Below are 55547 nucleotides of genomic sequence, written 5' to 3' on the forward strand. Positions count from 1 at the left end.
ACCACTTCCGGCCTGACCACTGAAGCAGCCGCGGCACTGACCTCTGCTGACGCAACAACCAGCGCCATTTCCACAACCAGCAGCTCCAACTAATCCCTGAGAGCTTCTCATAGGAGCAGGACAGCCTAAAAGGCCTCGCCCTGCTCTATTGCCCCCCTTTACTGGAGAAATCCCATGATCAAGTTCATCAAAAACTTCCGCAAAGACGAAGCTGGCGCAGTCACCGTAGACTGGGTTGTTCTGACCGCTGCCGTTGTTGGCCTCGCAGTTGCAGCATTCACTGCAATCGAAACCACAACTTCCGGCCTGACCACTGAAGCAGCCGCGGCACTGACCTCTGCTGACGCAACAACCAGCGCCATTTCCACAACCAGCAGCTCTAACTAATTCTTGAAGAGCGCTCATAGGCCGGGCGCACTGCGATAAGCGGGGCGCCCGGCCTATCAATTTGATGACATCTCAACAGTCGGCGAGGAATTAAATGATCCGTTCTATGAAGTCTTTTAAAAACGATGAAGCGGGCGCGGTCACAGTTGACTGGGTCGTTCTGACAGCAGGTATTATTGGACTTGCGATCGTTGTTTTTGCAGCCATTGAATCTGCGGCGCGCGCGCCGGTAACAGCTGCAGCGGTGACCCTGAATGCCGCAGACGCGACCAGCGCGGCAGTCCCAACACAGTAATACTGTGCCTCTGGCACGCTTTTATGGCTGAGCAGGCGTCCGATTTGGTCGCCTGTTTGTTTTTGCCAGCCAGCATCTGGCGCATTTCATACAGAGACGTCACGAAACCTGTCCTTTGGCTCCCTGAATTCGCCACATTTGCCAAGCAATGTCATTCGTGAACCAGTCTGTGCGCCTTCTTTGCACAACGACACAAACACGAGGTGGGACCCATGCGTGGTATCTTTGCAGCCGTGCTGCTTTTCGGTCTGGGGATCGCGGGATTCGCGGTCTACATGGCACAAAACTACATCAAGGAAATCGACAAGCAGGCCGAGCTGGCCCGCAAAAACGCGCCGCCAACCGTCGAGCTGGTGGATGGCTTTATTGTCGCGCGCCAAATGAAGTTTGGCGAGAAGCTTGCCCTCAAAGACGTGCGCCGCACCAAATGGCCCAAAGCCGCCATGCCAGAGGGCATGTTCACAAACGCCGATGAGATCTTCCCTGACGGAGACAACAAGCAACGTGTTGTCCTGCGCACCATGGAGAAAGGCGAGGTCCTGATCGCGGCAAAACTGACCGAACCGGGCCAGGAAGCCGGTATTCGCTCCCGTCTGAAAGAGGGTGAGCGCGCATTCACCATCAAGGTCGATGTCACAAGCGGCGTATCCGGGCTGCTGCGCCCTGGCGATCGCGTGGATGTTTACTGGACCGGCGGCGTTGAAAACGACATCTCCCGCCGTGGCGACTTCACCAAACTCATCAAGCCCAATGTCAAACTCATCGCCGTAGATCAGTCCGTGAACGAAGAAATGGAAGGCGGCGGCATCGCCCGCACCGTGACCGTGGCCGTTGCCAGCGATCAGGTGCCTGCCCTGAACTTTGCGCAAAGTTCCGGCCGCCTGTCTCTCTCGCTTGTGGGCGCCGGGGATGACACGGTCGCCGAGGTGATCGAAGTTGACCAGAAACGCCTGCTGGGCATCGAAGATGCGCCCGAACCGGAAGTGCGCGAAGTGGTTCAGGTGGAGCCGGAACGCGTGTGCTCCATCAAAACACGCAAGGGCGGGAATGTGTCCACCATCCCGATCCCCTGCACGAACTAAACTCTAAAAAACAGACTGGTCAGCGGTTCCAGTCCAAATCAAAGGCGCCCCAGATCGCGGGCGCCTTTTTCTTGTGTGGCCCTAGGCGACACACGTCTAACGGATGGAATGTGTCTGCCTGCACACAGCCCCACACATCAACAAGCCCGCCAAAGTCATTGATTCTTGCAATATTTACCAAACTGGCGCAGAGTGCTGCCAATTGTGGGCAAAAGACCCGCGAACTGAGGCGTGATCGAGAGGCAGGTCACAATGATTATGAGACGACTTATTGGCGCGACCCTTCTGGGCGTTGCCGTTGGGGTTATGCCGCTTATGGCAACCTCCTCTGCTGCGGAAAGCCTTCGGGTGGTGCGCAGCGGCACAAACTCTTCACTTGGCGTGCCGATGAACCGCGCCGTTGTGGTGGAAAGCGACGTTCCCTTTGCAGAGCTCTCAATTGCCAACCCGGCCATTGCAGACATCTCTTCCCTGTCGGACCGCACGATCTATGTGCTTGGCAAATCTCCGGGGATCACAACGCTCACCCTGCTTGACGCAACCGGCAGGCTGATCACCAATGTCGAGGTTCAGGTATCCCCCGACCTCAGCGAATTTAAAGAACGCCTGACCCAAATTCTCCCCGACGAGAAAATCGAAGTGCGCTCCGCCAATGATGGCATCGTCCTGTCGGGCACAGTCAGTTCTACGCAACGCCTTCAACGCGCCCTGGATCTGGCAGAGCGCTATGCGCCAGAGCGTGTTTCAAACCTTTTGGTTGTTGGTGGCGTACAGCAGGTCTTGCTGAAAGTGCGGTTTGCCGAGATGCAGCGCAGTGTGTCCAAGGCTTTGGGCACCAGCCTTCAGATCTCCGGCTCAGGTGACATTATCGAAACCGGTCAATTCCTGTTGCCTCCTGCAGAAGGAGGAGGCGTCCAAGTTTCGACTGGCTCCACCGGCGCCGGCCTATTTAATCTGGACATCGGTGCATTCGAAGTGGGCGTATTGATTCAGGCCCTGGAGCGCAAAGGTCTGACACGCATGTTGGCAGAGCCCAACCTGTCAGCACTCTCAGGACAAGAGGCCAGCTTCCTTGCGGGCGGCGAATATCCCGTTCCCAGCCCCGGTGAAGACGGCGAAGTCAGCGTCGAATTCAAGCCGTTTGGCATCGAGTTGAACTTTATACCACGTGTGGTCGACGGCGATCTGATCAATCTGGAACTGGCAACAGCTGTCTCCGCTCTGGATACAGCAAACGGCATCGTGGCTGGCGGCCTTAACATCGCGGCCTTCACACGTCGCGAAGCCGCAACTACTGTTGAACTCCGCGACGGGGAAAGCTTTGCCATCGCAGGTCTGTTGGAAGATGACTTTCTTGACAACAATGCCCAGGTGCCTTGGCTCGGCGATATCCCTGTTCTTGGCACCCTGTTCCGCAGCGCCGACTATCAGCGCTCACAGTCTGAACTGGTGATCATTGTAACAGCCCATCTTGTAACCCCCACCCGTGGCGAAGCGCTTGCGCTGCCCACAGATCGGATCAAGCCCCCCACAGAGCAGGAACTCTTCCTCTTTGGCCATGTGACCAGCAATACCAAGAAACAAACCGGTGCTGCGGGTGAAGTGGCGAAGCAGGATTTCAACGGCTCTTACGGCTACGTGATGGATTAAGGGAAGGACGCGACATGTTGAAGAAACTGGCAATCCTCACTCTTTTCCTCGCAGCCGCCTGTTCTGACGGCGATAATAGCGCCGTGCCGTCTTGGTTCCGCGAAGCTGGCTCCGTCGTTGACAGCGGCACATTTGGCCAGGCCACCGTCAATAACCTCGGCATCCAGAATGGCGATCAAAGCTACGTCCTGAGCCTCGCCAACCGTTTCGCCGAAGAAGTGCCGGATATGGTGAACTTCCGCTTTGACAGCGCGGAACTTGACGAACAGGCCCGCGCAATCCTGCGCCAGCAGGCAGTCTGGATCAAACAGTTCCCTGAAGTGCGCTTCAAGGTCTATGGCCACACAGATGCGGTCGGCTCAAGTGCTTACAACAAACAGCTGGGCCTGCGCCGTGCACGCGCCGTTGTGGCCTACCTCGGATCACAGGGCATCGGCAGCGACCGGCTTGAAGCGGTTGTTTCTCTCGGGAAAACCCAACCTCTCGTCGTGAGCCAGGGCCGCGAACGCCAGAACCGCCGGACCGTGACCGAAGTCACAGGTTTTGTGGATCGCCACCCGACCGTGCTTGACGGAAAATATGCCCAGATTGTCTATCGCGAATACGTGAACAGCGCCCTCCCGACGACAGCAATTTCCGGTCTCGCGGTTTCTGGCGGCGGCGAATAACGCAAAGCGCCCAAAGTCGCTCATAAAACAAAGAGTTACACAAAGCCGGCCCTTGGGTCGGCTTTGTTTTGTTTGGGAAACGATCCCCGCCCCACCCGCTGATCGTCGCACAATTCCGCACAATTTCGGCTTTTTGGCCCCAATGTTGCCCCAGTTGAGGGGGATGTTCGTTCTTGAGGCAAAGTGCCCTTGCGAAGATTCGCGGCACTGGGGGCTTCCCTGAAGTCCAAACGCTGAACGAGGTGGGCACCTCTGCACAACATCACGCGCGTCAAGCGCAAGCGAACTAGAGGCTGAATATGAGTAGCGAACCGCTGCAAACTGATCAAAGTCCGATCCTGGCATGCACAATTTGCCGGGATGTGCAGAATTTTGAGCTTCTGATCGTGGACATGGAAGAGGCACTTGGGGAGCAATGGGGCGACCTTGGGTTTGAAGACGCGCTTCCATTCATGGAGCAACCGGATGCCGAACATCTGGAATTCATTGCTCTGGCGATTGATGACATGGATGAAGACGCGCTGGACGATCTGACAGCGATCATCACAGAGGCACGCAACCGCAATATCCGCACGCTTCTGATCGCAGAGGATGTCACGCCCGCGTCCCTGCACCATTTGCTGCGCCACGGCGCTGACGAATTCATTCCCTACCCGCTGCCACCGGGCGAGCTTCAGGCCGCCATCGAAAAGCTGCGGACCACCACAACCGCCAAAGCCGCTGGCCCGGAAAGCAAAGTCACCCTGTCAGCCTCCTCGGAATCCCGCGAAGGCGTGTTGATCGCCGTGCATGGTCTTGCAGGCGGCACCGGCGCGACCACTCTGGCCACCAATCTCGGCTGGGAGCTGGCAACCATTGGCGACACACCGCCAAGCGTCTGCCTGGTCGATCTCGACCTGCAGTTTGGCACCATGTCCACCTACCTGGATCTGCCACGCCCGGATTCGGTTTTTGAATTGATCACCGATACCGAAAGCATGGACAGCGACAGCTTCGGCCAGGCGCTGCAGAAATACGAAGACATCCTGCATGTGCTCACCGCACCCGCAGACATCATCCCGCTAGATCTTGTCGGCCCCGAAGACATCGAGCGGGTGCTGGAAATGGCGCGCAAGCACTATGACTACGTGATCGTGGACATGCCCTCCACGCTTGTGCAGTGGTCCGAAGTCGTGCTGCAGGCGGCCCATGTCTACTTTGCGACCATGGAAATCGACATGCGCTCCGCCCAAAACGCAATGCGCCTGAAACGGGCTTTGCAGGCCGAAGATCTGCCGTTTGAAAAGCTGCGCTACGTGATGAACCGCGCACCAAAATTCACTGATCTGGCGGGCAAAAGCCGCGTCAAACGTCTGGCCGAAAGCCTGAGCATCTCCATCGACCTGCATCTGCCGGACGGCGGTAAGCAGATCGCGCAGGCCTCAGACCACGGCCAACCCCTCGCGGTGTCCGCGGCCAAAAACCCGCTGCGCAAGGAAATCGCCAAACTGGCCACCAGCCTGCACGCGCTCGATCAATCTGACGACAAAGCTGCCTAAAGAGGGATCACCCCATGTTCTCCCGCTATAAAAAAGCCGACGCCAAGCCCAGCGCCGCAGTCGCCCAAAAGGCGGCCGCCGCGCAGAAGAAAGCCGCAAAGCCTGCCCCCACAGCCCCAACACCGGAAGCTGCGGTCGAGGCCAAAAAGATCATGCGACGCCCGATGGCGCAGCAGGCCGCTGGCGAAGTGGTCGCGGGCGATAAGGAACGCCGCCGCAAGGAGCGGCTTGGGGAAATCAAACTGGAGCTGCACCGAGAGCTTCTGGACAACCTGAACCTTGCTGCGCTGGACAAAGCCTCTGAGCGGGAACTGCGCTCGGAAATCACTGCGATTGCCACCGAAGTGCTGCAGGAAAAGGCCATTGTCCTCAACCGCGAAGAGCGCACGACGGTCTTTCAGGAACTCTATGACGAGGTCACGGGCCTTGGCCCGCTGGAAACCCTCCTGCAGGACGAAACCGTCAACGATATTCTCGTAAACGGCCCCAAGCAGATCTTTGTGGAACGCGCCGGCAAGCTGGAACTGACCGATGTGGTGTTCAAAGACGAACGCCACCTGCTGCGCATCATCGACAAGATCGTCTCCGCCGTGGGGCGCCGGGTGGATGAATCCAACCCCTATGTGGACGCCCGCTTGGCCGATGGCTCGCGTTTTAACGCCATGGTCTCCCCGATTGCGGTGGACGGCTCGCTGGTCTCCATTCGTAAGTTCAAGAAAGACAAACTGGGCATCGACGATCTGGTGCGTTTTGGCGCCTTTTCCGAGGAAATGGCCGCCTATCTTCAGGCCGCCGTGGCCACGCGTCTCAATGTGATTGTGTCCGGCGGTACAGGCTCCGGTAAGACCACCACGCTCAACGCGCTCAGCTCCTTTATCGACAACGCCGAACGCATCCTCACCATCGAGGATACGGCAGAACTTCAGCTGCAGCAGACCCATGTGGGCCGGATGGAAAGCCGCCCGCCCAACGTGGAAGGCAAAGGCGAGGTCTCCCCGCGCGACTGTCTGAAAAACGCGCTGCGGATGCGTCCTGACCGCATCATCGTGGGCGAGACCCGTGGTGAAGAAGTGATCGACATGCTGCAGGCCATGAACACCGGCCACGACGGCTCCATGACCACGATCCACGCAAACAACGCGCGCGACGGTATATCCCGTCTGGAAAACATGATCGCCATGGCCGGGATCGAAATGCCGATCAAAGCGGTACGCAGCCAGATCTCTTCGGCGGTGAACCTGATCGTGCAGGCCTCCCGCCTTCAGGACGGCTCGCGCCGGATGACCTCCATCACCGAGATCACCGGCATGGAGGGCGATGTGATTTCCATGCAGGAGATCTTCCGCTTCCAGCGCACCGGTCTGACACCGGAAAACAAGATTATCGGTCACTTCACCGCCACCGGCGTGCGCAGCCACTATTCCGAGCGCTTCCGCCTCTGGGGTTATGACCTGCCACCTGAAATTTACGAACCGTCTGCGGGGTAAGACGACATGCCATTCTCACCCGAACTCATTGTCTACGGGCTTATCTTTGTGGGTGTCTTCGTTTTGGTCGAAGGCATCTACCTGACTGTATTTGGCAAATCCATCAGCCTGAACAGCCGCGTCAACCGCCGCCTTGAAATGCTCGACAAGGGCGCCAAGCGCGAAGAGGTGCTGGAACAGCTCCGCAAGGAGATGAAGCAGCACACCGAAAACCGCGGCATCCCGCTCTATTCGGTGCTGGCTGAAAAAGCCCAGAAAGCAGCCATCGCTTTCTCGCCCCAACAGCTGATCCTGATCATGGTCGCGCTCACCATCTTTGCTTTTGTGGGTCTCTCCGTCGGCACGCAAACAGGCACCGTGACCCGCGCCGCCATCAGCGTGATGATGGGGGTTGGTGGCGTCTTCACCTGGGTGTCGATGAAGGCCAACAAACGGATTTCTCTGATCGAAGAGCAGCTGCCTGACGCCATCGAACTTATGGTGCGCAGCCTGCGGGTGGGCCACCCGTTCTCCTCCGCCATTCAGATCGTGTCCAAGGAAATCGAAGACCCGCTGGCCACAGAATTTGGGGTGATCGCCGATGAGGCCGCCTATGGCCGCGACATGGGCGACGCGCTCAAGGATATGGCCGAACGACTGGACATGCAGGACATGCGCTTTCTGTCTGTGGCCGTGACCATCCAGCAGCAATCCGGTGGTAACCTCGCAGAAATCCTCGCCGGCCTGTCCAAAGTGATCCGCGCACGTTTCCGCCTGTTCCGCCGCGTGAAAGCCATCACCGCCGAGGCGAAATGGTCCGGCAAATTCCTGTCCGCCTTCCCGGTTCTGGCGCTGATCGTGATCAACGTGATGGACCCGAACTACTACGACGAAGTCAAAGACCACTGGCTCTACATTCCCGGCTGTATCGCCGTGGGCATGTTCCTTGGCCTGAACCTCATCGTGATGAAAATCCTGACCAACATCAAAGTTTGAGGAGAAACCACTATGACCACTATGGAAGCCTTGAACCTGATGTTGACCGACATGATCGGTCCCCAAGGTCCCCTTCTCGCTGTTCTGGTGCTTGGCGGCTTCTTTGCCCTGCTGGTTTTCGCCATGATGGTCGCCCGTCAGGATGACCCCATCGAAAAGCTCAAGCGCGCACAAAGCGGCAAGACAGACACCAAGAACTCACAACAGGACAAGCTGCGTCGCAAGGCGGCCAACGCCAAACTCGACAAATACAAAGCCTTTCTGGAACCTCAAAGCGAAGAGGAACTGAGCTCTGTCCGCCTCAAACTGATGCAGGCAGGCTACCCCTCCCGCGATGCGGTGCGTGCCTATCACTTGGCACAGTTTCTTCTGGGCATCGGCGGTCTGATCTTGGGTGTGAGCTACTTCATTTTTGTGAAGCAAACCCCGGAATCCAGCACCACCGATATGATGCTCTGGACCCTGGGCCCCGGTGCGGCAGGCTACATGCTGCCGAAATACTGGGTGACCCGCCGCGTTGAAGAGCGCAAAGAGGAAATCACCGCGGGCTTCCCTGACAGCCTCGATATGATGCTGGTATGTGTCGAAGCCGGTCAGTCGCTCGACCAATCCATCGTCCGCGTTGCTGCCGAGTTGCGCGCCTCCTATCCGGCGCTCAGCCAAGAGTTTCAGATCGTCGCGCAGGAGATGAAAGCCGGTAAAGACAAATCTCAGGTGCTCTCTGACATGGGCGAGCGTTGCGGTGTGCAGGATGTGTCTTCCTTTGTGACCGTGCTGATCCAGTCGGCCACCTTTGGTACTTCCATCGCCGAGGCCCTGCGGGTCTATGCCGGAGAGATGCGTGACAAACGTGTGATGCGCGCTGAAGAGGCGGCAAACAAGTTGCCAACAAAGATGACATTGGCCACAATGATGCTCACAGTGCCGCCGCTGTTGATCATTCTGGTCAGCCCATCCGTGATCGGGATCACGCAGCTCGGCCAATAAGGCAAAACGAGCAAAAGCAAAAAAGATGACAGGTTTTCGGGCCTGCGCCCTTATCGCAGCATTTTCACTGGCCGCCTGTGACACGGGCGGCCTTGGGGCGTCCAAAGACAGCCCCTACGCGCCCGCCGTGGACCGCTCTGAACCAGCGGTCGACGGTTTGCTTGTGGGCTGGCGCCTGATGGATGCGGGCGAATACGAGCTGGCCATGGACGCCTTTGTGCGCGCCGCCGTGGATCAGGGCCGCACCCCCGAGGTGATCTCTGCTGTTGGCACCGCCAATCTGGTCATGGGCCGTCTGGGACAGGCGGAAACCATGCTGCGCGAGGCCACTCAGGCAGACGACACAAACCCCGAAACCTGGAACAATCTTGGCGTTGCGCTGATGGAACAGGGCAAAAACGCCGAGGCCGAACAGATCCTCAGACGGGCCTATGCGCTGGACAATGGCGAAAGTGACGCAATCCGGGATAATTTGCGCTTAGCGCTCGCAAAATCGAATCAACCCAGCTATGCTGACGAAAAACCACAAGAATATAAGTTGGTTCGACGGGGCAGCAGTGACTATCTCATCCGTCAGACACCATAGTTGAAGGCACGAGCAGCAAAGGACGCAAAAATGCGCCATACTGTGTTGGGGTCGATCTGCGGGCTAAGCTTGGCTGTTTTGGCAGCCTGCTCCGATAGCGACCAAGAGAGCGTTGAGCGCGCGATTCAGGACGTGAACGCGCTGGATGAAAGCAACCTGTCAGATGTGATGCTGACGGTGGCGGATCCAAACGAAGGCATTGCCTATTTCCAACGCACGTTGAACGACAACCCTGACCGCATTGATATTCAGCGTGGTCTGGCGGTGTCTTATGTGCGCGCCAAACGCTTCACCGAGGCCGTCCCCGCTTGGACACGTGTCACCAAACACAAAGAGAGCACCGCAAACGACCGCGTTGATCTCGCCGATGCGCAGATCCGCGCGGGCCAGTGGGACGCCGCCGAAAAGACGCTGGACAGCATTCCTCCCACCCATGAGACCTTCAAACGCTATCGCCTTGAGGCCATGATTGCGGACAGCAATCAGGAATGGAACCGCGCCGACAGCTTCTATGAAATCGCCGTTGGTCTCACCACCCGCCCCGGCGGTGTGATGAACAACTGGGGCTACTCCAAACTGACCCGCGGCGATTATGCCGAAGCGGAACGCCTGTTTGGCGAGGCCATCCGTCAGGACAGCACGCTTTTCACCGCCAAGAACAACATGGTTCTCGCCCGTGGAGCACAGCGCAAATACACGCTGCCTGTTGTGCCCATGGTGCAAACCGAGCGCGCGCAGCTGCTGCACACATTGGCGCTTTCAGCGATCAAGCAAGGCGACACCGAAACCGGCAAGGTTCTGCTGCGCGAAGCCATCGAAACGCACCCGCAACACTTTGAGGCGGCGGTCCGTGCTCTGGATGCACTTGAGCGCACCTAAGGCTTTATAAAGATGCAGGTTTCCAGCAGTTTTGCGCTATGGTCGCTGATCTTGGCGCTCCCGATTTGCCTGTATGCCTTCTATGTCGACATGAAGTTCAAACGGATCAGTAACATGACCGTTTGGGCACTCTTTGCCGTCTTTATTGTGGTCGGCCTCGCCTCCCTGCCGCTGATGGATTTTGTCTGGCGTTTTGCCAATTACGCGGTGGTCTTTGCCATCCTCCTGCTGATGTGGATGCTCCGGCAAATGGGCGCTGGCGACGTGAAAATGGCCGCTGTTGGTGCGCTTTTTGTGGACCGCGCAGACGCGGGCGACATGATGTGGATTGCCTTTGCCTCTCTCATCGCCGCCACCGTTGCCACCCTGATCGTGCGCTTCACACCGCTGCGCAAACTTGCGCCTGACTGGGCCGCATGGCGGCTGAAACCCTCGACTGACGGCGTGGCAGTGGGCAAAGGCGATCAGATGACCCTGCCCATGGGCACCGGCATCGGCCTGATGCTCTGCACCTACCTCCTGCTCGGCGCGCTTTACGGCCAGTAACGCCGTCAACTGGCGAAGGCGCTTTTGACGAGGCGCTGTCTGCGCAAGCTTCACCTTCGCGGCTTGATGCGGCCCAAAAAACGCCACCTTTTGATTGTCTATGAGATGGAAACAGCAATGGGGCCAGACGTGGCCCGATTAGGAGCGATCCATCCATGAATATGCAGACCACCAATGTGATGGCCCCGCCGCCCCCCAAGCGGCTCGAAGACATGCAACTGCCCGTTGTCATGATGCGGGACATTCTGCTGAAAACCATCTTCCGCAAAAACGTGGATATGGTCACCGCTATTGCCAAAGCCGTCTGCCTACCCATCGCCGTCACCCAACAGCTGGTGGATATGGCGCGCGAGCAGAAACTGCTTGAAGCCACGGGCACACTCAACGCCAACAGCGGCAATGAAATGGGCTATCAGCTCACCGATGCCGGCAAATCCCGCGCCATGGATGCGCTTGCCCAGTCCGAGTATTTCGGCGCCATGCCAGTGCCGCTCGAAGTCTATCGCGAGCAGGTCAAACGCCAGTCCATCCGCAACATCCAGATCACCCGGGACCAACTGACCAACGCCATGGGGCACCTCATCCTGCCCCCCACCCTGCTGGATCAGTTGGGACCGGCTGTGGGTTCCGGCCGCTCCATTCTGATGTATGGCCCTCCGGGCAACGGTAAATCCTCGATTTCCAACGGCATTCGCGACGCGATGGGCGACAAGGTCTATGTGCCCCACGCCATCGAATACGCCGGTCAGGTGATCACTGTTTATGACCCGATTGTACACTCCGCCGCTGAGGCCGAAGAGCAGGACATGTCGAGCCTGCGCCGCACCGCGCGTTTTGACAGCCGCTATGTCAAATGTGACCGCCCCACTGTGATCACCGGTGGTGAGCTGTCCCTCAGCATGCTCGATCTGGTCTACAACCCAACCGCGCGCACCTATCAGGCACCTTTGCAGCTGAAATCCAGCGGCGGCATCTTCATCGTGGACGACTTGGGCCGCCAGGAAGAACCGCCTCAGGCGCTCGTGAACCGTTGGATTGTTCCGCTTGAGGAAAGCAAAGACATCCTTGCCCTGCAGTCCGGTGAGAAGTTCGAGGTGCCTTTTGACACGCTCGTCATTTTCTCCACCAACTTCCACCCGAATGAGATCTTTGACCAAGCGGCGCTGCGCCGGATCTTCTACAAGATCAAAATCGATGGCCCAAGTCAGGAGAACTTCCTGAAAATCTTCGCACTTGTGGCGAAGAAAAAAGGTCTGCCGCTGGACGAAGCCAGCCTCGTGCATCTGCTGAAAACCAAATACCCCACGATCGACAACACCTATGCGAACTATCAGCCGGTGTTCCTGATCGACCAGATGATTTCGATCTGCGAATTTGAGGGCATTCCCTACCAGATGCGCCCCGACCTCATCGACCGCGCCTGGTCCAATATGTTTGTGAAAGACGAGCACATTGTGAAGTAACAGGCCCCATTGCCAAAGACAGTCTAAGGGGATCAGCTATGCTACGCCCCCTTTTTCTTTTCTCCACCAAAGCCTAAATTGCGGCCATGACGCCCCTCGCCCGCCTTTTCGCCTTTCCGGTCAAAGCTTACCGGCTGATTTTCAGCCCATGGGTGGGGTTTAACTGCCGCTATCAGCCAACCTGTTCCGCCTATGCGCTGGAAGCTTTGGAAAAACATGGCGCGGTCAAAGGCAGCTGGCTCACCCTGCGCCGCATCGGGCGCTGCCATCCGCTCGGCAGCTCAGGCTATGATCCGGTGCCGGACGGCAAAGACAACAAACACTGCGGCTGCTCAAAGTCCTGAAACCCGCCGATTTCCGCCGCGCGCGCGTGATGCTCTGGACAGGCCCAGCCAATCTACCTAGAGCTGTGGCATCACCCATTGATTTGTTTGGAGTTTTCCCATGCGTTTTTCACGTCTTCTCGCGGCCTCATGTGTCGCCACTCTCGCCGCTTCCGCCAGCTATGCGGATAAATTTATCGGCTACGGCGCCATTGAGGGGTGGAACGTCCACATCGACACCGAAAAGAAATCCTGCCTTGTTGAGACCAAGGATCAACTCGACAACGTGATCCAAATGGGCCTGACCAAAGATCGCGGCATCGGCTACATCGGCGTGTTCACCACGGCCGAGACAGACATCAAGCGCGGGGACAAAGAAGCGGTTGGCATTTTGCTCGGCGATGAAATCTATGTTGGCGAAGCCACCGGCATGCGCGGCAACATCACCAAGGGCTACAGCGGCGGCTACGTCCTGACCGACAACCCCGCTGTTTACGAGGCCATCCGCCGCGAGCAGACCATGATTGTCTTCCCGGAAAAACACTACAGCTTCACCGTCGATCTGACCGGCACCGCCAAGGCGCTCGATCTGGCGCGCAAATGCAACCAGGAACAAGTTCAGTAAGCCCCGCAGCACGTATAAGCAGCAGTGCCTGACGCCTGACACCAAAGGCGTAAGACAAAGCGTCGAATGGTTAAGAATGGGATCGCCCCTTAGGCGGTCCTGTTTTTGTTTCCTCACACCTTTGACGCGCAAAAACTCACTAAAAAACCAATCTTTTGTGCAGCTTTGAGGCGCACCATAAAAAACAGGGGCTTTTACTGCGAATCTCAGCTTGCGCCGCATGACTCTCCTGTGGATAACTTTGGGGACAGATTGACCTTTGCCCAAGACTTCGCATAAGGCGCACATGCTTGATGATCTCGATGATATTCACCCGCTTTTTCACGGCGCGCCTTCTTCCGCTAGTTTCAAGAAGTTGCGCAAACGAATCGTACGCCAAACCCGTGAGGCAATCGAACAATACGGTATGATTGAGCGCGGCGCGCGCTGGCTTGTGTGCCTCTCCGGCGGCAAGGATTCCTATACCCTGTTGGCTATTTTGCATGAACTGCAGTGGCGCGGCCTTTTGCCGGTCAAGCTTCTGGCCTGCAATCTGGATCAGGGCCAGCCGGGCTTTCCGGCAACCGTGTTGCCCGAATTTCTGGAGCGCATGAAGGTTCCGCACCGCATCGAATATCAGGACACCTATTCGATCGTGAAAGACAAAGTTCCGGCCGGTCGCACATATTGTGCACTGTGTTCACGTCTGCGCCGCGGCAACCTCTACCGCATTGCCCGCGAAGAAGGCTGCAGCGCCGTGGTTCTGGGGCACCACCGCGACGATATTCTGGAAACATTTTTCATGAACCTCTTCCACGGCGGGCGCCTGGCGACCATGCCCCCCAAATTGGTTAACGAAGAAGGGGATCTTTTTGTCTACCGCCCCCTCGCCCATGTGGCCGAAGCCGATTGCGAGAAATTTGCCAATGCGATGAACTACCCCATCATTCCGTGTGATCTCTGCGGCTCGCAAGACGGGCTTCAAAGACAGCAGGTCAAACAGATTTTGGACCAATGGGAGGCCAACAGCCCCGGTCGCCGGCAGGTGATGTTCAAGGCCCTCACCAACGTACGGCCCAGTCACATGATGGATCCGAACCTCTTCGATTTTGCCGGTTTGATGCGTGATCCGGTAAAATTTGAACAAAATTCCGACAGCATTCCTAAGCTGCGTTAACGGATCACTTAAGAGAATCGATAAGAGTAGTTCGAGTTTTATGCCGCACGGGAAACGTCAAATGCAGTCAAAGCTGGGACAGCTCTTGGAATCGCTTCGTGCATTCTGGGTTCAGGAGTCTCATGTCCGGCAAGCGCTTCCGCTTGTCGTGCCTTTGGCGACTCTGGCGGCATGGTTCATCTTTGGCGAGATCGGCCTGCTGATCTGCGCCTTCCTGCTGCCGCTGCCGTTTCTGGCCTTCTCGCCGTTTTCCGAAAGCACCAAGCGCCGCGGCCGCAGTGAAACAGACGGGCTGACCGGCCTGCTGACCAGCACGGGTCTTGAGCACAAGATGCAGGACAAGATGGCGACGCTGGAGCACGACGGTCGCGTGACCGCCTGTTTCTCCATCAAGATCGACAACTTTGCCCGCCTGCGTGAAAACCACGGCGATCAGGCCGCCGAAGACGTGCTGCGCAATGTCGCCAACCGTCTCAAATTCGCCCTGCGCTCTGACGACATGGTGGCGCGCTCCGGCGATGCGGCTTTTGTTGTCGCGCTGGCGCCTGTGGCCTATTTTGATGTCGAAAGCGGCATCCAGATGGCCACCCGTTTCCAGACCGCTTTGGAAGAGCCGGTGCCCCTGCAGATGGCCTCCATCTATGTCAGCGTGTCCGTGGGCTTCTGCCTCTCCTCACGCCTGAGCCGCCCAACCGCGACAGCGCTCGTCCAGGCCTCCGAAATGGCCATGAACGAAGCGCAGCTCACCGGTGCCTCCAACATCCGCGCCTATTCCACGGATATGGGCCGCAAGGTGATCTCCCGCCGCAAAACCCAAAGCGAAGCGGCCCGCACCCTGCAACGCGATCAAATCCGCGCGTGGTTCCAGCCGCAGGTCTCCACCGACACCGGCCTAGTGACCGGCTTTGAGGCGCTGGCCCGCTGGGAACATCCCGAACGCGGCATCCTCGCCCCCATCCAGTTTCTCGACGTCCTGCAACAGACCGGCCAGATGAGCCAGCTTGCCGACCTGATGCTGCGCCAATCCCTTGATGCCCTGCGCGCATGGGATGATGCGGGCTACAGCGTGCCGGTCGTGGGCGTGAATTTCGCTGGCGAAGAGCTGCGCAGCCCCACTCTGGTGGAGCGCATTCAATGGGAACTCGACCGGACGGAGCTGCTGCCTGCACGTCTGGGCATCGAAGTGCTGGAAAGCGTGGTGGCTGGTGCGCCTGACGATATGGTGGTGCGCAACCTTGAAGCCATCTCCGCCCTTGGCTGCTCTGTGGATCTGGATGACTTTGGCACCGGCCACGCCTCCATTTCCTCAATCCGCCGCCTGCCGGTAAAGCGCATCAAGATTGACCGCTCCTTTGTCACCAACGTGGACCGCGATCAGGAACAACAGCGCATGATTGCCGCGATTGTCACCATGGCAGAGCGTCTGGGCCTGGAAACCTTGGCCGAAGGCGTGGAAAACTCCGCGGAACACGCCATGCTGGCGCAGCTGGGCTGTTCTCACGTGCAGGGCTACGGCATCGCCCGTCCAATGCCGTTCCATGAGACCCTGAAATGGATGGCCGCCCATCAGGAAAAGATCGGCCCGGCCCTCCAGATCGGCAACAAACCGAGCTGATCTGCGCGCCAACAGCCGCGCGCGCCCCGCACAGACAAGCAACGACACAACGGCTTTCCTGTGATTCCAGTCGAATCCCCTTGACCTTTGGCCCCCACCTCTGTTGAACCTCCCCAACGTTTCAACGACAGATGGCTTGCGGCAATGGACGATCAGAACAAGAACCTCATCCTCGCGACGGCGCTCAGCTTTGGCGTCATCCTGATCTGGTTCACCCTGTTTCCCCCACCAGAAGCGGTGGAGGATCCCAACGCCCCGGCGATCACCGCAGAAAGCACTGATGCCGCCACGCCGTCTACGGCCCCTGCCCTGAGCAGCGCTGGCACCGACACGGCGTCTGCCGCTGCCACGGGTGCCGAGCCAACGGCCGCTGCAGATGCGCCCCGTCTGGACATTGCAACCGACCGCGTGACCGGCTCGATCTCCCTGCTGGGCGGCCGCATCGACGATCTGAAACTCAATGATTACCGCGTGACACAGGACGCCGATTCCGAAATCGTGACCCTGCTGTCTCCCAACGGTGAGCCAAACGCCTACTACGCGCTCTACGGCTGGGCCCCCGGCGCCGGTCTGAACCTTGATCAGGTTCCCGGTTCCAACACCCTCTGGTCTGTTGAGAGCGGCGACATCCTGAGCGAAGACGCGCCCGTGACCCTGTCCTGGGACAACGGCGCAGGCCTCACCTTCCGCCGCACCATTTCCGTGGACGACAACTACATGTTCTCCGTGGACCAGTCGGTTGAGAACACCGGCGCAGGTTCCGTATCCCTCGCGCCATACGGTGTGCTGGCGCGCTACGGCCAGCCAGAAGATCTGAAGAACTTCTTCATCCTGCACGAAGGCATGGTCTCCATGGCCGACGGCGAGCTGGCTGAAATCGACTATGACGACATGACCGATTTCACCTTTGACCAACGCGAAGGCGCGCCTGCTGAGGTGACACAGGTTGAGGCCAACGGCTGGACCGGTTTCACCGACCACTACTGGATGGCCACCCTGATCCCGGCACCGGGCACAGGCTTCAAATCGGTCGCCAAATATGACGCAAACCGCGACATCTACCAGACCGAAGCCGTGATGCGCACGCTCACTGTGGCCGAGGGCGAGACCGCCACCACCTCCAGCCAGCTCTTTGCTGGTGCCAAGGAATGGGCGACCATCCGCGCCTATCAGAACGAGGGCGGCGTTCAGGGCTTCGTTGAATCCATCGACTGGGGCTGGTTTGCCTTCCTGACCAAGCCAATCTTTGCCCTGCTGCACTGGCTGAACGTTCAGATCGGCAACATGGGCTGGGCGATCATCGGCCTGACCGTGATCCTGAAAATCATCGTCTTCCCGCTGGCCTATAAATCTTATGCCTCCATGGCGAAGATGAAAGAACTCCAGCCGCAGATGGAAAAGCTGAAAGAAGCGGCCGGTGACGACCGTCAGAAAATGCAGCAATCCATGATGGAGCTTTACAAGAAAGAAAAGGTCAACCCAGCGGCCGGCTGTCTGCCGATCCTGATCCAGATCCCGATCTTCTTCTCGCTCTACAAAGTGATCTTCGTGACGCTTGAGCTGCGCCACGCCCCATGGCTTGGCTGGATCACCGACCTGTCCGCGCCGGATCCAAGCTCGATCTTCAACCTGTTCGGCCTGTTGCCCTTCGGCATTCCTGAACTGGGCTTCTTTGAGATCTTCAGCCTCGGCATTCTGCCAATCCTGCTGGGTATCTCCATGTGGCTGCAGCAAAAGCTGAACCCGGCGCCCACCGATCCGACCCAGCAAATGATCTTTGCCTGGATGCCATGGGTCTTCATGTTCATGCTCGGCAGCTTTGCCTCCGGCCTCGTGGTCTACTGGATCACCAACAACGTGATCACCTTCGTGCAGCAGTACGCCATCATGCGTCAGCACGGCTACAAACCGGACGTATTTGGCAACATCAAAGCCAGCTTTAAGAAAAAACCAAAAGAGGACGCCAAGTGATGGGCACAGTTGCCGCACTTTGGAGACACCCAATCAAGGCCCACGGACGCGAGTCCGTGGGTCACATTTCTTTGGTCGAAGGCCAGACCTTCCCCTGGGATCGCCGCTGGGCCGTGGCCCATGAGGCTGCCAAGACCGAAGGTGGCGAATGGGCCTCCTGCCGTAATTTCTCCCGTGCCGCCGGGGCCCCTGCCCTGATGGCCATCACCGCCAAGGTGGATGAGGACAGCGGCAAAATCACCCTGAACCACCCTGATCTGTGGGAACTCACCATCGATCCCGCCACCCAAGGCGACAAGCTGATCGATTGGGTGCGCCCGATCATGCCCAAAGACCGCGCCGCCAGTGCCAAACTGGTGCCCGCAGGCGAGGTTGGCATGACCGACAGCAACTTCCCCTCCATCGCAATCCACGCCACCGCCAGCCACCGCGCGGTCGAGGAGCTCTTGGGCCAATCGCTCTCCACAGAGCGCTGGCGCGGCAATATCTGGCTGGACGGGTTTGAAGCGTTTTCCGAGTTTGACTGGATCGGAAAGACCCTGCGCATCGGCACCGCCGAAATCGAAGTGCGCGAGCGCATCACCCGCTGCCTTGCCACCACATCCAACCCCGATACCGGCGTACGCGATGCCGATACGCTGGGCGCACTGAAGGGGGCCTATGGCCATCAGGACTTCGGCGTTTACGGTGTCGTAACCAAATCCGGCGACATTTCCGTCGGCGACACAGCGGAGCTTCTCTGATGCAACTGCCCTTCCCATTTGTCGAAGACCCGGAACCGATCGCGCTGGAGCGCGGCCGCAAGCTCTTCAATGGTGCCAACTCCGACTTTCTCAAAGGTGTGGTTGCCATGGATGGCCTGCCCGCCGGTGACCGTGTCGAGGTCTGCTTTGCGGGCCGCTCCAACGTGGGCAAATCCAGCCTGATCAACGCGCTGACCGGGCGTACCCGTCTGGCACGTGCCTCCAACACGCCGGGCCGCACGCAGGAAATCAACTTCTTCACCCTGACCGACAGCCACTATCTTGTGGACCTTCCGGGCTATGGCTACGCCAACGCGCCGCTACCGGTGGTCGAGAAATGGCAGCGCCTGCTGAAGCAATATCTCTCTGGCCGCGCCAACCTGCGCCGCGCCTTTGTGCTGATCGACAGCCGCCATGGCGTGAAAGACGTGGACGAAGAGATCATGTCTCTTCTGGACAGCTCCGCCGTGACCTTTCAGGTGGTGATGACCAAAGCCGACAAGGTGAAAGAGAAAGATCGCGAAAAGATCTTCAAACAGGTGCGCGAGAAACTCGCCAAACACCCGGCCGCCTATCCTGAGATGGTGCTGACCAGCTCTGAGAAGGGCGACGGCATCGGCACCCTACGCGCCATCATCGCAGGGCTTGCATAAATTGCAGCGGCTGTTGCCCCTGATCCTGCTGTTGGCCATCGGCCTGACAGCTGTCATCCCCAAAGGGTGGATGCCAAAGGTGATGGACGACGGCCACATCCTGCTCGTGCTCTGTACCGCAGATGAAATGGTGGAGATGCTCGTCGATGAAAACGGCGAGCCCGTGCCATTGCACGAACGCACCGGCGAAGAGCGCAGCCCCTGCGCCTTCTCCGCTGTGCCTGATGTCGCCATTGTGGCAGACGGCCCGCACCCTTTGCTGCTGGAGGGCACGCGCACCGCGCTCTGGCAACATCAGGGCTTCACCCACGAAAGCGCAGGCTTTCACCGCCGCTATGACGCGCGCGCCCCCCCTTCCCTCTCCTGACACCCCTTCAAAACCTAGCTTTATCCAAACCGCCCCGATTGCACGGGCTGCGGTCTGTCAGGAGATATCTTCATGGCTCAGAACAGCCAATTCAGCGGCGAAGCCGCCACCAACACCCTGTCCCAGAAACTCTATTTCGCCGCATGGCGCTGGCATTTTTATGCGGGTCTCTATGTGATCCCCTTCCTGATGATGCTTGCCATCACCGGAATGATGATGATGTTCATCACCCAGTTTGACGGGCGCGACGGGGAGAAAATCGCCGTCACGCCACAAGCCACCGCCCTCTCGATCTCAGAACAGGCAGGGGCCGCCACCAACGCTGTGCCCGGCACCGTGGTGGAATACATCGGCCCCAAAAGCGATAGCCTCGCCGCTGTCTTCCGCGTCAAAACAGACAGCAACCAGCAACTCGTCGCCGTTGATCCCTACACCGGCACCGTTCTGGAAAGCTGGGACCGCCGCACCGGCTGGTATGACTTTGCCGACAATGTGCACGGCTCTCTGCTGCTGGGTGACACAGGTGATCGCCTGATTGAGATCGCGGCAGGCCTCGGCCTCGTTCTGGTGCTCACCGGGCTTTACATCTGGTGGCCCCGTGGCAACTCCGTCTCCGTTCTGGTGCCAAACCTCGCCGCCCGTGGTCGCGCGCTTTGGAAAAGCCTGCACGCGGTTGTCGGCTTCTGGATCTCGGCCCTCATGGTGATCTTCCTGATCTCCGGTCTGGCATGGGCCGGCATCTGGGGCGGCAAATTTGTTCAGGCTTGGTCGACCTTCCCGGCTGAAAAATGGAACAACGTGCCTCTGTCAGACAGCACCCACGCCGCCATGGGCCACGGCAACCAGAACGACGTGCCATGGGCGCTTGAACAAACGCAAATGCCTGCCTCCGGCTCCGATGTGGGCGTCACCGGCACACCTGAGGGCGCGGCGGTTGACATCAACAGCCTCGTGGCTTTGGGCCGCGCGCTGGGCCTTGAGGGCCGCTTCCGCGTCGCTTACCCGGGGGATGAAACAGGCGTCTGGACCATCAACCGTGACAGCATGAGCAGCGACAGCACCGACCCAATGGGCGATGTGACCGTGCATGTGGATCAATACACCGGCAAAATCCTCGCCGAGGTGCGCTTTGCCGACTATTCCGTCGCTGGCAAATCCATGGCGGTCAGCATTCCCTTCCACATGGGCCTCATGGGGCTTTGGAACCTGATCCTGAACACCCTGTTCTGCCTTGCGGTGATCTTCCTCTGTGTTTCCGGCGTGATCATGTGGGTGAAACGCCGCCCGGGCAAAGCCCTGCGTCTCGCCGCCCCGCCAGCACCGCGTGAAATGCCGCTCTGGAAAGGCGCGCTCCTGATCGCAGCCGTGGTCTCCATCGCCTTCCCGCTTGTTGGCCTCACCCTGCTGGCCGTGCTCGCCTTTGACGTTATAGTGCTCTCAAACGTACCAGCGCTCAAACGCGCATTCTCTTAAATCACGTGAGCCCCCGCCGGCATCACGCAGGCGGGGGCCATAACTTGACCAATCCAGATTTCGCCACCGGCGTCGGCATCGCAGGCTGCGGCCGCATGGGCGCTCCGATGCTCGCCGCGCTCCGTGCCGCAGGGTTTGACGCCAAAGGCTTTGATGTGCGCCCGCCCTCAGACTTCGGCGCGCTTGCACCGCATATCCTGCCCCTCCCCGATTTCGCGACCCGGCTCACCACGCTGATCACCGTGGTGCGTGACGTCGCTCAGACCGACGATGTGCTCTTTGGCGCGCAAAATCTGATCGCAACCGCGCCCAATCTTTCCACCGTCATCATCTCCTCCACCCTGTCGCCACGCTACGTCCGTGCGCTGCGCGACAGGATCTCACCGCACATCACCCTGATCGACGCCCCCATGTCCGGCGCCGCCGTTGCCGCCGAAGAGGCCCGTCTGTCCTTCATGCTTGGCGGCGAGCCACAGGACATCGCCACGCATCAGCCTCTGTTTGAGGCCATGGGCGCGCATTTTCACCACATGGGAGGCTTTGGCGCGGGCATGCAGGCCAAAGTGCTCAACAACCTGCTCGCCGCCTCCAACACTGCCATGACCCGCCTTGTGCTCGATTGGGCCGATCAGAGCGGTCTGGAAGAGCGCGCGCTTCTGGATCTCATCCACACCTCCTCCGGGCAAAACTGGCTCGCCTCAGGATTTGAGGAGATCGAATTTGCCCGCGATGGCTGGGAAGTGGACAACACAATCGGCATCCTCACCAAAAACGTGGCCTCTGCGCTGGACGCCGCGCCCGAAGGGGCCGACACCGCGTTGCCTGATCTCATCAAAACCCAGATCCGCGCGCTCAAACCACGCGCATAAGCCCACGCGCCAAGCTTTCCCAAACCCGCGCCCATCACAAAGGCATCTCTCTAAAAAGTGCCTTGCAAGAGGCGCGCTCAACCGTTGCCAAACGCCCCATTTTGCTGCATGACAACGACATGACACTTCATGCACGCGCGCTCTCCGTTCATCTCTTCACTGCTACCGGGGCGGTTTTCGCAATGCTGGCGATGCTCGCCGCAGCTGATAGCAAATGGAGCCTCATGTTCCTCTGGCTCGTGGTGGCCTTCATCGTGGACGGCATCGACGGCCCGCTCGCGCGCCACTACGACGTGAAGAAAAACGCGGCTGAGTTTGACGGCGTGCTGCTCGATCTGATCATCGACTATCTGACCTATGTGTTCATCCCCGCCTTCGCGCTCTTCAAATCAGGGCTGATGGACGGCTGGACCGGTTGGTTTGCGATCATCGTGATCACCTTCACTTCGGCGCTCTATTTCGCCGACACCCGCATGAAAACCAAAGACAATTCCTTCTCGGGTTTCCCCGGATGCTGGAACATGCTTGTGATTGTCATCTTCGCGGTGGAACCCAACTTCTGGGTCAGCCTCGCGCTTGTGACCGTTCTGGCGGTGGCGATGTTCCTGCCGATCAAGTTCATCCACCCGGTGCGCACCGAGCGCTGGCGCTGGCTGTCTCTGCCCACAGCACTTGCATGGACCTTCTTTGCAGGCTGGGCCGCATGGGTCGATTTCCACCCCGAAAGCTGGGCGCATTGGGGCCTGGTGGCCACCTCGGTCTATCTTCTCGGCGCAGGTGCTGCGCAGCAAATCCTCTACCGCGAACGCCTCTGAGCCGCACCGCCCTAGGGCCGTCAGATCAGCAAGCCACCCGCGCGCTCATGTTTGAGCAGCCAGACTTTGGTCTCCACACCGCCGCGCCCTGAAAACCCGCCAAGCCCATTCGCTCCCAGCACGCGGTGGCAGGGGATTATCACCGGAATCGGATTTCCGCCACAGCCCTGGCCGATCGCCTGCGCAGGCACGCCGATCTCTTTGGCCAGATCACCATAGGTGCGGGTCTCTCCCAATGGGATCGCCAGCATGGCATCACAGACTTTCTGCTGAAACTCCGACGCTTCCACCCGCAAGGGCAGATCAAATCCCCGCGCGGGATCAGCAAAATAAGCCACCAACTGCGCCGCCGCCTCTCGCAGTAAGGGCGTGTCGTCCGCGCCCCCCTGCCCCCATTCCGCACGGGTGATGGCCCCGTCCTCTTCGGTCAAGGTCATAAGGCCAGTCGGGGTTTCAACGGTGGTTTGCAACATGGGCGCACGATGCCGCCTCCCCCGCCCAGAATCAAGGCCGCAGGCCGCCGGGCCAGCGCCCGCCCCCATGGGCGGGCGCTTGGTTGCCCAAGCACATAATGGAAACCGAGAACGTGTTTGGCAGAGATAAAGCACGATCCGGCGGACGACGACGCCCACCCACGGTCGGTCGCTGACCCTCAACAAAAAAGGGCGCCCAAACCGGACGCCCTCCTCAATCTCTTTGGCGAAAGCCTCAGCCCAGCGCGTCGTTACAACGGCCACAAACACCGTCATGGCTGTGCTTGCCAACGTCAGGCAGGATCTTCCAGCAGCGCTGACATTTCTCGCCATCAGCCTTCTCAAAGACCACGCCAACACCCTCAACTTCCGGCAGGCGGAAGGCCTCTGCCGGGCTTGGGTCGTTGTTCACGTCGATGGTGGAGGTGATGCAGACGTCAGCAAAGTTCACCGTCTTAAGCGCCTCAACCACTTCAGCGTCACGCACGTGCACCACCGGAGCCGCCTCAAGCGACGCACCGATCACCTTGTCGGTCCGCTGCACCTCAAGCGCGGCAGTGACAACACGGCGCACTTCACGCACCTTGGCCCATTTCGCAGCCAGCGGCTCATTGAGCCAATCCGCAGGCGTTTCCGGGAAGTCGATCAGATGCACAGAGCTGTCGTCCCCCGGGAAGCGCTCCAGCCAGACCTCTTCCATGGTGAACACCAGCACCGGCGCGAGCCATGTGGTCAGGCGGTGGAACAGGATATCGAGCACCGTGCGCGCCGCGCGACGGTTCAGCGTGTCCCCATCACAATACAGCGCATCCTTGCGGATATCGAAGTAGAAGGCCGACAGCTCCACAGTGGCAAAGTTGAAGACCGCAGAGACAACCCCTTGGAAGTTGAATTCCGCATAGCCCTTGCGCACCTGATGATCGAGCTCCGCCAGACGATGCAGCACCCAGCGCTCCAGCTCCGGCATATCCGCCACATCCACACGATCCGCCTCGGTGAACCCGCTGAGGGAGCCCAGCATAAAGCGCATGGTGTTGCGCAGACGGCGATAGCTGTCCGCCACACCTTTCAGGATCTCATCCCCGATCCGCTGATCCGCGGTGTAGTCGGTCTGTGCCACCCAAAGGCGCAGGATATCCGCGCCGTACTGCTGCACAACTTTCTCAGGCACAATGGTGTTGCCCAGAGATTTGGACATCTTGTTGCCCTTGGCATCCAGCGTAAAGCCGTGGGTCACCACATTTCGGTAAGGCGCACGGCCCAGCGTGGCCGAGGCCTGCAGCAGCGAGCTGTGGAACCAACCACGGTGCTGGTCGGTGCCTTCCATGTAGACGTCAGCAATGCCGTCCTCGGTGCCGTCCTCACGGTCGCGCAGCACAAAGGCGTGGGTGGAGCCTGAGTCAAACCACACGTCGAGCACGTCAAACACCTGCTCCCACTCATCCGCGTTATAGCCGTCACCAAGGAAGCGCTCTTTCGCGCCTTCCACATACCAGCAATCCGCGCCTTCTTCTTCAAAGGCCGCCTTGATGCGCGCGTTCACCTCAGGATCGCGCAACAGGAAGCCCTCATCGGTGGGCAGCGCGCCTTTCTTCACAAAGCAGGTGAGCGGCACACCCCAGGCGCGCTGACGCGACAGCACCCAATCCGGGCGGTCTTGGATCATGGAATAAAGACGGTTGCGGCCCTTCTGCGGGGTCCATTTCACCAGCTCATCGATGGAACGCAGCGCGCGTTCGCGGATGCTGTCGCCCATCTCGCCTTTGCCGTCATCCAGCTTGCGATCCACGCTTGCAAACCACTGCGGCGTGTTGCGGTAGATGATCGGCGCTTTGGAGCGCCAGCTGTGCGGATAGCTGTGCTTGATCTTGCCGCGCGCCAGCAGGCCGCCCACTTCGACCAACTTGTCGATGATGGTTTTGTTGGCATCACCCTCACCGCCTTTGCGGTTCAGGATGTATTTGCCACCAAAGAACGGCAGATCCGCACGGAAGCCACCGTCGTCCATGACGTTATAGGTCAGAACGCTCTCCAGCATGCCGAGATCACGGTAGAGCTCAAATTCCTCCATACCGTGGCTTGGCGCGCAGTGCACAAAGCCGGTGCCTTCGGTGTCGGTCACAAACTCGGCTGCACGGAAATCACGCAGGTCATCCCATTCGCCGTTCGCGCCGTCCGCACCATGCAGCGGGTGGGCAAGCCCCACACCTTCCAGATCGCTCACAGGCACGTCACCGACACGTTTCCACATGTCTGCATCCAGACGCGCGCGGGTCATCACGTCACCGGCCAGATTATCCGCCAGCACAAAACGGTCACCCACCTTGGCCCAGCTTTCTTCCGGCGTTCCGGTCACTTCATAGAGGCCATAGGCAATGTCTTTGCCAAACACGACCGCCTTGTTGGAGGGGATCGTCCAGGGCGTGGTGGTCCAGATCACCACATAAGCGCCCGCCAGCTTGTGATCAGCCGGCTCAGCCACTTTGAACTTCACCCAGATCGTGAAGCTTTCCTTGTCGTGATACTCAACTTCCGCTTCCGCCAGCGCGGTTTTCTCGACCGGAGACCACATCACAGGCTTGCTGCCCTGATAGAGCGTGCCGTTCATGAGGAACTTCATGAACTCATCGGCAATCACCGCCTCGGCATGGTAATCCATGGTGATGTAAGGGTTTGGCCAGTTGCCGGTGATGCCCAGACGTTTGAACTCCTCGCGCTGGATGTCGATCCAGCCCTCGGCAAACTTGCGGCATTCCTGACGGAACTCGACAATATCCACCGCGTCTTTGTCTTTGCCCTTCTTGCGATACTGCTCCTCGATCTTCCACTCGATCGGCAGACCGTGACAGTCCCAGCCCGGCACATAGCGCGCATCATGGCCCATCATTTGATGGGAGCGCACGATCATATCCTTGATGGTCTTGTTCAGCGCGTGACCGATGTGCAAATGGCCATTCGCATAGGGCGGGCCGTCATGCAGCGTGAAGGGCGTGCGCCCCTCTTTCTCGCGCAGGCGGTCATACACACCCAGCTTTTCCCAACGCTCCAGCCACGCAGGCTCACGCTTGGGCAGCCCCGCGCGCATCGGGAAATCGGTTTTCGGAAGGTTCAGCGTATCTTTGTACTCTGGGGTCTCTTTGACGGTATCGGCACACATGTGTCCGGTCCTTTTCAGGCGGTCTTATTTGGAAGGATGTAGAGCGGCGCGGCAGTCCATACGCCTTGTCCCGGCGGCTCGTTCTTGGATCAGAGCGCCGGGCTGATAATTCGAATAATAATTGCGAATATCTGCGTCATGAGCGCCTTATAGGCGGCTCAGCCCATGGGGTAAAGCAATGATCGCCCCCTCAGCACGCCCAAGACCATATAAGAAAGGGAGCTGCGGCAATCGCAACTCCCTCACATGCTGTCAAACGGGCTGGCTGGGTCCGGGTTGGTCTGGCGGCGTGGCTGGCAAAAGCTGGCTGCGTGGCGTGACCTGAGGGGACCTAAAAGAGCCTCATCTGGCGCGCTGGTCTGATCAGAAAACCGTCAGACACAAAGTCGACGACTTAGGCCGCCTGACCTTCAAAGCTGCCGCACCAGTCGTTGCTTTTCACAACCGGCCATTGCGCCGCGCCTTTCATCTCCTCTTCGGTGAGGAAGGTCGGCGCGTTGAAGCGGCACAGACCCGCGGTATCGGCTTTCGCAGCTTCAGAAACAGCAGCCCCGTCAAAGAACGCACATACGTTGCAAGCTTTATCAGTCATCGGTCTTTCCTTTTGCTTTTCAGAACCCAAACTGGCTGGCGACGGGCTGGCTGTGGTTGTTCTGCTGGCTATCGAGACTCACCACGAGCCCCACATCAATTCGTGCTCCAGTGGTATCCTTAAAAACCCGCAACCTCAAGATTATTTTTGTTTACTTTCAGTTACTTGACAGATTTGCTCAACAACCAAACCCGAGTGTTTCACTTCCCAACCCCAAGTAAAACACATATGTCACACCCGCAAAGCACCCTGCGCGCTTGTGTGCGCAGCAGCACCTCTGTAGGCACGTCCAAAAGGACACCAAGACATGGCCACATTGCCTCCAAAATTTGACGTGACACGCGAAGAGATCTCCCGCGTGGTGGCCGCGTTTTACGAAATGGTGCGCCAGCACCCGGGTCTCGGGCCGGTCTTTGCCGTACATGTGGAGGATTGGCCCGCCCATGAGGCCAAGGTGGCCGATTTCTGGGCCAATGCGATACTGTATGAGCGCTCTTATGACGGCAATCCGCTCAAGGTCCACCGCGAGGCGGGCAATGTGCGCCCCGGCATGTTTGACGCCTGGCTTGCGCTTTTTGAGATGACGCTGAAGCGCGAACTCTCCGAGGACCAAGCCGCCGCCTGGTCTGCTCTGGCGCATAAAATCGGCCGTTCCCTGCGCGCCGGCGTGGTCGAGCAGATCAAAGGCCCCGGCGGCGTCCCAATCCTGCGCTGATCCCCCCCGCTTAAACACGGCCTCACCACCGCTTCCTCTTGCCTTAAATATCCCCGCCGGAGGCTCCCCAAAGCCGCCACAAGCGCAGCGGCCGGTTGTGACACCCTGCCCCCTCAGCTCTCTTTGTTGAACAGCCCGGTCAAGGCCCGCTTCACCAGCCCTGCCACCGAAGGCCTGCGCCCCGCACCAAAGGGCAACGGACGGCACACTTCCATCGCCGCAACACCCACGCGTGCGGTCAGCGCGCCATTCACGATGCCCTCGCCAAACCGGCGGCTGAGCTTGGCCAACGCGCCGCCGCCTGCAACCGTGCCAATCAGGTCTTCGCCTGCAGCCACGGCCCCCGTGGCCACCAGATGTGTCATCACCGCGCGAAACAGCCGCCAGCTGCCCAGCGTGCCCGACCGCCCGCCATAAATCTCCGCAATCCGCCGGATCATGCGCACATTTGACGTCAGCGCCGCCACGACATCCGCCAGCGCCAGCGGCACCAACGCTGTCACCGCCGCCACCTGCCGCGCTGCCGCCTCCACCTCGCGCTGCGCCGCCATATCCAGCGGCGCCATCAGCTCCGCCTCCGCCAAAGTGATCAGCGCATCTGCGTCCAGCACCTCTTCGCGCTGTTTGCTCAGACCATCCCGCCCCCAGGCCAGATCCTCCCGCCCGCGGTAAAACCGCAGCAAATCATCCACAACGCCCCGCGCCTGCGTCAGATCATGGGCCCGCACCGCCGCATCCACCCGCGCCTTCAGCCCGTCCACGCGCCGCAGCCGCGCCAGCCCTGCCAGCTCTTTCAAAATGATCAGCACAGCCACCACCAAAGCCGCCGCGCCGATTGCCGTCACAGCCCAGCCTAAGAGCGGAAACCGCACCACCAGTCCGGTCACAAAATCCCAAGCCGCCACCGAAAGCGCCGCCCCGAGAAACGCCGCCACCAAGGCCCAAAACAGCCGCGCCAACCGCGAAGGCTTCCCCGCGCCCAGCTTGGCCGCCACCTGCATCGCCTGCCCGCTTGGCGTCTCCACCATCAAATCCGGCACCGGCGCCGCCTCCGCCACCTTGGGCGCAGGACTGTCTTCCAGATCGATCAAAATCGGGCCTTTGCTCATGACATGTCTCTCCGCTCTTGCCGCCAGACATACCGGATGTCCGGCATCCGTTCCGCATTGCCCGCGCCATCCGTGCGCTCTTTCGCACAAAACCCGGCGGCCTCGTAAAACCTCTGCGCCGCGAGGTTTTCCTGAAAACACCACAGCTGCAGCTCTGCCACTCCCTCTTGCGCACGTGCCAACAACCCAGTGCCCAGCCCACGCCACCGCGCCTCCGGTCGCAGATAAAGCGCGGTGATCCAGCCATTTTTGCTGGCCAAAAACCCCTGAACCTGCCCATCAGCCTCAGCCACCCAGCACTCCTCTGCCTCAACCAAATGCGCGCAGAACGCTTGGGTGTCGGCCAAGCTGTGCAGCACCGGCATCCACGGCGTGTCTTCAATCCAGCCTTGCAGGATCGCGCCCATCACAGGCCCATCAGATGCTTGAGCACAGCGCAGGACCGCCGTCACAACACATCTCCCAGCAAAAACTGTGCCGCGCGGTCGATCCGGATATGGGGCGGGCCTTCGCCGGGGCGCAACGTATTGGCCGCAGGCGCAAAGCGCATGATCTGATAATCCTGATCCAACCAGCCGTCCGCCCCCACCTTGGCCGCGTTCAGCAACACATTGGGATCCTCCGGCAACTGGCCGGGATAAAACGCCGCCTGCCGCCCATCTGCCAGCAGACGCCCGCGCACACAATCAAGCGCCGCGCCATCGTGGCTGACGGTCTCCTCCACCGTAGCCCGCAAGGAAGCCAGCGAAAGCGCCTCGGTCTCAGCACCCGCAAATTGCGCGCGATCCGCCGCCTCCCGTGTCAGCGCCTGCATGATCGAGGTCAACTGCGGGTGCTGGCTGTGATGCAGATGATCCGCCTTGGTAGCGGCAAAGAGGATCTTCTCCACCCGCCGTCCCCCCAGCAGCCGCGTGAGCCAGGCCGTGCGTCCGGGGCGAAACGCGGTGAGCGTGTCCGCCAACCCGCCGCGCAGATCCTCCAGCGCCCGCGGCCCCGCGTGGATCGCGCCCAGCGCATCCACCAGCACCACCTGCCGGTCGATGCGGGCAAAATGATCGCGGAAAAACGGCTTCACCACTTGCGCCTTATAGGCCTCAAAGCGTTTCTCAAACGCCCGCCACAGGCTGCTCTTGGCCGCGTTTTGCACGGGCGCTAGCGGCGCAAAGGTCAACACCGGCGATCCCGCCAGATCACCGGGCAGCAAGAATCGCCCCGGGGTGCAATCGGAATAGCCGCCCGCGCGCGCCGCCTGCAGATACTCCGCAAAAGCCGCCGCCAAATCCTGCGCCTTGGGTTCATCCAGATCATCCGCCCCGTCCATGGCGCGCATCAGCCCCAGAAACTCGGCCGCTTCATCCCGCGCTGCGATCCGCCCCAGAACCTCCGCACTCCACTGCGCGAAGCTCTTCTCCATCAGCCCCAGATCCAGCAGCCATTCGCCCGGGTAATCCACAATATCCAGATGCACGGTGCGCGCGCCCTGCAGCCCGGCCAGAAGGCCATTGGGCCGGACCCGCAATGACACCCGCAATTCGCTGATCGCGCGGGTGCTCTCCGGCCATTGGGGCGCGGCCCCCGTCATCATCGCCAGATGCCGCTCATAATCAAAGCGCGGCACCAGCTGATCCGGCTGCGGCTGCAAAAACGCCGCCTCAATGCGCCCTTCTGCGGCGGCGGCCAGCTGAGGCATGCGCCCGCGATCCAGCAGATTGGCCACCAGCGAGGTGATGAACACCGTCTTGCCCGAACGGGCAAGCCCGGTCACCCCCAGCCGCACCACAGGCTCAAACACACCGCTGACCCCATCGGCCACCGCCTCAACCTGGCGCGCGATCCCATCTGTTATTGTGCTTATGACCAATGGCTTGGGCCCTCTGCCTGTTTGCCTCAACCTATGCGGCGGCCCCCTGTATTTCCAGTGGTGAGAATGACTTCAAATTTCCCCCCAAGTGCGGTAACCGGACGCCCATGCCCAGATATGCTCTCCAAGTCGAATACCACGGCGCCCCTTTCGCAGGCTGGCAGCGCCAGGCCGATCAGCCCTCTGTTCAGGGGGCCATCGAGGCCGCTTTGGCCAAGCTTGAGCCGCGCGAACACACCATTGCCGCTGCAGGCCGCACCGATGCGGGCGTGCATGGTCTGGCGCAGGTCGCCCATTGTGACATGGAAAAAGACTGGGATCCCTTCCGCCTGTCTGAGGCCCTGAACTTCCAGCTCAAGCCCGACCCTGTGGCCATCGTCAACGCCGCTCGCGTGGACGATGACTGGCACGCCCGGTTTTCCGCCACCGAACGGCGCTATCTCTTCCGCATTCTCATGCGCCGCGCCCCCGCCACCCACGAAACGGGTCTTGTCTGGCAGGTCAAACATGATCTCGACGTCACCGCCATGCAGGCGGGCGCAGACCGTCTGCTTGGCAACCATGATTTCACCACCTTCCGCAGCTCTATCTGTCAGGCGGCGAGCCCGCAGAAAACACTGGATGAACTGCGCGTGGAGCGCGTGGAGACCATCGGCGGGCCGGAAATCCATTTTCACGTGCGCGCGCGTTCCTTCCTGCACAATCAGGTGCGCAGCTTTGTCGGCACGCTGGAGCGCGTCGGCGCAGGCGCGTGGACACCGGATGATGTGACCGCCGCGCTGGAAGCCCGCGACCGCGCCGCCTGCGGCCCGGTGTGTCCGCCACAGGGTCTCTATTTGGCTGGGGTCACCTATCCGGATGCCCCCTTTCCCTGATCTTGCAAACCGGCCTCAGCCCGCTTGTGATCAGCAAAACAAGGCAGAATCGAGAGCTTACCAAGGGTAAACCCTTGACCTTCTCGCCCAAATCCATGCTATTTGCCCGTCACAGGAAACTCTTGAGGCCCCACATGTTCAAGCCAGCCATCACCGGCACCGGTGTCTTCACGCCAGATCAAGTCATCACCAACGACGAGCTGGTCGAAAGCTTCAATGCTTACGCCGACAAGATGAACGCCCAGAACGCCGCCGCCATCGAAGCCGGCGAGATGGAGCCCATGCAGCATTCCTCCAGTGAATTCATCTACAAGGCCTCCGGCATCAAACAGCGCCACGTGCTCGACAAAGAAGGTGTGTTGAACCCCGATGTGATGCACCCGCTGCTGCGCCAGCGTAGCGATGACGAACCCGGCGTGATGACCGAGATGGCCCTTGATGCCTGCACCAAAGCGCTCGCGCAGGCGCAGGCAGACGCTTCCGAGATTGATCTGGTGATCTGTGCGGCCTCCAATATGGAGCGTGCTTATCCGGCCATCGCAATTGAGATCCAGAACGCGCTTGGCGCGGGCGGCTTTGCCTTTGACATGAACGTGGCCTGCTCTTCTGCGACCTTCGGCCTGCAGGCCGCGGCCGACATGGTGCGCTCCGGCTCCGTGCGCAAAGCCATCGTTGTGAACCCGGAGATCTGTACCGGCCACCTGGAATGGCGCGACCGCGATTGCCACTTCATCTTTGGCGACGTGGCCACCGCCACCGTGATCGAACGCGCCGAAGACGCCAAAGGCGACTACTTCGAAATCATCTCGACCCGCTGCGCCACCGAGTTCTCCAACAACATCCGCAACAACAACGGCTTCCTGCGCCGCTCCCGCCCCGATGGGGTGGTCGACCGCCGCGACATGCAGTTCATGCAGAACGGCCGCAAAGTGTTCAAAGAGGTGGTGCCAATGGTCTCCGCCCACATGCTCTCCCACCTCGAAGCAGAAGGCGTGTCCCCAGACAATCTGCGCCGCCTCTGGCTGCACCAGGCCAACAAGTCGATGAACGACTTTATCGGCAAGAAGGTTCTGGGCCGCACACCGGAAGACGGCGAGCAGCCCAACATCCTGCAGGACTACGCCAACACCTCCTCTGCGGGCTCCATCATCGCCTTCTCCAAATACTCTGACGATCTGGAAGCCGGTGACTACGGGGTGATTTGCTCCTTCGGCGCGGGCTATTCAGTTGGATCCGTGCTCGTCAAGCGTCATTAACAAACTGTGATTCGAAGTGTGCGGTATACTGCCGCACGCTGACTGTCAGAAATGATAGGCTATCTCGAGAAAACTATCACAATTGACAGCTCTCTTTACTGTGACCACCCAGTCTCCCCTACCAGACTCACGTAAGGTAATGCGCTAGCATGGTCTACGGAGGGAGCTGTTGTTTCGCCGCGGTGCTACCCCAGGCATCCTGAGACAAGAGGTTCGAGAGGTGATAGTTTACTGATCCCCTTCTACTCTGCGCTGTCCCGTGCGGAGTCTTGTATGCACACCCGTGCACATATTTTCCCTGTATGTCTTTTCATGACGTGTAGGTGCCCCGGTTCTCCGGGGCACCTTTTTCTTTGGGCTCCAAAAAACACCAGAACCCGAAAATAATCATTATAATTCAAATGCTAACGATATCTCACAAGATGCTTGCCGCCCGGCGGATCATCCATCTCAACCAGAATGCCCGCTTCCTCATTGTGCATCCGGTTCAGCGGATCTTTCACCAGCCCGGCGCTCATCGCCAGCGCTGCAAGGTCCGCTCGATTGGACAGCCCGGTCTTGCTGAGGATGTTTTTCATCCGTTGCCGCACCGCAGAAACAGAGATCTCAAGCTTCTCGGCAATCACCTTGTCCTGAAGCCCGGCCCCGATCATTTCCAGAAGTTCGCGCTGTTTGTCCGAAATTTGGTTCCGCTCGGTAAATTCTGCCGCAAAATGAGCAAGATACCGCTGATGACCCATCATTGCGACAGTATTTAGGACCCATCCATGGGTCTGAATGATGTGTCGCATCTCTCTTTTGGAGTGGTCCCCGCAAAAGGTGATCAGCGCGGCTTGCGGCGGCGCATTCAGCCGCAGAGGAATAGAGAACCCAGCGCGCAAACCCCGCTCAGCCGCCTCCTTGAGCACCTTGTAGCGCTGCTCCGGGATGTGGTGAAATTCATCCGCAAACTCCAACCCCACCGCAATCGGCGTCAGGCAATTGATCGCATGGGTACGGAAATAGCTCCACTTGGAGGTCTCTGGATCGTTGTTGTGGGTGTTCAGCCAGGTGCTGTCATAAGAGGTACGGATAAACAGCGTCCGCTTCCAGTTGGAGAAGTTGTTGGCGCAGATGAAATCAATATATGGCAGGTTCAGGGTCTGCCCCACCTCGACAATCAGCGCCCAGACCTCCGCCGAAGTCCGCGTGGCTTCCAGATCCGCCAGAAACCCGTGCAACAGTTCCGGTGTGTGACGCTCTGCCGCCAGAAGCGGCCGACGCCCGGACGCATCGATCATCGGTCAGACGGATTCCTCTTCCAAATGCAGCTTCATATCCACTAGAACCTGCTGCAGCGCGACGGTTTCGCGCAACAGACGTTTGGCCTCGGTGACGGTGATCACCCCATCCTCGATGGATTGGTTGTATTCCGCCATCAGCAGAGCAAACCGCTGGCTGAGCGCGATCACATCGGAGTTGACGCCCCCCTTGCTGTTCGGATTGCGGCGGCTGTCATGGTTGAGCGAATTGCCCCGCAGCTCCGCAAGTGCTGCGGTCACATGCGGATAAGACGCCGCCTCTTCCAGCGCGGCCACCGCATCAATCGGCATAAACCGGTCCGCGTGCTCTTCATGCCCGGAATAGTAGCGCCCCAGCGTTGCTTTGGACTTGCCCGTCAGCTCGCAGGCAGCCTCAATCCCGACGTCTTTCACCAAGGCCTCGGAATGCTTCTTCAGATAACTGTCCACAACGCTCATATATTCGTTCCAACCCATTGAATGATCTGCCGCATTTCATCTCACACCCCCACGTGAGGGGAAAGGCAGATTTCTTTTCCCATTTTCGAATTAACCCTATTTTTGTCATTTGAGAAAGACCGGAAGCGTTTCCTCCGGCAATGTCAGTGTCCGGTGGGTGCAGCCGGATCATAGGAGGGCGGTGGAGATCTGCGTGGAGATCCGCCGTTGGCCAACAGGCCGCGCATCCCGAGATCAACATCCCCAATGGTTCAACCAGTCTGACCCCGGGGTGCGCTCCGCCCGCCAAACAATCCTCTCTCAGCCGCCGACCCGGCGCAGCGATCGGCCACTGTGCATCGCCATCAGAGTTTTTCGCGCAGCCCTCCCCCCACGGTCTTGCACCCATGGCCCGTTGCGTCTTATCACCCGCCCATGGCCAAGCTGTATTTCCAATATTCGACCATGAACGCCGGCAAATCGACTGTGCTTTTGCAGGCCTCTCACAACTACCGTGAGCGCGGGATGCAGACTTATCTGCTCACCGCCAAGCTCGACCACCGCGCAGGGGCGGGACGCATCGCCTCCCGCATCGGCATTTCCGAGCCTGCAGACACCTTTGATCCAAGCTCTGATCTCTTTGCCAAGATCAAGGCCCGTATCGACGAGGGAAAAATCGCCTGTGTCTTCATTGATGAGGCGCAGTTCCTGAGCGAGGAACAAGTCTGGCAACTGGCCCGCACCGTGGATGATCTGAAGGTGCCGGTCATGTGCTACGGCCTGCGCGTCGATTTTCAGGGCCAGCTGTTCCCCGGCTCCGCCGCGCTTCTGGCACTTGCTGATGAGATGCGCGAAGTGCGCACCATCTGCCATTGCGGCAAGAAAGCCACCATGGTTGTGCGTCAGGACGAGACCGGCAATGTCCTGCGCGAAGGCGCTCAGGTGCAGATCGGCGGCAATGAAAGCTATGTGTCCCTCTGCCGCCGCCACTGGCGCGAGGCCATGGGCGACATGCCCAAGGAACGCAGGGCGGCGGAATAAACCCACCGCCCGCGCCTCAGATTATCAGGCCTGCAAAAGGCTTTAGACGAGATTTGGCGGCGTTTGCCCTTGGGCAAAGGCGATCAGGTTCTCCACCGCCATCAGCCCCATCTGCGTGCGCACTTCCAGCGCCGCTGTGCCCAGATGCGGCAACAAGGTGACGTTGTCGCGCTTGCGCAGAGCTTCCGGCACCTTGGGTTCAAACTCATAGACATCCAAACCCGCCCCGCCGATTTCCTCCGCCTCCAAAGCGGCGATCAAAGCGGCCTCATGTACCACTTCCCCGCGGGAAATATTGATGAAATGGGCGTGGCTTTGCATCGCGGCAAAGACCTCCGCATCAAACAGATGATGGGTGTCCGCCCCACCGGGCACCGCCGCCACCAGCACATCCACCTGCGCCGCCAGATCGGTGATCGAGGTCACGCGCTCCGCCGGAAAGGCCAGCTCTTTTTCAGAGCGGTTCCAGTATTTCACCGGCATGCCAAAGCCAAAGTGGCAGCGCGCAGCAATCGCCTGACCAATGCGGCCCATGCCCGCGATGCCGACGGTCTTGCCGGTCAGATGCATGCCCAGCATTTGGGTCGGATGCCAGCCGCGCCAGTGGCCTGCGCGCACCAGACGTTCGCCCTCACCGGCGCGCCGTGCGCTCATCAGGATCAAGGTCATCGCCACATCTGCCGTGGCATCGGTCACAGCACCCGGCGTGTTGGTCACGGTTATGCCCGCCATCTTGGCGGCCTTGGTGTCGATATGATTGAAGCCCACGCCAAAATTCGCCAGCATCTTGCAGCGCGGCGCCGCCACATCGGCAAACACCTTGCGGTCAAAGGCATCGCCCAGTGTTGGCAGCACCAGATCAAAGTTGCGCAGGGCATCGCGCAGCTCATCCCCCTCCATCGGCAGGTTGTTGAGCCGCACCGTCACCGAAAACTGCGCCCGCGCCGCCGCGAGCACCTCATCTGGCAGCGGCCGTGTGATCAAAAGCGATTTCAATGCATCCGCCCCCCGTTTGGCACCGGCCCGTCCGGGCCGATCAGCGTGATCTCTCCCGCCTCATCGGGCAGCCCCAGCACCAGAATTTCCGACATGAATTTACCGATCTGGCGCGGTGGAAAATTCACCACCGCCATCACCTGTTTGCCAATCAACCCTGCGGGATTGTAATGCGCGGTGATCTGCGCCGAGCTTTTGCGCACGCCCAGCTCATCGCCAAAATCCACCCAGAGCTTGATCGCAGGTTTGCGCGCCTCCGGATAATCTTCCGCCCGCACCACCGTGCCCACGCGAATATCGACCTTCAGAAAATCGTCAAAACTGATCTCAGCCATTGGCCAGCTCCCGGCTCCGCTCCGCCGCAGCGCCCACGGTTTTGATCATCAGAGGCGGCAGGCCTTCTGCGGTGTCCATCAGAACCTCCAGCCCGGCCTGCGTGGTGCCATTGGGGCTGGTCACATTGATGCGCAGCTGTTCGGGGCTTTCCTCAGCACTCTCCGCCAGCGCGCCTGCACCGGCCACCGTGGCTTTGGCCAGCGCCATGGACAGCTCAGGCGACAAACCCTGCGCCTCTCCTGCCGCCGCCATGGTCTCGATCATGTGAAACACATAGGCCGGGCCTGAGCCGCTCAGCCCGGTGACCGCATCCATCTGGCTTTCACGCTCAAGACGCACCACCTGCCCAACTGCGGAAAGCAGCGCCTCAGAGGCGACCAACCCGGCCTCTCCCGCAGGCCCATTGGCCACGATTGCCGTGATGCCCTTGCCGACCGCCGCGGGCGTGTTGGGCATGGCGCGCACAATCGGTGTGTTGTTGCCAAGAATGTCTTCATAGGTGCCGATGGAAATGCCCGCCGCAACCGAGACAAACAGCGTCTCGCCATTGCCCATGGCCGCCAAAACCGGCAACGCATCCGCCATCATCTGGGGCTTCACCGCGATCAGCACCACCGCGGGCGCTGCTGGCAGCTCTGCATTCACATGGACACCGCTCTGCTGCACCCAATCGCTGGGAAAGGGATCCTGCACCCAGACCGAGCCCGCAGGCAGCCCATCCGCCAGCCAGCCCTGCAACATCGCAGAGCCCATCTTGCCGCAGCCCAAAAGCACAAGCCCGCGCTCGGCCACCAAAGTCATGTCCATGAAAGCCCCCTTATCCTGTTGGGGGCAAGTGTTACGCCCGCCCGTAGGCCTCTGCAATGGCAACTTGCATTGCATCTTTCACAGTTCGCTCACCCCAGACCACAAGCTGAAACGCCGGGTAAAACCGCTCTGCGTTCTGCACCGCGTTGCGGATCATCGTGTCGATCTGATCAGGGCTCGCCACCTGTCCGCCCGTCAGCACCAGACCATAGCGATAAATCATCAGCTGCTGGCGCTCCCAATAGGTGAAGGCACCGGACCAGCACTCATCATTCACCGCATTCAGCGTCTCATAAAGCTGCGGCAGCTTCTCTTGTGGCGGCTGCGCCTCATAGGAACAGACCAGCCGCAGGGTCTCGTCATAAGCAGACCAAGCCAGCGTGATGGAATAGGTCTTCCACTGTCCTTCGACCGCCATGGCGATCTGATCATCTGCGATCCGCTCAAAATTCCAGTCCCGCACCTCTGCGATATGCTCAACGATATCAATAGGGTGCAGGTCTTCTTCCAGAAACTGCTCTGATAATGCCATGGCGCCACCTCGTTTTGCTATCGCGTGGGGATTGGCAGCTCCCCTAACGCTTGGTGCCTGCTCTAGGACCTGTGGAAAACTCCACCGCCCTTACAACATATGGTGAGGTGCCCTTTACGATGTGTAAAGCAAAATATCTGTGGATAACGCAATAAGTTGTGGATTAAAGTGAAGTATGCACAAGTCTCCACCGCCCGGTGAGAGACCCAAGGAAGGGCTGTTCCCAATGCCCGGATTTTCACCAGATTCCAAGAGGATAGTGATGGGACAGCAGGAATTCCCCTTTGCGCAGGTCGAAGTCTTCACCGACAGCCCGAGTTTTGGCAACCCGCTGGCCGTTGTCGGCGACGCAGAGCCCCTCAGCGAGGCCCAAATGGGGCAACTCGCCAACTGGACAAACCTGAGTGAAACAAGCTTCCTGCTGCCGCCCCGCGATCCTGCGGCCGACTACCGCGTGCGGATTTTCACCCCGGCGCAAGAGCTGCCTTTTGCCGGCCACCCGACACTCGGAAGCGCGCAGGTCTGGCTCAACCAAGGCGGCACACCCAAAGGCGGCGACATCCTGCAGGACTGCGGCGCAGGCCTGATCCGCATCCGCCGCGACGGCGAGAAGCTCTTCTTCATGGCCCCGCCCCTCACCCGCAGCGGCGCACTGGATGCAGCCACCCGCGCCCGCGCCATCAATGGCCTCGGCCTCTCAGGGACAGACATCGTGGAGTCCGCATGGGTCGACAATGGCCCCGGCTGGGCGGCGCTTCTGCTGCGCGACCGCGCCACGGCCATGGCCATCTCACCGGATTACGCGACGCTGAACGGCCTGCGCATCGGCGTCGTTGCCCCGGCAACGGAAACCGACTTTGAAGTACGCGGCTTCACCGCCCGCGGGCTGGAAGACCCGGTGACAGGCAGCCTGAACGCTGGCGTCGCCCAATGGCTCATCGGTGCAGGCCATGCCGCACCCAGCTACGTGGCCGCACAAGGCACCGCCTTTGGGCGCAAAGGCCGCGTGCATGTGCAAGGTAATGGCGGCGAGATCTGGGTGGGTGGCGCGGTGCAAAGCTGCATCACAGGCACAATTGCGCTGTAATCAAAAGAAAAAGGGCCGACCCATCAGCCAGCCCCACAGTCTTCAGCTCGGCAAAAGCCTGAGCCTTACTTGCCTTCCAGCGCCTCGATCCGGGCTTTCAGGGCTTCGTTTTCTTCACGGGCCTTCTGCGCCATGGCGCGCACCGCATCAAATTCCTCGCGGGTGACAAAATCACGATCCGCCAGCCAGCGGTCCATCAGCGATTTCATCGCGTTTTCCGCCTCATCCTTGGCGCCCTGAGCGACACCCATGGCGTTGGTCATCAACTGAGACATGTCGTCCATGAATTTGTTCCGGGTTTGCATCGCTCTCTCCGCATTGTGATCCTGACCCCTTATATGGGCGTCAACGCCCGCAGACACAAGGTTGACTTTGTCGCGCGCACCCGGCCATTTGGGCCGCAAACGGAGAGGCACATGAGCGGACAAATTCCCTTCCCCAATATCTCGCCAGAGATCTTCTCGATTTCCGCCTTTGGCATGGAATTTGCCCTGCGCTGGTATGCGCTGGCCTACATCGTCGGCATCCTGATCGGCTGGCGCATTGTGGTCGCCACCGTAAATCGCGCGTCGCTCTGGCCAAACGACACCGCCCCGATTGAAGCGCGTCAGGTCGAAGATCTGCTCAGCTGGGTCATTCTCGGCGTGATCCTTGGCGGCCGCCTTGGCTATGTGCTGTTTTACAAACCCGCCTTCTACCTCGCCAATCCGGGGGACATCATCCGCATCTGGGATGGCGGCATGGCCTTTCACGGCGGCATGCTGGGCGTGATCCTCGCAGGCTTCCTCTATTGCCGCAAATATGACCTGCGCCCGATGCAAGTCGGGGATGCCATGGCGCTTGGCGTGCCGGTCGGCCTGTTTCTGGGCCGGATTGCCAACTTCATCAACGCAGAGCTCTGGGGCCGCCCCACCGATCTGCCATGGGGCGTGATCTTCCCCGGTCAGGCCGCGCAGGATTGCGGCCAACTGGTGGCCTATTGCGCGCGCCACCCCTCCCAGCTTTATGAAGCTCTCATGGAAGGCGTGATACTTGGCAGCCTCATGTTGTGGCTCGCTTACCGTCGCGGCGCGCTCAAACGCCCCGGCACCCTCATCGGCACTTTCCTAGCCGGCTATGGCACCGCGCGTTTCCTTGTGGAATTTGTCCGCCAACCCGATGCGCAGTTCATTTCGCCAGGCAACCCGCTCGGCCTCGCGCTGCAGATGAACGGCTACGGCTTCACCATGGGGCAACTGCTCTCGCTACCCATGATCGCCCTTGGCCTCTACCTCATCCTGCGCGCACGCCCTGAACCCGCGCCCGCCACATGAGCACATTGACCCAGCACCTCCTCGCCCGGATTGAGGCCCACGGCCCCATGACCGTGGCGGACTATATGGGTGAGGCGCTGCTGCATCCCACCATGGGCTATTACACCACACGCGATCCTCTGGGCGCCGCCGGTGATTTCACCACCGCGCCGGAGATCAGCCAGATGTTTGGCGAACTCATTGGCCTCTCGCTGGCGCAGGCTTGGCTCGACCAAGGCGCCCCCGCCCCCTTCACATTGGCCGAACTTGGCCCCGGCCGCGGCACGCTTATGGCGGACATCCTGCGCGCCACCCGCGCAGTGCCGGGTTTTCACGCCGCCGCCCAGCTCCACCTTGTGGAAGCCTCCCCAACCCTGCGCGTCAAACAGCGCGACACCCTCGGCGATCAGGTCACATGGCACGACAGCCTCGACACTCTACCGGATCAGCCGCTCTATCTCATCGCCAATGAATTCTTTGATGCCCTCCCGATCCGCCAATACCAGCGCGGTTCGGAAGGCTGGCACGAGCGCCTGATTGCCATGCGCGACGGCGCGCTTGCCTTTGCCTTGGGGCCAGAGCTGCCGCAGCCGCATCTCACGCACCGCCTTGCCGACACCGAGCCAGACAATATCGTTGAAACCTGCCCACAGGCCACCGCCATCGCCGATCAGATCGGCACCCGCATCCGCGACGCAGGCGGCACGGCGCTCTTGATTGACTACGGCGACTGGCGTTCTCAGGGCGACACATTGCAGGCTCTGCAAGATCACGCCTTCATCGACCCGCTCACCGCGCCGGGCGCAAGCGACCTCACCGCCCATGTGGATTTTGAGGCCCTCGCACAGGCCGCCCCCTGCGCCCACAGCCGCCTCACCCCGCAAGGCGTGTTTCTGGAGCGCCTCGGCATCACCGCCCGCGCACAGACGCTGGCCGCAAACCTCAGCGGCGCGGCGCTTGCAAGCCACATCGCCGCACATCGCCGCTTGACGCACCCCGAGGAAATGGGAAACCTGTTCAAAGTCCTCGCGCTCTTCCCCGAAGGCGGCACACCCCCAGCAGGATGCACCACATGACACTTGAGATACTCACCTCGGACCTGCTTGCCCCCGTGCATCATGGCTTCTTCACCCGCCGCGGCGGCGCCTCTTCCGGCATCTTCGAAGGCCTCAACTGCGGCATGGGCAGCTCCGATCAGTCCGAGATTGTTGCGATCAACCGCCAGCGTGTGGCCGATGCGATGGAGGTCGACATCGCCCACCTCGCCTCCGTGCATCAGGTGCATTCCGCCGATGTCCACACCGCCACCGGCCCCCTCACCGGCGAGCGCCCGCGCACCGATGCGATTGTCACCAACCAACCGGGCCTCGCGCTCTCGATCCTCACCGCAGATTGCCAGCCGGTCCTGTTCTCGGATCCTGAGGCCGGTGTGATCGGGGCTGCCCACGCAGGCTGGCGCGGCGCATTGGACGGCATTCTCGAAGCCACCATAGCGGCCATGGAAGCCCTCGGCGCCTCCCGCGCCAACATCCGCGCCGTGATCGGCCCCTGCATCAGCCAAAGCGCTTATGAGGTTGGCCCTGAGTTTCTGGACAACTTCCTTGCCGAAGACCCCGACAACAGCCGCTTCTTTGCCAATGGCGAAGGCGACCGCATGCTGTTTGACCTGCCCGCCTACGGGCTGCACCGCCTGCGCCGCGCCGGTGTCGGAGAGGCCGAGTGGATCCGTCACTGCACCTATGCCGATGCAGACAGATTTTACTCCTACCGGCGCACCACCCACGCCAATGAAGCAGACTACGGCCGCCTGATTTCTTGCATCCGCCTCTAAACACGGCCTGTGAAAGGCCTTTGATTTAAAGGCCTTCACCAATACCGCCAAATTGTCACCGCATTTTCCTAAAATCTGACCAATCCTGCCCCATCTCTGCCTCAATTCGACACGAGACTGATCTCAAGTTGGAAACAATCGGCCCGACAGAGGCCAGAAAGACCAAGGAGAGCAGACATGAAAACCCAGAGCCGCTTTATCAAATCCGTTGTTGCCGCATCCAAAGAAGACGCCCCTCAGATGCCTTGGGCCCGTGGCCAGCGCCGCGCCGCCTTCATTGCAAAGCGCAAAGGCGTGCAGCTCAAAAAAGTGGCGTAACGCGCGAGTCGCCCACTCCCGGCGCTGCCCGCTTGCCCAAACGCACGACCCTCCAGAAAAAGCGCAAAGCATCTTGCCAGAATTGCGGGCTGCTTTGCGCTTCTGCATATGCCAGACCCGCATATGCGCAAATTAACCACCGCTTCATACACACTCATCAACGCATTTTCGCAAAGCTCATCGGCTCCGTTGCTTAAATCCTTAAACCGTCTATAACGCTCGCCAAATTCTCATGTCAGAGGCGCATATGACGGACACACCTCAAGTCGGCATCATTATGGGCAGCCAATCCGATTGGCCCACCATGAAAGAAGCAGCCACCATTCTGGAAGAGCTGGGCATCACCTACGAGAAGAAGATCGTCTCCGCCCACCGCACCCCGGATCGCCTCTGGTCTTACGGCAAAGAAGCCGCCGGTCGCGGGCTGCAGGTGATCATCGCAGGCGCAGGCGGCGCGGCCCATCTGCCCGGCATGATGGCCTCCAAAACCCGCGTGCCTGTGGTGGGCGTTCCGGTCCAGACCCGCGCGCTTTCGGGTGTCGACAGCCTCTATTCTATCGTGCAGATGCCCAAAGGCTTCCCCGTGGCCACCATGGCGATTGGTGCGGCCGGTGCCGCCAACGCAGGCCTCATGGCCGTAGGCATCCTGGCGCTGCAGGATGCTGACCTTGCCACCCGCCTTGATGCGTGGCGCGACGCCCTCTCGGCCTCTATCCCGGATGAACCCCAAGATGACTGATCCCCTTCCCCTCGGCGCGACCATCGGCATCCTTGGCGGTGGCCAGCTTGGCCGCATGCTCTCTGTCGCCGCCTCCCGTCTGGGCTACAAAACCTGCATCTATGAGCCCGGCGGCGATTGTCCGGCCAGCCACGTGGCGAATTATCACTTCCAGAAAAGCTACGACGACGCCGTGGCCCTGCGCGCCTTTGCCGAAGCTGTGGATGTGATCACCTATGAGTTCGAAAACATCCCCACCTCCGCGCTCGACATCCTTGAGGCCCATGTGCCGATCCGCCCGGGCCGCGAAGCCCTGCGCGTCAGCCAGGACCGCCTGACAGAAAAGACATTCCTGCGCGAGCTGGGCCTGAAAACCGCCCCCTTCGCCGATGTCACCGATGCAGACACCATGGCCGCCGCCGTGGCCGAGATCGGCGCACCCGCGATCCTGAAAACCCGCCGCTTTGGCTATGACGGCAAAGGTCAGGCCCGCCTGAAAACCGCTGCTGATGCCGAGGCCGCGCTGGCCGATATGGCCGGAGCCCCGGCGCTGCTGGAAGGCTTTGTCGATTTCTCCCACGAAGTCTCCGTGATTGCCGCCCGCGGCATCGACGGGCAGGTCGCCTGTTTTGATCCGGGCGAAAACGTGCATGCCGAAGGCATCCTGCGCACCACCACCGTGCCCGCCCGCCTCACCGCCGCCCAGCGCATGGATGCGGTGCTGCTCGCCGCCAACATCCTGAACGCGCTGGAGTATGTCGGCGTCATGGGGGTGGAGCTCTTCGTCACCTCTGAGGGGCTCATCGTCAATGAAATCGCCCCGCGCGTGCACAATTCCGGCCACTGGACCCAAAACGGCTGCGCGGTGGATCAGTTTGAGCAACACATCCGCGCCGTGGTCGGTCTGCCTCTGGGCGACGGCCAGCGTCACAGCGATGTGGTGATGGAAAACCTGATCGGCGACGACATGGACCAGCTCCCCGCCCTGCTCAAAGAGCGCGACACCGCCGTGCATCTCTACGGCAAGTCCGAGGTCAAAGCAGGCCGCAAAATGGGTCACGTCAACCGCGTCAAAGCCGACACGGCCAAATAACACGTCAAGGCGCACTCAAAGGGCCCTGTCACGGGGCCCCGCCTTCTCATTCGCCAAATATCCTGGGGTAGCCACATCATAGATGTGGCAGGGGCGAAGCCCCATCTTTTCCCCTCAGGCCGCCATAAACCGCGCCGCCACATCTCCGGCCATATGGCTCACGCGCCCGCCGACCAGCGTTGCGCCGATGCGCCCGTCCGGTGCCATCACAATCAGATCCGCCCGTTTGCCCGGCTCCAGCGTGCCGCGATCACCCAGCCCCAGCACCGCTGCCGGCCGCGCCGAAATCAGCGCCCAGCCGCTGGCCAGATCACAGACGCCCTCCTCAACCATGCGCAACACCGCCTGTTTGGGGGCCGGATAGTGGTAATCCGAGGCCAGCGCATCCACCAAGCCGTCCGCCACCAAATCTGATGCGGTCACATTTCCGGAATGGCTGCCGCCGCGCACCACATTGGGCGCCCCCATCACCACCGGATCCCCCGCTGCCTGCGCAGCCTCTGCCGCTTCCCGCGTCTCCGGAAACTCACTGATCATCAGCCCCCGCGCCCGCCAAAAGGTCCGCGTCTCTGCACTGTCATCATCATGGCTGCCCAGCCGCACGCCCTTGGCTGCCAAACGCGCCGCCAATCCGGCCACTGCCTCCGGCACCGCGTCCCGCGCGCCGTGCAGTTCTTTCAGCAAAGCCAGATGCGCTTCCGGGCTGCGCCCGCCCTTCAAGGCCTGCCCGGTCAGCCGGGGCGGCTTTTTGCCCTTCTCCAAGGCGGCATGGGGCAGGTGGTCATTAAACACCACATAAGGCACGCCGTGCGCATCCACCGCCGCCTCAAAATCCGCGTAATCAGACAGCAAATGGCTCTCAAAACGCAGCTGCACCCGCATGTCGGTCAACAGCCCCTCGGCTGCGTCGAGTGCAGTCAGAAAGCGCTGCGCAAACTCGGGGCTGCGCATACCGCCTTCCCAGCTCCAAAACTGCGCCAGCACAGCGGTGGTGATGCCATTGGCCGCCAGTTCCGCATCCACCGACATCAACCCGTCGCCAAGGTTTTTCATTGCGCCGCGGCGTGGGGCCAGATGGCGCTCAAACCCGTCGCCATGCAGATCGACAATGCCCGGCAAGATCCGAAACCCGCTCAGATCAATCGCACGCCTCTGCCCCGGCGCGGTCAAAACCCCGTCACGCACACCAAGCGTGACCTGCGCCAAGCCGTCCGGCAAAAGCACCTCCGCGCCCACCAGATCCAGCCCCAGATCCAGCGTCGGTTCACTCATCACGACGTGCCTCTTCATCACAGGCAGAGGCCACACAGTCATCTTCCACAATCCGCTGCAAAGCCCGCACGGTGGCCTCCGCCCCCTCAAAGCCCAGCTCCGGATCAAAAGCGCCTTCTGCAAGGAAGGCCTCCACCTGCGCGATCACCACCGGATTGTTCATCATAAACGTATGGGTCACCGGCAGGACGATATGATCCTTCATGCCCGCCACTTTGGTGCTGGCCACCGAAACCTTGCCGTCATCCGGCCCCTCGATAAGGCTTGAGAAATACGGGTTCAGAGAGCGGTCCCCCGCAATCACACCCAGCTCAAAATCCACCGGCGGCAGATCGCTTGGCAACCCATCCGTGCCCAGCTCCTGCCCCGCCGGACCATTCAGCCACTCAAACGGTGCCAGATCGCGCAGCTCATCCACCACTTCGCTGCCCTTGTTGGGCGGCCCCAGCATCACCACGCGGCCGAGGTTTTCAGGCCGGTTGTTCACAAACCACTGGCGCAGCAGAATGCCGCCCATGGAATGGGTCACAAAATGCACCTTCCGGTCGCCGCATTTCGCCACCGCCTCAGGCAGGGTGCCATAGGCCAGATGCGCGATGTCTTCCTTGGTGGAGGGATAGCCCTGCCGCACCACCTCATAGCCATGCCGCTCCAGCGCCAGCTGCATCACCACAAAGGAATTCTTGGTGCGGGCCAACCCATGCAGCATCACCACACATTCCTCTGCCCGCGGGTCTTCGGTCTCAGTTGTCACAGTGCCCAGCACAGGCGCGGCCATCATCGGCAAGAGCGCGGCCAGAACGGCGCATTTTCGGATCACATGTCTCATAGCCTTGAGATAGGCGCTCCGCCCGCTCTACAAAAGCAAAAACCTTACGGAACTTTACGCATGCCGCCGCCTTCGCCTTCTCCCCGCCTCGCCGCCCGAGCCATCATCCTGCAAGAGGGCGCGCTGCTGCTGGTGAATGCCTATCCGGAAGGTCAAAGCGATCTCTGGTGTGTGCCCGGCGGCGGGGTGGAGCGGCACAGCTCGCTGAAGGAAAATCTCGCCCGTGAGGTCTGGGAGGAATGCGGCCTCACCGTCGCCGTACATGATCCCTGCCTGATCAATGAATTTCACGACCCGCACGGCAGCTTTCATCAGGTCGACATCTATTTCCGCTGCACCATCATCGAAGGCAGCCTGTCGCGCGAGTGGAAAGATCCAGAGAACATCGTCACCGAGCGGCGGTTTTTCTCACCTGAAGAGCTTAGTGGGGTGCGGTTTAAGCCTGACAGCCTGCCAGATGTCGCCTGGGGCACGGGGCTGACTTATGATCCGCTGGAACCCATCGTGAAACCCTAGTCACGCTTCAGTGCTATGCTGCGGCTTAAGCCTTGCGCATCGACACCAGCACGCCGCCAATCACCAGCACAGCCGCACCGACAAACCGCAGGGTCAGCGGCTCTGCCAGAAACGCCATGCCGCCCGCCATGGCGATCACCGGCACGGTCAGCTGCGCCACCGCCGCGCGGCTTGCGCCCAGCCCCGGCAGGATCGCATACCACAGCGCATATCCCAGCCCCGAGGTGATCACGCCAGAAACCACCGCCAGCGCCACGCCCTGCCCGCTCAGCGCCGCAGCACCGCCGATCACAATTTCGCCAGTCAGCGCCCAGCTCAGCAAAACCGCCACCGGCGCGGCCAGAATGAAGTTCATCGCCGTGGCCTGCGTCGCATCTGATTCTTTGCGGCCCTGCAGCGAATAGATGCCCCAGCCAAGGCCCGCCGCCGCCATCGCCGCCGCATGGGCCACCGACACGGCGCCACCTGAACCCGGCGCAAGCAGCCAGACCAGCCCCGCCAGCGCTAATCCGGCACCAAGCCATCGGGTCATCGGCATCTCTTCACGCGCCACTACCGCGCCGCCAAACATGGTGATTTGCACCACGCCAAACAGGATCAGCGCGCCAAGCCCCGCATCCAAGCCGCGATAGGCCAATGAGAAGCCGAAAATATACGCCAGAAGACCGGCCACCGCGACGCCCCGTCCAACGCCGCCAATGGCAAATCCACGCTTCTGCCAGGCAATCAGCGCCGCCAGGGCCAGCGCGCCGGAGACAAGCCGGATCACGCCAAAGCTCATGGCATCCATGCCAAGCCCGCCCACAGCGGCGCGGTTCAGAACAGAGTTCGCGGCAAAGGCGATCATCGTGATGGCGGTCAGAAGCAAAGGTCTCATACCGCCCTGAGTGACACGCGTGGCCGGGACGAGCAAGCCATCCCGACCACGCGCAGCCCCGGGTGTCGCCGCCGGACCAAAGCAGCAACAGAGGGGCCGGGCTTAATGCAAGGCAACGAGACATTTCGCGATACCGCATCGAGCGGAACGCGGCACCGCCACGCTGGGGGGAGCTGTCAGCCCCGCTACCTTTGCTCAGCCATCACGTCGCGCGCAAAGTCCTGATTGCGCGCCTTATCTCCAATCCACATCGCCATATAGCGATCCCGAATATTGTCATGCTGCAGGGTGCAGGTCTGGGTGCCATTCACCCAAAACCGCAACGCATCCGCACCTCTGGGGGCCGCCACAATCCGGTCGCCCGGCTGGATGTCGCGGTAACAGCTGGTCAGCTTGGACAGGATGTCCGCATGATCCGCCTGTTCGCCTTCAATCCGTGTCAGCTCTTCCAACGACGCCCGCAGCAAAATCTTGCGCCGGATCTTGCGCTGATATTCGATCTTCAGCGCATATTTGCCGTCCCGGTCAAACCCCTGCCCCTGCGGAGCGAACATCTGTGCGTCATAGACTTTCAGGCCCAGATAGCGGAATTGCCCCGATCCCAGCGCCTGAGGCTGCCCCAGCAGGCTCTCCACCTCCGGCGCGGCGGTGGCAGAGGTCTCCGCCTTGGCGGTTGCCCCCCAACCGAGCGCAAGCGCGAGCGTGAGGCACAGCATCAGAGAGCGTTCCCGTATCGGCATTCTAAAATGCATGGTTGTCGCCCTCCCTTGCGCGCTTTAGGTCCATCCCCGCCCAGTATTCAGACCAGTATTCAGAGTTTTTCTGACCGGTTTGAGAAAGATACGCAGACAAAAGGCGCCCGGATCACTCCGAACGCCTCTGTTTTGGGGAGAAAATTCCGGCTACTTGCGCCCCTTTCGCCCTTTATGGGCTTTGGTGACGGTTTTGATCATCTTGCCGAAGTTTTTGTCATAGGCCCGCCGCTCCGCCAGCGAGGCGGTGTTGTGGCGCTCCTCTGCCTCCAGCTTGCGCCACCGCTCCAGCCGATCCGCATCCAGCGTCCCTGCCGCAATCGCCGCACGCACGGCGCATCCCGGCTCGCTTTCATGGGCGCAATCGCGGAATTTGCACTGTGTGGCCAGCTCGACCACATCGGCAAACAGATCCGCCAGGCCATCACCCGCCTCCGCAAGCTGCAACTCGCGCATCCCCGGCGTGTCCAGAATGGCCAGCCCGGCCTCGGTGAAATGCAGCTGCCGCGCCGTGGTGGTGTGCCGCCCGCGGCTGTCATCTTCGCGGATCGCCCCGGTCTCGGCCTGCTCACTGCCAAAGAGCGCATTGACCAGTGTGGATTTCCCCACACCGGAGGTGCCAAGGAACGCCACCGTCTGCCCCGGCGCGCACCAGTCGGCGAGCTTTGCCGCAGGTTCGTCGCTTTTGGCGTTGAGCAACACCACCGGCACCCGATCCGAAATCCGCTGCGCCTCTTCCACAAAGGGCGCTGTGTCTTCACACAAATCCGCCTTGGTCAGCACAATCACCGGCGTCACATCCGCCTCAAAGGCCAGCGCCAGAAACCGCTCCAGCCGCGCCACGTTGAAATCATTGTTGCAGCTGGTCACCACAAAGGCTGTGTCCACATTGGCGGCAATCATCTGAATGCTGCGATCGTGCCCGGCGGCGCGGCGTTTAAACAGACTCTTGCGTTCAAGCACTTCGCTGTGACTCGGCAGCTCCGAATTATAGAGCAGCCAGTCGCCAACCGTGGCCTCAGGCCCCGGCGGGATCAGCGCCTCAATACCATCGCCGCGCACGCGCAACCCGTTGCGATGCACCTCCACCACCCGCACCGGCGGGGAGGCTTCCAAAACCTCAAGATCAGTCTGCTGCGCAAAGAAAGGCTGCCAGCCCAGAATATCCAGCGGCGCGCGCTTGGGGCTGTCAGAAGGGGTGCCACTGCTGGGCAAAAATTGGGAATAGTCCCGTGTCATTGGTCATGAACTCTCATGGATCAGCCACACGCTGCGCATCTGGCCGAAAGGTAACAGAAAATAGTGGGGGCACAAACGCTCAGCCCCGCGCCAAAGCGCTTGGGTCGCTGATCTGTTGGTGCATCGGGTGGGCACTCTGCCACCCGCCATGTTCAGGCATCCTGATACCGGGCCATAAAACCTCCATCTGAGTTGCCCTAGCTCTACGCCACGGGGCCGCACAGGTCAATTCAGCCTGTGCGCTCAGCCCGCGTGACGCGCCACAAAATCCTGCATCATCGCCACCAGCATGGGCGCCTGCTTCGGCGTGATCACATGCCCCATGCCCTCAATCGCGTGGTAATCACACCCGGGGATCAGCCCGGCAATCTCGGCTCCGGCCTCCGGCGGGATCAGCGTGTCGTTTTCGCCGTGAATGACCTGACAGGGCACCGTCACTTGGGTCAGATCATGGCGCCGGTCGGTGGAGGCAATCACCGCCAGCACCTGCCGGTTCACACCTTCCGGATCAAAGCCCCGGTCATAGGCCAGCCCCGCCTGCGCCTGCAACTCCGCTTCTGTCATCGGATAAGCCGGGCTGCCCCAGAACTCATATTCCCGCAGCGCGTTGGCAATGAAATCCTCCCGCGCCACCGGATGCGCCAACAGAGTCGCCAGCCATTCCGCATTGCCCCCGCGCTCCGCAAAGGGGCGCGCTGTCGCCATCACGATGGTGCCGCTGAGCAAACGCGCCGCATGATCCATGCACAAAAGCTGCACAATCGCGCCGCCCATCGACATGCCAAACACATGCGCTGTCTCGATGCCCAGCGCATCCATCACGCCAATCGTGTCCGCCGCCATGTCATTCAAACGATAAGCCGCTGGCACCGCGCCCTCCGCCAAAGCCTGCGCCGTGATCTCTTCGGCCTGACTGGGCACGCCCTCCTTGGGGCAGCGCTGCGACAACCCCACATCGCGGTTGTCAAACACCACCACGCGAAACCTCGCGTCGGCCAGACCTTGAACAAACTCCGCAGGCCAATGGATCAGCTGCGACCCCAACCCGCGGATAAGCACCAAAGGCACGCCATCGCGCGGCCCGTGGTCTTCCACCTCAATCTGAATGCCATTTGCCGTGATCTGCATCTCTTACCCCTTGTGCTCTTGCCGCAGCACGTTTTTCTGCACCTTGCCCATGGTGTTGCGCGGCAGGGCCTCCATGATCTGATACACCCGCGGATGTTTGAACCGCGCCAGTCGCTTGTCCACCTCCGCCTTGATCGCCTCCACGTCCAGCGTGGCACCGGGCAGCGCCACCAAGGCCGCAATCACGCTCTCGCCAAAATCCGCATGGGGCACGCCATAAACCGCGCTTTCAGACACCCCTTCCAGATCGTTGAGCACATCCTCAACCTCTTTGGGGTAAATGTTGTACCCCCCCGAAATGATCAGATCTTTAGCCCGCCCCACAATGGTGACCCGCCCATCCGGTTCCATCACCGCCAGATCACCGGTGATAAAAAACCCATCCGCGCGCAGTTCTTCGGCGGTTTTTTCCGGCATCTGCCAATAGCCCTGAAACACATTGTCACCGCGCACCTCGATCATGCCGATCTCCCCGTGGGGCAAAGTCTCCCCGCTCTCAGGATCAGTGATCTTCACCTCTGTGCCCGGCAGCGCGTAGCCCACGGTGCCCGCCACCCGCGCGCCCGTATAAGGGTTGGAGGTGATCATATTGGTCTCCGTCATGCCATAGCGCTCCAGAATGCGGTGCCCGCTGCGCGCCTCAAAGGCCTGATGGGTCTCCGCCAGCAAGGGCGCTGAGCCGGAAATAAACAGCCGCATATTGGCGCAAAGGTCTTTGTCAAACCGCCCATCGCCCAGAAGCCGTGTGTAAAACGTCGGCACGCCCATCATCAGCGTGGATTGCGGCAAGGCGCTCAGGATCATCTCCAGATCAAACTGCGCCATCAACCGCACCCGCGCACCGGCCAGTAGCGAAGTGTTCATCGCCACGAACAGCCCATGGGTGTGAAAAATTGGCAAAGCGTGAACCAGCCTGTCCCCGGATGTGATCTGCCACAAGTCGGTCAGCGACTGCGCATTGGACAGCAGGTTTTTGTGCGACATCATCGCGCCTTTGGAGCGTCCGGTGGTGCCTGATGTGTAAAGCAAGCCGGCAAGGTCTTCTGGCCCGCGCGCCACCGTCTCAAACTCTGCAGGCTGCGCATCCGCCGCCGCGCTCAGGCTTCCGCCCTCTGCGGTCAGGGTCAGCACCTGCGCACCCACATCCGCTGCGATCCCCCCGATCTGCGTCGCATCTTTGGCGTCACAGACAATCAGCTTGGGTGTGGCGTCTTCGCAGAAATAGCGCACCTCCTCTTGCGTATAGGCGGTATTCAGCGGCAGATAGACCGCCCCCGCCTGCAGCGCGCCCCCATAAAGCGCCAGCGCATCGCGCGTCTTTGGCCCCTGCACCACCACCCGCTCACCGGGCGCCACACCGGCCTCTGCCAACACCCGCGCCATCTGCGCCGCCCGGGTCACAAAGTCCTGATAGGTCACCAGAACCCCGTCATCGCACTCCAGAAAAACAGCCGAATTCTGCGCATGAGGCGCAATCAATGCGTCATAAAGTGTGTTGGTCACGCCGGATCATCCTTCGTCGGTTTGGCTTGCGGGCCGACCTTTGGGCATCCCGACAGGATTTTCAAGAACCATAAAACAAAGCCTGCGCCCCCAATTTCCGCCCAAAACAAGAAACTTCTGTAACAGCCGTTGACTCCCCCGCATTCGCCCCCTACCTCTTTCGCCGTTAGCACTCGCCATTAGGGAGTGATAACGGCTCCGCTGAGGAGTCAGGGAGACACTTTAATTAGGGAAACCTAGTCATGGCTTTTACACCTCTGCATGACCGCGTGCTCGTTCGCCGCGTTGAAAGCGACGAGAAAACCGCAGGCGGTCTGATCATTCCAGACAGCGCCAAAGAAAAACCAGCTGAAGGCGAAGTTGTATCCGTGGGCGCAGGCGCACGTGACGACAAAGGCGCACGCGTCGAGCTCGACGTGAAAGCGGGCGACAAAGTCCTGTTTGGCAAATGGTCCGGCACCGAAGTCACCGTTGACGGTGAAGAGCTGCTGATCATGAAAGAATCCGACATCATGGGCATCATTGCCTGATCGTCTGACCGCAATTTACGAATTTAGGAGCCTATAAAATGGCAAAAGACGTCAAATTCGACACCGATGCCCGCAACGCAATGCTGCGCGGCGTGAACGTTCTCGCAGACGCAGTCAAAGTGACCCTCGGCCCAAAAGGCCGTAACGTTGTTCTGGAGAAATCCTTCGGCGCACCACGCATTACCAAAGACGGTGTGTCCGTGGCCAAAGAGATCGAGCTGGAAGACAAGTTCGAGAACATGGGCGCACAGATGGTGAAGGAAGTTGCTTCCCGCACCAACGACGAAGCCGGCGACGGCACCACCACCGCGACCGTTCTGGCACAAGCCATCGTGCGTGAAGGCCTCAAGCAGGTTGCTGCTGGTCTGAACCCAATGGACCTGAAGCGCGGCATCGATCTGGCAACTGCGAAAGTGGTTGAAGGCATCAAATCCGCATCCCGCGAAGTTGCTGACTCCGCAGAAGTTGCTCAGGTTGGCACCATCTCCGCAAACGGCGAAGCCGAAATCGGCCAGCAGATCGCAGACGCGATGCAGAAAGTTGGCAACGAGGGCGTGATCACCGTTGAGGAAAACAAAGGTCTGGAAACCGAGACCGATGTTGTTGAGGGCATGCAGTTCGACCGCGGCTACCTCTCCCCTTACTTCGTGACCAACGCAGACAAAATGATCGCTGATCTGGACGACTGCATGGTGCTGCTGCACGAGAAGAAACTGTCTTCCCTGCAGCCAATGGTTCCACTGCTCGAGCAGGTGATCCAGTCCCAGAAGCCTCTTCTGATCATCGCAGAAGACGTGGAAGGCGAAGCGCTGGCAACTCTGGTTGTGAACAAACTGCGCGGCGGCCTGAAAATTGCTGCTGTTAAAGCACCTGGCTTCGGCGACCGCCGCAAAGCCATGCTGCAGGACATCGCAATCCTGACCGGCGGTCAGGTTATCTCCGAAGATCTGGGCATGAAGCTCGAGAACGTCACCATGGACATGCTCGGCACCGCCAAGAAAATCGAGATCACCAAAGACGAAACCACCATCGTTGACGGTGCAGGCGAGAAAGCAGAGATCGAAGCACGCGTGGCTCAGATCCGCACTCAGATCGAAGAAACCTCTTCCGACTACGACCGTGAGAAGCTGCAAGAGCGCGTTGCCAAACTGGCAGGCGGTGTTGCTGTGATCCGCGTTGGCGGCATGACCGAAGTGGAAGTGAAAGAGCGCAAAGACCGTGTGGACGATGCTCTGAACGCAACCCGCGCAGCTGTGCAGGAAGGCGTGATCGTCGGCGGTGGTGTTGCTCTGGTTCAGGCCGGTAAAGCACTGGAAGGTCTGGAAGGCGCAAACGCTGACCAGAACGCAGGCATCAACATCGTGCGCAAAGCCATCGAAGCACCTCTGCGTCAGATCGCAGAGAACTCCGGTGTCGACGGTGCCGTTGTGGCGGGCAAAATCCGCGAGAGCGACGACACCTCCTTCGGCTTCAACGCGCAGACCGAAGAATATGGCGACATGTTCTCCTTCGGTGTGATCGACCCAGCCAAAGTGACCCGCACCGCTCTGGAAGACGCGGCCTCCGTTGCAGGCCTGCTGATCACCACCGAAGCGATGGTTGCAGACAAGCCAGCCAAAGAAGGCGCAGGCGCACCTGCAATGCCTGACATGGGCGGCATGGGCGGCATGATGTAATCACAACTCCCGTCAGGGATTGTGATGGCGACAGTGCCTTGGCCCCGCAAGGGCCAAGGTCACGAAAGCCTCCGCCAGACACGTTTCAAAGGGTCGCCTTCGGGCGGCCCTTTTTCGTTATGTGCTGCAAGGGCCAGCGCCCGACCGCGGGTGGACGCACAAACGTGCAAAGCCGCCACTTTATCTCTGCCAAAGACCTCTTTGCCCGCAATCTCCTAAAACCGCACACAAAGCGCCCGCCCATAGGGGTGGTCGGGCGCTGACC

The 55547-nt window shown here is 60.3% G+C and carries 59 protein-coding genes (1 of these 59 running past the window's edge); 39 read left to right on the top strand and 20 right to left on the bottom strand.

The genetic code is table 11. The features are described from left to right. The 25 genes from J7399_RS15935 to J7399_RS16055 all read left to right on the top strand — a co-directional run. Positions 1–93, top strand: partial view of a hypothetical protein gene (locus J7399_RS15935; protein WP_209079633.1) — the 3' portion only. 120 nt of this gene lie to the left of the window's left edge; only the last 93 of its 213 coding nucleotides appear in the window; its start codon lies beyond the left edge, outside the window; the stop codon is at positions 91–93. An 81-nt stretch (positions 94–174) separates the two neighbouring features. After that, complete coding sequence (locus J7399_RS15940; protein ID WP_209079633.1) at positions 175–387, top strand: hypothetical protein; 213 nt, start codon at positions 175–177, stop codon at positions 385–387. Between the two features lie 106 nt (positions 388–493). Then, positions 494–682 (top strand): hypothetical protein, encoded by a 189-nt coding sequence (locus J7399_RS15945; protein ID WP_348539476.1) that lies wholly within the window; start codon positions 494–496, stop codon positions 680–682. A gap of 212 nt (positions 683–894) precedes the next feature. Continuing rightward, a complete protein-coding gene (cpaB, locus tag J7399_RS15950) occupies positions 895–1764 on the top strand; it encodes a Flp pilus assembly protein CpaB (RefSeq protein ID WP_209064495.1) in 870 nt (289 codons plus the stop codon). Positions 1765–2016: 252 nt separating this feature from the next. Continuing rightward, positions 2017–3414, top strand: coding sequence for a type II and III secretion system protein family protein (locus J7399_RS15955; protein WP_209087493.1), 1398 nt, complete (start codon positions 2017–2019; stop codon positions 3412–3414). Between the two features lie 14 nt (positions 3415–3428). Continuing rightward, positions 3429–4082, top strand: a complete 654-nt coding sequence (locus tag J7399_RS15960; RefSeq protein WP_209087495.1) for an OmpA family protein — start codon at positions 3429–3431, stop codon at positions 4080–4082. 299 nt (positions 4083–4381) lie between these two features. Next, positions 4382–5620, top strand: coding sequence for an AAA family ATPase (locus J7399_RS15965; RefSeq protein ID WP_209087497.1), 1239 nt, complete (start codon positions 4382–4384; stop codon positions 5618–5620). A 14-nt stretch (positions 5621–5634) separates the two neighbouring features. Beyond that, positions 5635–7107, top strand: a complete 1473-nt coding sequence (locus J7399_RS15970) for a CpaF family protein (protein ID WP_209087499.1) — start codon at positions 5635–5637, stop codon at positions 7105–7107. Between the two features lie 6 nt (positions 7108–7113). After that, complete coding sequence (locus J7399_RS15975; RefSeq protein WP_209079627.1) at positions 7114–8082, top strand: type II secretion system F family protein; 969 nt, start codon at positions 7114–7116, stop codon at positions 8080–8082. Between the two features lie 12 nt (positions 8083–8094). Further along, positions 8095–9069, top strand: a complete 975-nt coding sequence (locus J7399_RS15980; protein WP_209064483.1) for a type II secretion system F family protein — start codon at positions 8095–8097, stop codon at positions 9067–9069. A gap of 25 nt (positions 9070–9094) precedes the next feature. Further along, entirely contained in the window at positions 9095–9655 is a 561-nt protein-coding gene (locus J7399_RS15985) for a tetratricopeptide repeat protein (RefSeq protein WP_209064481.1), read from the top strand. Between the two features lie 30 nt (positions 9656–9685). Then, positions 9686–10534 carry a tetratricopeptide repeat protein gene (locus J7399_RS15990; RefSeq protein WP_209087500.1) on the top strand — a complete coding sequence of 283 codons (849 nt, stop codon included), beginning with the start codon at positions 9686–9688 and terminating at the stop codon, positions 10532–10534. A 12-nt stretch (positions 10535–10546) separates the two neighbouring features. Beyond that, positions 10547–11080, top strand: a complete 534-nt coding sequence (locus J7399_RS15995; RefSeq protein ID WP_209087502.1) for a prepilin peptidase — start codon at positions 10547–10549, stop codon at positions 11078–11080. A 155-nt stretch (positions 11081–11235) separates the two neighbouring features. Beyond that, positions 11236–12543, top strand: coding sequence for an ATPase (locus J7399_RS16000; protein ID WP_209064475.1), 1308 nt, complete (start codon positions 11236–11238; stop codon positions 12541–12543). An 86-nt stretch (positions 12544–12629) separates the two neighbouring features. Next, positions 12630–12887: a membrane protein insertion efficiency factor YidD gene (gene yidD / locus J7399_RS16005; RefSeq protein ID WP_209087504.1), complete on the top strand. Its 258-nt coding sequence runs from the start codon at positions 12630–12632 to the stop codon at positions 12885–12887. A 100-nt stretch (positions 12888–12987) separates the two neighbouring features. Beyond that, on the top strand, positions 12988–13491 hold the full coding sequence (locus J7399_RS16010; RefSeq protein WP_209087506.1) for a hypothetical protein: 504 nt from the start codon (positions 12988–12990) through the stop codon (positions 13489–13491). 286 nt (positions 13492–13777) lie between these two features. Beyond that, positions 13778–14647, top strand: coding sequence for a tRNA 2-thiocytidine(32) synthetase TtcA (gene ttcA / locus J7399_RS16015; protein ID WP_209087508.1), 870 nt, complete (start codon positions 13778–13780; stop codon positions 14645–14647). Between the two features lie 61 nt (positions 14648–14708). Next, the gene (locus J7399_RS16020; RefSeq protein WP_209064468.1) at positions 14709–16262 is read left to right on the top strand and encodes a bifunctional diguanylate cyclase/phosphodiesterase; all 1554 of its coding nucleotides are present in this window, start codon (positions 14709–14711) and stop codon (positions 16260–16262) included. 144 nt (positions 16263–16406) lie between these two features. Then, entirely contained in the window at positions 16407–18233 is a 1827-nt protein-coding gene (gene yidC / locus J7399_RS16025; RefSeq protein WP_209087510.1) for a membrane protein insertase YidC, read from the top strand. Next, positions 18233–18976 (top strand): MOSC N-terminal beta barrel domain-containing protein, encoded by a 744-nt coding sequence (locus J7399_RS16030; RefSeq protein WP_209087512.1) that lies wholly within the window; start codon positions 18233–18235, stop codon positions 18974–18976. The genes yidC and J7399_RS16030 overlap by 1 nt, the downstream gene beginning before the upstream one ends. Then, entirely contained in the window at positions 18976–19629 is a 654-nt protein-coding gene (gene yihA, locus J7399_RS16035) for a ribosome biogenesis GTP-binding protein YihA/YsxC (protein ID WP_209064463.1), read from the top strand. The genes J7399_RS16030 and yihA overlap by 1 nt, the downstream gene beginning before the upstream one ends. A 13-nt stretch (positions 19630–19642) precedes the next feature. Further along, entirely contained in the window at positions 19643–19996 is a 354-nt protein-coding gene (locus J7399_RS16040; protein WP_209087514.1) for a DUF2946 domain-containing protein, read from the top strand. Positions 19997–20068: 72 nt separating this feature from the next. Next, the gene (locus J7399_RS16045) at positions 20069–21469 is read left to right on the top strand and encodes a PepSY domain-containing protein (protein ID WP_209087516.1); all 1401 of its coding nucleotides are present in this window, start codon (positions 20069–20071) and stop codon (positions 21467–21469) included. A gap of 44 nt (positions 21470–21513) precedes the next feature. After that, positions 21514–22338 carry an NAD(P)-binding domain-containing protein gene (locus tag J7399_RS16050; RefSeq protein ID WP_247742933.1) on the top strand — a complete coding sequence of 275 codons (825 nt, stop codon included), beginning with the start codon at positions 21514–21516 and terminating at the stop codon, positions 22336–22338. 119 nt (positions 22339–22457) lie between these two features. Then, positions 22458–23153, top strand: coding sequence for a CDP-alcohol phosphatidyltransferase family protein (locus J7399_RS16055; protein ID WP_209087518.1), 696 nt, complete (start codon positions 22458–22460; stop codon positions 23151–23153). 20 nt (positions 23154–23173) lie between these two features. Here the strand turns inward: J7399_RS16055 and J7399_RS16060 are convergent, their stop codons facing one another. The 3 genes from J7399_RS16060 to J7399_RS16070 form a co-directional block, all read right to left on the bottom strand. Continuing rightward, positions 23174–23626, bottom strand: coding sequence for a methylated-DNA--[protein]-cysteine S-methyltransferase (locus tag J7399_RS16060; RefSeq protein ID WP_209087520.1), 453 nt, complete (start codon positions 23624–23626; stop codon positions 23174–23176). Positions 23627–23861: 235 nt separating this feature from the next. Further along, entirely contained in the window at positions 23862–26783 is a 2922-nt protein-coding gene (gene ileS / locus J7399_RS16065) for an isoleucine--tRNA ligase (protein ID WP_209087522.1), read from the bottom strand. A 394-nt stretch (positions 26784–27177) separates the two neighbouring features. Further along, positions 27178–27375: a hypothetical protein gene (locus tag J7399_RS16070; RefSeq protein ID WP_209087524.1), complete on the bottom strand. Its 198-nt coding sequence runs from the start codon at positions 27373–27375 to the stop codon at positions 27178–27180. Positions 27376–27682: 307 nt separating this feature from the next. On the opposite strand from J7399_RS16070, the gene J7399_RS16075 reads away from it, so the two are divergent. Beyond that, positions 27683–28090 (top strand): group III truncated hemoglobin, encoded by a 408-nt coding sequence (locus tag J7399_RS16075; protein WP_209087526.1) that lies wholly within the window; start codon positions 27683–27685, stop codon positions 28088–28090. A 113-nt stretch (positions 28091–28203) separates the two neighbouring features. Here the strand turns inward: J7399_RS16075 and J7399_RS16080 are convergent, their stop codons facing one another. From J7399_RS16080 to J7399_RS16090, 3 genes are read right to left on the bottom strand one after another with little or no spacing between them, the layout of a single operon-like run. After that, the gene (locus J7399_RS16080; protein ID WP_209087528.1) at positions 28204–29199 is read right to left on the bottom strand and encodes a TIGR01620 family protein; all 996 of its coding nucleotides are present in this window, start codon (positions 29197–29199) and stop codon (positions 28204–28206) included. Beyond that, entirely contained in the window at positions 29196–29651 is a 456-nt protein-coding gene (locus J7399_RS16085) for a GNAT family N-acetyltransferase (protein WP_209087530.1), read from the bottom strand. The genes J7399_RS16080 and J7399_RS16085 overlap by 4 nt, the downstream gene beginning before the upstream one ends. Then, the gene (locus tag J7399_RS16090; protein ID WP_209087532.1) at positions 29648–31060 is read right to left on the bottom strand and encodes a YcjX family protein; all 1413 of its coding nucleotides are present in this window, start codon (positions 31058–31060) and stop codon (positions 29648–29650) included. Before J7399_RS16090 ends, J7399_RS16085 begins: the two co-directional genes overlap by 4 nt. 107 nt (positions 31061–31167) lie before the next feature. On the opposite strand from J7399_RS16090, the gene truA reads away from it, so the two are divergent. Together truA and J7399_RS16100 are read left to right on the top strand one after the other, a co-directional pair. Continuing rightward, positions 31168–31935, top strand: coding sequence for a tRNA pseudouridine(38-40) synthase TruA (gene truA / locus J7399_RS16095; RefSeq protein WP_209087534.1), 768 nt, complete (start codon positions 31168–31170; stop codon positions 31933–31935). A 134-nt stretch (positions 31936–32069) separates the two neighbouring features. Beyond that, a complete protein-coding gene (locus J7399_RS16100) occupies positions 32070–33191 on the top strand; it encodes a beta-ketoacyl-ACP synthase III (protein WP_209087536.1) in 1122 nt (373 codons plus the stop codon). A 404-nt stretch (positions 33192–33595) separates the two neighbouring features. Here J7399_RS16100 and J7399_RS16105 read toward each other — a convergent pair whose 3' ends face one another. Beyond that, a complete protein-coding gene (locus tag J7399_RS16105; protein ID WP_209064437.1) occupies positions 33596–34471 on the bottom strand; it encodes a LuxR C-terminal-related transcriptional regulator in 876 nt (291 codons plus the stop codon). A gap of 3 nt (positions 34472–34474) precedes the next feature. After that, the gene (locus J7399_RS16110; RefSeq protein WP_209064435.1) at positions 34475–34930 is read right to left on the bottom strand and encodes a hypothetical protein; all 456 of its coding nucleotides are present in this window, start codon (positions 34928–34930) and stop codon (positions 34475–34477) included. A 414-nt stretch (positions 34931–35344) separates the two neighbouring features. Between J7399_RS16110 and J7399_RS16115 the strand changes: the two genes are divergently transcribed. Further along, complete coding sequence (locus tag J7399_RS16115) at positions 35345–35950, top strand: thymidine kinase (RefSeq protein ID WP_209087538.1); 606 nt, start codon at positions 35345–35347, stop codon at positions 35948–35950. Between the two features lie 42 nt (positions 35951–35992). Here the strand turns inward: J7399_RS16115 and J7399_RS16120 are convergent, their stop codons facing one another. Genes J7399_RS16120 through J7399_RS16135 form a run of 4 tightly spaced genes read right to left on the bottom strand, consistent with a single transcriptional unit; the run spans position 35993 to position 38621 of the window. Continuing rightward, positions 35993–36946 (bottom strand): D-glycerate dehydrogenase, encoded by a 954-nt coding sequence (locus J7399_RS16120; protein WP_209087540.1) that lies wholly within the window; start codon positions 36944–36946, stop codon positions 35993–35995. Next, a complete protein-coding gene (locus J7399_RS16125) occupies positions 36943–37281 on the bottom strand; it encodes a tRNA-binding protein (protein ID WP_209079605.1) in 339 nt (112 codons plus the stop codon). The genes J7399_RS16120 and J7399_RS16125 overlap by 4 nt, the downstream gene beginning before the upstream one ends. Beyond that, positions 37274–38089 carry a pyrroline-5-carboxylate reductase gene (gene proC / locus J7399_RS16130; protein WP_209087542.1) on the bottom strand — a complete coding sequence of 272 codons (816 nt, stop codon included), beginning with the start codon at positions 38087–38089 and terminating at the stop codon, positions 37274–37276. Before proC ends, J7399_RS16125 begins: the two co-directional genes overlap by 8 nt. Positions 38090–38120: 31 nt before the next feature. Beyond that, positions 38121–38621 carry a YbjN domain-containing protein gene (locus J7399_RS16135; RefSeq protein WP_209087544.1) on the bottom strand — a complete coding sequence of 167 codons (501 nt, stop codon included), beginning with the start codon at positions 38619–38621 and terminating at the stop codon, positions 38121–38123. Positions 38622–38883: 262 nt separating this feature from the next. On the opposite strand from J7399_RS16135, the gene J7399_RS16140 reads away from it, so the two are divergent. After that, positions 38884–39708: a PhzF family phenazine biosynthesis protein gene (locus tag J7399_RS16140; RefSeq protein WP_209087546.1), complete on the top strand. Its 825-nt coding sequence runs from the start codon at positions 38884–38886 to the stop codon at positions 39706–39708. Positions 39709–39773: 65 nt separating this feature from the next. Here J7399_RS16140 and J7399_RS16145 read toward each other — a convergent pair whose 3' ends face one another. Beyond that, positions 39774–40013 (bottom strand): accessory factor UbiK family protein, encoded by a 240-nt coding sequence (locus J7399_RS16145; RefSeq protein ID WP_058239539.1) that lies wholly within the window; start codon positions 40011–40013, stop codon positions 39774–39776. A gap of 111 nt (positions 40014–40124) precedes the next feature. Between J7399_RS16145 and lgt the strand changes: the two genes are divergently transcribed. The 6 genes from lgt to J7399_RS16175 all read left to right on the top strand — a co-directional run bounded on the left by lgt (position 40125) and on the right by J7399_RS16175 (position 44960). After that, a complete protein-coding gene (gene lgt, locus J7399_RS16150) occupies positions 40125–41021 on the top strand; it encodes a prolipoprotein diacylglyceryl transferase (protein WP_209087548.1) in 897 nt (298 codons plus the stop codon). After that, positions 41018–42076 (top strand): SAM-dependent methyltransferase, encoded by a 1059-nt coding sequence (locus J7399_RS16155; protein WP_209087550.1) that lies wholly within the window; start codon positions 41018–41020, stop codon positions 42074–42076. The genes lgt and J7399_RS16155 overlap by 4 nt, the downstream gene beginning before the upstream one ends. Then, positions 42073–42831, top strand: coding sequence for a peptidoglycan editing factor PgeF (gene pgeF / locus J7399_RS16160; RefSeq protein ID WP_209087553.1), 759 nt, complete (start codon positions 42073–42075; stop codon positions 42829–42831). The genes J7399_RS16155 and pgeF overlap by 4 nt, the downstream gene beginning before the upstream one ends. Positions 42832–43008: 177 nt before the next feature. Then, a complete protein-coding gene (locus tag J7399_RS16165) occupies positions 43009–43149 on the top strand; it encodes a hypothetical protein (protein ID WP_209087555.1) in 141 nt (46 codons plus the stop codon). A gap of 247 nt (positions 43150–43396) precedes the next feature. Beyond that, a complete protein-coding gene (purE, locus tag J7399_RS16170; protein WP_209087557.1) occupies positions 43397–43888 on the top strand; it encodes a 5-(carboxyamino)imidazole ribonucleotide mutase in 492 nt (163 codons plus the stop codon). Next, positions 43881–44960: a 5-(carboxyamino)imidazole ribonucleotide synthase gene (locus J7399_RS16175; RefSeq protein ID WP_209087559.1), complete on the top strand. Its 1080-nt coding sequence runs from the start codon at positions 43881–43883 to the stop codon at positions 44958–44960. The genes purE and J7399_RS16175 overlap by 8 nt, the downstream gene beginning before the upstream one ends. Positions 44961–45074: 114 nt before the next feature. On the opposite strand, the gene J7399_RS16180 is transcribed toward J7399_RS16175, so the two are convergent. Then, entirely contained in the window at positions 45075–46232 is a 1158-nt protein-coding gene (locus J7399_RS16180; RefSeq protein ID WP_209087561.1) for an alpha-D-ribose 1-methylphosphonate 5-triphosphate diphosphatase, read from the bottom strand. Beyond that, entirely contained in the window at positions 46225–47010 is a 786-nt protein-coding gene (locus J7399_RS16185; protein WP_247742944.1) for an alpha/beta fold hydrolase, read from the bottom strand. The genes J7399_RS16180 and J7399_RS16185 overlap by 8 nt, the downstream gene beginning before the upstream one ends. Before the next feature lie 111 nt (positions 47011–47121). On the opposite strand from J7399_RS16185, the gene J7399_RS16190 reads away from it, so the two are divergent. Continuing rightward, on the top strand, positions 47122–47577 hold the full coding sequence (locus J7399_RS16190; RefSeq protein ID WP_209087563.1) for an NUDIX hydrolase: 456 nt from the start codon (positions 47122–47124) through the stop codon (positions 47575–47577). A gap of 25 nt (positions 47578–47602) precedes the next feature. Here the strand turns inward: J7399_RS16190 and J7399_RS16195 are convergent, their stop codons facing one another. From J7399_RS16195 to J7399_RS16215, 5 genes are all read right to left on the bottom strand, one after another. Then, a complete protein-coding gene (locus J7399_RS16195) occupies positions 47603–48454 on the bottom strand; it encodes a DMT family transporter (RefSeq protein ID WP_209087565.1) in 852 nt (283 codons plus the stop codon). 185 nt (positions 48455–48639) lie between these two features. Continuing rightward, entirely contained in the window at positions 48640–49206 is a 567-nt protein-coding gene (locus J7399_RS16200) for a hypothetical protein (RefSeq protein ID WP_209087567.1), read from the bottom strand. A 150-nt stretch (positions 49207–49356) separates the two neighbouring features. Beyond that, on the bottom strand, positions 49357–50445 hold the full coding sequence (gene rsgA / locus J7399_RS16205) for a ribosome small subunit-dependent GTPase A (protein ID WP_209087569.1): 1089 nt from the start codon (positions 50443–50445) through the stop codon (positions 49357–49359). Positions 50446–50688: 243 nt separating this feature from the next. Further along, a complete protein-coding gene (locus J7399_RS16210) occupies positions 50689–51573 on the bottom strand; it encodes an alpha/beta fold hydrolase (protein ID WP_209087571.1) in 885 nt (294 codons plus the stop codon). A gap of 3 nt (positions 51574–51576) precedes the next feature. After that, positions 51577–53076 carry a malonyl-CoA synthase gene (locus J7399_RS16215; protein WP_209087573.1) on the bottom strand — a complete coding sequence of 500 codons (1500 nt, stop codon included), beginning with the start codon at positions 53074–53076 and terminating at the stop codon, positions 51577–51579. Between the two features lie 242 nt (positions 53077–53318). Between J7399_RS16215 and J7399_RS16220 the strand changes: the two genes are divergently transcribed. Then, a complete protein-coding gene (locus J7399_RS16220; protein ID WP_209064394.1) occupies positions 53319–53606 on the top strand; it encodes a co-chaperone GroES in 288 nt (95 codons plus the stop codon). A gap of 38 nt (positions 53607–53644) precedes the next feature. Next, positions 53645–55282, top strand: coding sequence for a chaperonin GroEL (groL, locus tag J7399_RS16225; protein WP_209064392.1), 1638 nt, complete (start codon positions 53645–53647; stop codon positions 55280–55282). Positions 55283–55547: the final 265 nt, after the last annotated feature.

Origin of the sequence: Shimia sp. R9_1 (assembly GCF_017743775.1) — a bacterium.
Classification (GTDB): domain Bacteria; phylum Pseudomonadota; class Alphaproteobacteria; order Rhodobacterales; family Rhodobacteraceae; genus Shimia.

What these genes read in the sequence shown, in the direction of transcription:
- J7399_RS16195 (WP_209087565.1), bottom strand. Translation starts at nt 48,454, where the DNA reads ATGAGACCTTTGCTTCTGACCGCCATCACGATGATCGCCTTTGCCGCG.
- J7399_RS16220 (WP_209064394.1), top strand. Translation starts at nt 53,319, where the DNA reads ATGGCTTTTACACCTCTGCATGACCGCGTGCTCGTTCGCCGCGTTGAA.
- proC (WP_209087542.1), bottom strand. Translation starts at nt 38,089, where the DNA reads ATGGACATGACTTTGGTGGCCGAGCGCGGGCTTGTGCTTTTGGGCTGC.
- J7399_RS16060 (WP_209087520.1), bottom strand. Translation starts at nt 23,626, where the DNA reads ATGTTGCAAACCACCGTTGAAACCCCGACTGGCCTTATGACCTTGACC.
- J7399_RS16175 (WP_209087559.1), top strand. Translation starts at nt 43,881, where the DNA reads ATGACTGATCCCCTTCCCCTCGGCGCGACCATCGGCATCCTTGGCGGT.
- J7399_RS16030 (WP_209087512.1), top strand. Translation starts at nt 18,233, where the DNA reads ATGGGCACAGTTGCCGCACTTTGGAGACACCCAATCAAGGCCCACGGA.
- J7399_RS16155 (WP_209087550.1), top strand. Translation starts at nt 41,018, where the DNA reads ATGAGCACATTGACCCAGCACCTCCTCGCCCGGATTGAGGCCCACGGC.
- J7399_RS16200 (WP_209087567.1), bottom strand. Translation starts at nt 49,206, where the DNA reads ATGCATTTTAGAATGCCGATACGGGAACGCTCTCTGATGCTGTGCCTC.
- J7399_RS15945 (WP_348539476.1), top strand. Translation starts at nt 494, where the DNA reads ATGAAGTCTTTTAAAAACGATGAAGCGGGCGCGGTCACAGTTGACTGG.
- J7399_RS16135 (WP_209087544.1), bottom strand. Translation starts at nt 38,621, where the DNA reads ATGGCATTATCAGAGCAGTTTCTGGAAGAAGACCTGCACCCTATTGAT.
- J7399_RS16115 (WP_209087538.1), top strand. Translation starts at nt 35,345, where the DNA reads ATGGCCAAGCTGTATTTCCAATATTCGACCATGAACGCCGGCAAATCG.
- J7399_RS16140 (WP_209087546.1), top strand. Translation starts at nt 38,884, where the DNA reads ATGGGACAGCAGGAATTCCCCTTTGCGCAGGTCGAAGTCTTCACCGAC.
- J7399_RS16070 (WP_209087524.1), bottom strand. Translation starts at nt 27,375, where the DNA reads ATGACTGATAAAGCTTGCAACGTATGTGCGTTCTTTGACGGGGCTGCT.
- rsgA (WP_209087569.1), bottom strand. Translation starts at nt 50,445, where the DNA reads ATGACACGGGACTATTCCCAATTTTTGCCCAGCAGTGGCACCCCTTCT.
- purE (WP_209087557.1), top strand. Translation starts at nt 43,397, where the DNA reads ATGACGGACACACCTCAAGTCGGCATCATTATGGGCAGCCAATCCGAT.
- J7399_RS15995 (WP_209087502.1), top strand. Translation starts at nt 10,547, where the DNA reads ATGCAGGTTTCCAGCAGTTTTGCGCTATGGTCGCTGATCTTGGCGCTC.
- J7399_RS15940 (WP_209079633.1), top strand. Translation starts at nt 175, where the DNA reads ATGATCAAGTTCATCAAAAACTTCCGCAAAGACGAAGCTGGCGCAGTC.
- yidC (WP_209087510.1), top strand. Translation starts at nt 16,407, where the DNA reads ATGGACGATCAGAACAAGAACCTCATCCTCGCGACGGCGCTCAGCTTT.
- J7399_RS15970 (WP_209087499.1), top strand. Translation starts at nt 5,635, where the DNA reads ATGTTCTCCCGCTATAAAAAAGCCGACGCCAAGCCCAGCGCCGCAGTC.
- J7399_RS16165 (WP_209087555.1), top strand. Translation starts at nt 43,009, where the DNA reads ATGAAAACCCAGAGCCGCTTTATCAAATCCGTTGTTGCCGCATCCAAA.
- J7399_RS16185 (WP_247742944.1), bottom strand. Translation starts at nt 47,010, where the DNA reads ATGGCCGCGCCTGTGCTGGGCACTGTGACAACTGAGACCGAAGACCCG.
- J7399_RS16190 (WP_209087563.1), top strand. Translation starts at nt 47,122, where the DNA reads ATGCCGCCGCCTTCGCCTTCTCCCCGCCTCGCCGCCCGAGCCATCATC.
- J7399_RS16045 (WP_209087516.1), top strand. Translation starts at nt 20,069, where the DNA reads ATGGCTCAGAACAGCCAATTCAGCGGCGAAGCCGCCACCAACACCCTG.
- J7399_RS16100 (WP_209087536.1), top strand. Translation starts at nt 32,070, where the DNA reads ATGTTCAAGCCAGCCATCACCGGCACCGGTGTCTTCACGCCAGATCAA.
- pgeF (WP_209087553.1), top strand. Translation starts at nt 42,073, where the DNA reads ATGACACTTGAGATACTCACCTCGGACCTGCTTGCCCCCGTGCATCAT.
- J7399_RS15965 (WP_209087497.1), top strand. Translation starts at nt 4,382, where the DNA reads ATGAGTAGCGAACCGCTGCAAACTGATCAAAGTCCGATCCTGGCATGC.
- J7399_RS16210 (WP_209087571.1), bottom strand. Translation starts at nt 51,573, where the DNA reads ATGCAGATCACGGCAAATGGCATTCAGATTGAGGTGGAAGACCACGGG.
- J7399_RS15955 (WP_209087493.1), top strand. Translation starts at nt 2,017, where the DNA reads ATGATTATGAGACGACTTATTGGCGCGACCCTTCTGGGCGTTGCCGTT.
- J7399_RS15985 (WP_209064481.1), top strand. Translation starts at nt 9,095, where the DNA reads ATGACAGGTTTTCGGGCCTGCGCCCTTATCGCAGCATTTTCACTGGCC.
- truA (WP_209087534.1), top strand. Translation starts at nt 31,168, where the DNA reads ATGCCCAGATATGCTCTCCAAGTCGAATACCACGGCGCCCCTTTCGCA.
- J7399_RS16075 (WP_209087526.1), top strand. Translation starts at nt 27,683, where the DNA reads ATGGCCACATTGCCTCCAAAATTTGACGTGACACGCGAAGAGATCTCC.
- J7399_RS16145 (WP_058239539.1), bottom strand. Translation starts at nt 40,013, where the DNA reads ATGCAAACCCGGAACAAATTCATGGACGACATGTCTCAGTTGATGACC.
- groL (WP_209064392.1), top strand. Translation starts at nt 53,645, where the DNA reads ATGGCAAAAGACGTCAAATTCGACACCGATGCCCGCAACGCAATGCTG.
- J7399_RS16055 (WP_209087518.1), top strand. Translation starts at nt 22,458, where the DNA reads ATGACACTTCATGCACGCGCGCTCTCCGTTCATCTCTTCACTGCTACC.
- J7399_RS15980 (WP_209064483.1), top strand. Translation starts at nt 8,095, where the DNA reads ATGACCACTATGGAAGCCTTGAACCTGATGTTGACCGACATGATCGGT.
- J7399_RS15960 (WP_209087495.1), top strand. Translation starts at nt 3,429, where the DNA reads ATGTTGAAGAAACTGGCAATCCTCACTCTTTTCCTCGCAGCCGCCTGT.
- J7399_RS16020 (WP_209064468.1), top strand. Translation starts at nt 14,709, where the DNA reads ATGCAGTCAAAGCTGGGACAGCTCTTGGAATCGCTTCGTGCATTCTGG.
- J7399_RS15975 (WP_209079627.1), top strand. Translation starts at nt 7,114, where the DNA reads ATGCCATTCTCACCCGAACTCATTGTCTACGGGCTTATCTTTGTGGGT.
- ileS (WP_209087522.1), bottom strand. Translation starts at nt 26,783, where the DNA reads ATGTGTGCCGATACCGTCAAAGAGACCCCAGAGTACAAAGATACGCTG.
- yihA (WP_209064463.1), top strand. Translation starts at nt 18,976, where the DNA reads ATGCAACTGCCCTTCCCATTTGTCGAAGACCCGGAACCGATCGCGCTG.
- cpaB (WP_209064495.1), top strand. Translation starts at nt 895, where the DNA reads ATGCGTGGTATCTTTGCAGCCGTGCTGCTTTTCGGTCTGGGGATCGCG.
- J7399_RS16180 (WP_209087561.1), bottom strand. Translation starts at nt 46,232, where the DNA reads ATGAGTGAACCGACGCTGGATCTGGGGCTGGATCTGGTGGGCGCGGAG.
- J7399_RS16080 (WP_209087528.1), bottom strand. Translation starts at nt 29,199, where the DNA reads ATGAGCAAAGGCCCGATTTTGATCGATCTGGAAGACAGTCCTGCGCCC.
- lgt (WP_209087548.1), top strand. Translation starts at nt 40,125, where the DNA reads ATGAGCGGACAAATTCCCTTCCCCAATATCTCGCCAGAGATCTTCTCG.
- J7399_RS16010 (WP_209087506.1), top strand. Translation starts at nt 12,988, where the DNA reads ATGCGTTTTTCACGTCTTCTCGCGGCCTCATGTGTCGCCACTCTCGCC.
- J7399_RS15990 (WP_209087500.1), top strand. Translation starts at nt 9,686, where the DNA reads ATGCGCCATACTGTGTTGGGGTCGATCTGCGGGCTAAGCTTGGCTGTT.
- J7399_RS16110 (WP_209064435.1), bottom strand. Translation starts at nt 34,930, where the DNA reads ATGAGCGTTGTGGACAGTTATCTGAAGAAGCATTCCGAGGCCTTGGTG.
- ttcA (WP_209087508.1), top strand. Translation starts at nt 13,778, where the DNA reads ATGCTTGATGATCTCGATGATATTCACCCGCTTTTTCACGGCGCGCCT.
- J7399_RS16125 (WP_209079605.1), bottom strand. Translation starts at nt 37,281, where the DNA reads ATGGCTGAGATCAGTTTTGACGATTTTCTGAAGGTCGATATTCGCGTG.
- yidD (WP_209087504.1), top strand. Translation starts at nt 12,630, where the DNA reads ATGACGCCCCTCGCCCGCCTTTTCGCCTTTCCGGTCAAAGCTTACCGG.
- J7399_RS16105 (WP_209064437.1), bottom strand. Translation starts at nt 34,471, where the DNA reads ATGATCGATGCGTCCGGGCGTCGGCCGCTTCTGGCGGCAGAGCGTCAC.
- J7399_RS16000 (WP_209064475.1), top strand. Translation starts at nt 11,236, where the DNA reads ATGAATATGCAGACCACCAATGTGATGGCCCCGCCGCCCCCCAAGCGG.